General features: G+C 70.8%; 47 protein-coding genes and 2 pseudogenes (1 of these 49 running past the window's edge). 26 read left to right on the forward strand and 23 right to left on the reverse strand.

Annotation, left to right across the window (positions count from 1 at the left end):
* Window positions 1-135: 135 nt before the first annotated feature.
* Window positions 136-920: pseudogene (locus tag IG08_RS54320) on the reverse strand (alpha/beta fold hydrolase).
* A gap of 195 nt (window positions 921-1115) precedes the next feature.
* Between IG08_RS54320 and paaK the strand changes: the two are divergent.
* Entirely contained in the window at window positions 1116-2411 is a 1296-nt protein-coding gene (paaK, locus tag IG08_RS0120920) for a phenylacetate--CoA ligase PaaK (protein ID WP_030604549.1), read from the forward strand.
* A 16-nt stretch (window positions 2412-2427) separates the two neighbouring features.
* Here the strand turns inward: paaK and IG08_RS0120925 are convergent, their stop codons facing one another.
* Entirely contained in the window at window positions 2428-3924 is a 1497-nt protein-coding gene (locus IG08_RS0120925) for an acyl-CoA synthetase (protein WP_030604551.1), read from the reverse strand.
* A gap of 111 nt (window positions 3925-4035) precedes the next feature.
* On the opposite strand from IG08_RS0120925, the gene IG08_RS0120930 reads away from it, so the two are divergent.
* Window positions 4036-6432 carry a penicillin acylase family protein gene (locus tag IG08_RS0120930; RefSeq protein ID WP_030604553.1) on the forward strand — a complete coding sequence of 799 codons (2397 nt, stop codon included), beginning with the start codon at window positions 4036-4038 and terminating at the stop codon, window positions 6430-6432.
* 46 nt (window positions 6433-6478) lie between these two features.
* Here the strand turns inward: IG08_RS0120930 and sigJ are convergent, their stop codons facing one another.
* The 3 genes from sigJ to IG08_RS0120945 all read right to left on the reverse strand — a co-directional run bounded on the left by sigJ (window position 6479) and on the right by IG08_RS0120945 (window position 10541).
* Window positions 6479-7345: an RNA polymerase sigma factor SigJ gene (sigJ, locus tag IG08_RS0120935; protein ID WP_030604555.1), complete on the reverse strand. Its 867-nt coding sequence runs from the start codon at window positions 7343-7345 to the stop codon at window positions 6479-6481.
* 536 nt (window positions 7346-7881) lie between these two features.
* A complete protein-coding gene (locus tag IG08_RS0120940; RefSeq protein WP_030604559.1) occupies window positions 7882-9432 on the reverse strand; it encodes an acyl-CoA synthetase in 1551 nt (516 codons plus the stop codon).
* The gene (locus IG08_RS0120945) at window positions 9429-10541 is read right to left on the reverse strand and encodes an NAD(P)H-dependent flavin oxidoreductase (protein ID WP_030604563.1); all 1113 of its coding nucleotides are present in this window, start codon (window positions 10539-10541) and stop codon (window positions 9429-9431) included. Before IG08_RS0120945 ends, IG08_RS0120940 begins: the two co-directional genes overlap by 4 nt.
* 168 nt (window positions 10542-10709) lie before the next feature.
* On the opposite strand from IG08_RS0120945, the gene IG08_RS0120950 reads away from it, so the two are divergent.
* Entirely contained in the window at window positions 10710-12476 is a 1767-nt protein-coding gene (locus IG08_RS0120950) for a serine hydrolase domain-containing protein (protein ID WP_030604566.1), read from the forward strand.
* Window positions 12477-12480: 4 nt separating this feature from the next.
* Here IG08_RS0120950 and IG08_RS0120955 read toward each other — a convergent pair whose 3' ends face one another.
* Window positions 12481-13332 carry a helix-turn-helix transcriptional regulator gene (locus tag IG08_RS0120955; protein ID WP_030604569.1) on the reverse strand — a complete coding sequence of 284 codons (852 nt, stop codon included), beginning with the start codon at window positions 13330-13332 and terminating at the stop codon, window positions 12481-12483.
* A 53-nt stretch (window positions 13333-13385) separates the two neighbouring features.
* Here IG08_RS0120955 and IG08_RS0120960 point away from each other — a divergent pair, with 53 nt between their 5' ends.
* Window positions 13386-14195, forward strand: coding sequence for an SDR family NAD(P)-dependent oxidoreductase (locus IG08_RS0120960; protein WP_030604572.1), 810 nt, complete (start codon window positions 13386-13388; stop codon window positions 14193-14195).
* On the opposite strand, the gene IG08_RS0120965 is transcribed toward IG08_RS0120960, so the two are convergent.
* Window positions 14192-15766, reverse strand: coding sequence for a phytoene desaturase family protein (locus tag IG08_RS0120965; RefSeq protein ID WP_030604575.1), 1575 nt, complete (start codon window positions 15764-15766; stop codon window positions 14192-14194). The two genes, IG08_RS0120960 and IG08_RS0120965, sit on opposite strands and share 4 nt — an antisense overlap.
* Before the next feature lie 307 nt (window positions 15767-16073).
* Here IG08_RS0120965 and IG08_RS0120970 point away from each other — a divergent pair, with 307 nt between their 5' ends.
* The 3 genes from IG08_RS0120970 to IG08_RS0120980 are packed head-to-tail and all read left to right on the forward strand — an operon-like array spanning window position 16074 to window position 20933.
* Window positions 16074-17045 (forward strand): hypothetical protein, encoded by a 972-nt coding sequence (locus IG08_RS0120970; protein ID WP_234342929.1) that lies wholly within the window; start codon window positions 16074-16076, stop codon window positions 17043-17045.
* Window positions 17042-20338: a CHAT domain-containing protein gene (locus IG08_RS0120975; RefSeq protein WP_030604579.1), complete on the forward strand. Its 3297-nt coding sequence runs from the start codon at window positions 17042-17044 to the stop codon at window positions 20336-20338. Before IG08_RS0120970 ends, IG08_RS0120975 begins: the two co-directional genes overlap by 4 nt.
* Window positions 20339-20375: 37 nt before the next feature.
* A complete protein-coding gene (locus tag IG08_RS0120980) occupies window positions 20376-20933 on the forward strand; it encodes a hypothetical protein (protein ID WP_030604582.1) in 558 nt (185 codons plus the stop codon).
* Between the two features lie 22 nt (window positions 20934-20955).
* On the opposite strand, the gene IG08_RS0120985 is transcribed toward IG08_RS0120980, so the two are convergent.
* The 4 genes from IG08_RS0120985 to IG08_RS0121000 form a co-directional block, all read right to left on the reverse strand.
* Entirely contained in the window at window positions 20956-23202 is a 2247-nt protein-coding gene (locus IG08_RS0120985) for a serine/threonine-protein kinase (RefSeq protein ID WP_030604585.1), read from the reverse strand.
* Window positions 23203-23275: 73 nt separating this feature from the next.
* Window positions 23276-24121: an oxygenase MpaB family protein gene (locus IG08_RS0120990; RefSeq protein ID WP_030604587.1), complete on the reverse strand. Its 846-nt coding sequence runs from the start codon at window positions 24119-24121 to the stop codon at window positions 23276-23278.
* 9 nt (window positions 24122-24130) lie between these two features.
* The gene (locus IG08_RS0120995) at window positions 24131-25309 is read right to left on the reverse strand and encodes an acyl-CoA dehydrogenase family protein (protein ID WP_030604590.1); all 1179 of its coding nucleotides are present in this window, start codon (window positions 25307-25309) and stop codon (window positions 24131-24133) included.
* A gap of 112 nt (window positions 25310-25421) precedes the next feature.
* Window positions 25422-25796 carry a four-helix bundle copper-binding protein gene (locus IG08_RS0121000; protein WP_030604592.1) on the reverse strand — a complete coding sequence of 125 codons (375 nt, stop codon included), beginning with the start codon at window positions 25794-25796 and terminating at the stop codon, window positions 25422-25424.
* A 123-nt stretch (window positions 25797-25919) separates the two neighbouring features.
* Between IG08_RS0121000 and IG08_RS0121005 the strand changes: the two genes are divergently transcribed.
* Window positions 25920-26261, forward strand: a complete 342-nt coding sequence (locus tag IG08_RS0121005; protein WP_030604594.1) for a DUF6479 family protein — start codon at window positions 25920-25922, stop codon at window positions 26259-26261.
* Window positions 26262-26283: 22 nt separating this feature from the next.
* On the opposite strand, the gene IG08_RS0121010 is transcribed toward IG08_RS0121005, so the two are convergent.
* Window positions 26284-27894, reverse strand: a complete 1611-nt coding sequence (locus IG08_RS0121010; RefSeq protein WP_030604597.1) for an MFS transporter — start codon at window positions 27892-27894, stop codon at window positions 26284-26286.
* Between the two features lie 169 nt (window positions 27895-28063).
* On the opposite strand from IG08_RS0121010, the gene IG08_RS0121015 reads away from it, so the two are divergent.
* Window positions 28064-29059, forward strand: a complete 996-nt coding sequence (locus IG08_RS0121015; protein ID WP_030604600.1) for an Lrp/AsnC family transcriptional regulator — start codon at window positions 28064-28066, stop codon at window positions 29057-29059.
* 7 nt (window positions 29060-29066) lie between these two features.
* Here IG08_RS0121015 and IG08_RS0121020 read toward each other — a convergent pair whose 3' ends face one another.
* The 4 genes from IG08_RS0121020 to IG08_RS0121035 form a co-directional block, all read right to left on the reverse strand.
* Window positions 29067-30203, reverse strand: a complete 1137-nt coding sequence (locus IG08_RS0121020) for a methyltransferase (RefSeq protein ID WP_030604603.1) — start codon at window positions 30201-30203, stop codon at window positions 29067-29069.
* A 261-nt stretch (window positions 30204-30464) separates the two neighbouring features.
* Entirely contained in the window at window positions 30465-31355 is an 891-nt protein-coding gene (locus IG08_RS0121025) for an NAD(P)-dependent oxidoreductase (protein WP_030604606.1), read from the reverse strand.
* Between the two features lie 105 nt (window positions 31356-31460).
* The gene (locus IG08_RS0121030) at window positions 31461-31973 is read right to left on the reverse strand and encodes an SRPBCC family protein (RefSeq protein ID WP_030604609.1); all 513 of its coding nucleotides are present in this window, start codon (window positions 31971-31973) and stop codon (window positions 31461-31463) included.
* Between the two features lie 34 nt (window positions 31974-32007).
* Entirely contained in the window at window positions 32008-32703 is a 696-nt protein-coding gene (locus IG08_RS0121035; RefSeq protein ID WP_030604612.1) for a type 1 glutamine amidotransferase domain-containing protein, read from the reverse strand.
* A 183-nt stretch (window positions 32704-32886) separates the two neighbouring features.
* On the opposite strand from IG08_RS0121035, the pseudogene IG08_RS61445 reads away from it, so the two are divergent.
* Window positions 32887-33027: pseudogene (locus IG08_RS61445) on the forward strand (LysR family transcriptional regulator); the annotation flags it as partial.
* A 104-nt stretch (window positions 33028-33131) separates the two neighbouring features.
* On the opposite strand, the gene IG08_RS0121045 reads toward IG08_RS61445, so the two are convergent.
* The 3 genes from IG08_RS0121045 to IG08_RS0121055 form a co-directional block, all read right to left on the reverse strand.
* Entirely contained in the window at window positions 33132-33473 is a 342-nt protein-coding gene (locus tag IG08_RS0121045) for a hypothetical protein (RefSeq protein ID WP_030604617.1), read from the reverse strand.
* Window positions 33470-35122, reverse strand: coding sequence for a glycosyltransferase family 87 protein (locus tag IG08_RS0121050; protein ID WP_052424810.1), 1653 nt, complete (start codon window positions 35120-35122; stop codon window positions 33470-33472). Before IG08_RS0121050 ends, IG08_RS0121045 begins: the two co-directional genes overlap by 4 nt.
* A gap of 179 nt (window positions 35123-35301) precedes the next feature.
* Entirely contained in the window at window positions 35302-36297 is a 996-nt protein-coding gene (locus IG08_RS0121055; RefSeq protein WP_234342930.1) for a LacI family DNA-binding transcriptional regulator, read from the reverse strand.
* Between the two features lie 270 nt (window positions 36298-36567).
* Here IG08_RS0121055 and IG08_RS0121060 point away from each other — a divergent pair, with 270 nt between their 5' ends.
* The 12 genes from IG08_RS0121060 (at window position 36568) to IG08_RS0121115 (ending at window position 50395) form a co-directional block, all read left to right on the forward strand.
* Window positions 36568-37587: a sugar ABC transporter substrate-binding protein gene (locus IG08_RS0121060; RefSeq protein ID WP_030604625.1), complete on the forward strand. Its 1020-nt coding sequence runs from the start codon at window positions 36568-36570 to the stop codon at window positions 37585-37587.
* Entirely contained in the window at window positions 37587-38663 is a 1077-nt protein-coding gene (locus IG08_RS0121065) for an ABC transporter permease (RefSeq protein WP_030604628.1), read from the forward strand. Before IG08_RS0121060 ends, IG08_RS0121065 begins: the two co-directional genes overlap by 1 nt.
* A 5-nt stretch (window positions 38664-38668) precedes the next feature.
* The gene (locus tag IG08_RS0121070; RefSeq protein WP_043454845.1) at window positions 38669-39559 is read left to right on the forward strand and encodes an ATP-binding cassette domain-containing protein; all 891 of its coding nucleotides are present in this window, start codon (window positions 38669-38671) and stop codon (window positions 39557-39559) included.
* Window positions 39556-40413 (forward strand): sugar phosphate isomerase/epimerase family protein, encoded by an 858-nt coding sequence (locus IG08_RS0121075; protein ID WP_030604633.1) that lies wholly within the window; start codon window positions 39556-39558, stop codon window positions 40411-40413. Before IG08_RS0121070 ends, IG08_RS0121075 begins: the two co-directional genes overlap by 4 nt.
* A 58-nt stretch (window positions 40414-40471) precedes the next feature.
* Complete coding sequence (iolC, locus tag IG08_RS0121080) at window positions 40472-41452, forward strand: 5-dehydro-2-deoxygluconokinase (protein ID WP_030604636.1); 981 nt, start codon at window positions 40472-40474, stop codon at window positions 41450-41452.
* A 4-nt stretch (window positions 41453-41456) separates the two neighbouring features.
* Entirely contained in the window at window positions 41457-42329 is an 873-nt protein-coding gene (locus tag IG08_RS0121085; protein ID WP_043454826.1) for a Cgl0159 family (beta/alpha)8-fold protein, read from the forward strand.
* On the forward strand, window positions 42326-43198 hold the full coding sequence (gene iolB / locus IG08_RS0121090) for a 5-deoxy-glucuronate isomerase (protein WP_030604643.1): 873 nt from the start codon (window positions 42326-42328) through the stop codon (window positions 43196-43198). The genes IG08_RS0121085 and iolB overlap by 4 nt, the downstream gene beginning before the upstream one ends.
* Window positions 43198-45081, forward strand: coding sequence for a 3D-(3,5/4)-trihydroxycyclohexane-1,2-dione acylhydrolase (decyclizing) (gene iolD, locus IG08_RS0121095; RefSeq protein ID WP_030604646.1), 1884 nt, complete (start codon window positions 43198-43200; stop codon window positions 45079-45081). The genes iolB and iolD overlap by 1 nt, the downstream gene beginning before the upstream one ends.
* A gap of 12 nt (window positions 45082-45093) precedes the next feature.
* A complete protein-coding gene (locus IG08_RS0121100) occupies window positions 45094-46584 on the forward strand; it encodes a CoA-acylating methylmalonate-semialdehyde dehydrogenase (RefSeq protein ID WP_030604648.1) in 1491 nt (496 codons plus the stop codon).
* A gap of 28 nt (window positions 46585-46612) precedes the next feature.
* A complete protein-coding gene (locus tag IG08_RS0121105) occupies window positions 46613-47809 on the forward strand; it encodes a Gfo/Idh/MocA family protein (protein WP_030604650.1) in 1197 nt (398 codons plus the stop codon).
* 26 nt (window positions 47810-47835) lie between these two features.
* The gene (locus IG08_RS0121110; protein WP_030604652.1) at window positions 47836-48834 is read left to right on the forward strand and encodes a sugar phosphate isomerase/epimerase family protein; all 999 of its coding nucleotides are present in this window, start codon (window positions 47836-47838) and stop codon (window positions 48832-48834) included.
* A 172-nt stretch (window positions 48835-49006) separates the two neighbouring features.
* Window positions 49007-50395, forward strand: coding sequence for a hypothetical protein (locus IG08_RS0121115; protein WP_030604655.1), 1389 nt, complete (start codon window positions 49007-49009; stop codon window positions 50393-50395).
* A 10-nt stretch (window positions 50396-50405) separates the two neighbouring features.
* Here IG08_RS0121115 and IG08_RS0121120 read toward each other — a convergent pair whose 3' ends face one another.
* The 4 genes from IG08_RS0121120 to IG08_RS0121135 all read right to left on the reverse strand — a co-directional run bounded on the left by IG08_RS0121120 (window position 50406) and on the right by IG08_RS0121135 (window position 54619).
* Entirely contained in the window at window positions 50406-51689 is a 1284-nt protein-coding gene (locus IG08_RS0121120; protein ID WP_030604657.1) for a YhgE/Pip domain-containing protein, read from the reverse strand.
* A 133-nt stretch (window positions 51690-51822) separates the two neighbouring features.
* Window positions 51823-52860, reverse strand: a complete 1038-nt coding sequence (dmpG, locus tag IG08_RS0121125; protein ID WP_030604660.1) for a 4-hydroxy-2-oxovalerate aldolase — start codon at window positions 52858-52860, stop codon at window positions 51823-51825.
* On the reverse strand, window positions 52857-53798 hold the full coding sequence (locus tag IG08_RS0121130) for an acetaldehyde dehydrogenase (acetylating) (RefSeq protein ID WP_030604663.1): 942 nt from the start codon (window positions 53796-53798) through the stop codon (window positions 52857-52859). The genes dmpG and IG08_RS0121130 overlap by 4 nt, the downstream gene beginning before the upstream one ends.
* A complete protein-coding gene (locus IG08_RS0121135; protein ID WP_030604666.1) occupies window positions 53795-54619 on the reverse strand; it encodes a 2-keto-4-pentenoate hydratase in 825 nt (274 codons plus the stop codon). Before IG08_RS0121135 ends, IG08_RS0121130 begins: the two co-directional genes overlap by 4 nt.
* A gap of 137 nt (window positions 54620-54756) precedes the next feature.
* Between IG08_RS0121135 and IG08_RS0121140 the strand changes: the two genes are divergently transcribed.
* From IG08_RS0121140 to IG08_RS0121155, 4 genes are all read left to right on the forward strand, one after another.
* Window positions 54757-55479, forward strand: coding sequence for an IclR family transcriptional regulator (locus tag IG08_RS0121140; protein WP_030604668.1), 723 nt, complete (start codon window positions 54757-54759; stop codon window positions 55477-55479).
* Between the two features lie 307 nt (window positions 55480-55786).
* The gene (gene dhaK / locus IG08_RS0121145) at window positions 55787-56779 is read left to right on the forward strand and encodes a dihydroxyacetone kinase subunit DhaK (protein WP_030604671.1); all 993 of its coding nucleotides are present in this window, start codon (window positions 55787-55789) and stop codon (window positions 56777-56779) included.
* Between the two features lie 47 nt (window positions 56780-56826).
* Window positions 56827-57426 (forward strand): dihydroxyacetone kinase subunit DhaL, encoded by a 600-nt coding sequence (gene dhaL / locus IG08_RS0121150; protein WP_030604675.1) that lies wholly within the window; start codon window positions 56827-56829, stop codon window positions 57424-57426.
* Window positions 57419-57671, forward strand: the 5' portion of a protein-coding gene (locus IG08_RS0121155; protein ID WP_030604677.1) for a PTS-dependent dihydroxyacetone kinase phosphotransferase subunit DhaM. It continues 158 nt past the right edge of the window; only the first 253 of its 411 coding nucleotides appear in the window; the start codon lies at window positions 57419-57421; its stop codon lies off the right edge, out of view. Before dhaL ends, IG08_RS0121155 begins: the two co-directional genes overlap by 8 nt.

Genomic DNA, 57671 nt, shown 5'->3' on the forward strand with positions numbered 1-57671 from the left:
TCCCGTTCCCGGACCACGGACACGATCCGTGCCGCCGGACCGCGGAGCGAACGCGGGCAACCAGAACGCCCAACACCGTTCGGAGCGTTCGGCTGAGCACGAATCCTGGCAACAGGACTCACCCCCACTCAGCCTTTAGGAACGGTAGTGCCCGGCACCCGGCTGGACGGCGAACTCGGCGTTCGGGAACACGTCGGCGGCGCGGCGGGCCAGGGCGGGGCGCGGGCCTCCGTCGAGTTCGCCGGCGAGGACGAGAACCGGGGCGGTCAGCCGGGCGAGGGCGGTGCGGGTCGTGGGTGGGTCGTAGGCGCCGTCGGAGCCGTAGACGTCGCCGGCCGCGTCGTTGAACTGCTCGTCGGCGCGGGCCTCGTGTTCCTCGGCCGCCTTGTCCCAGCGGCCGTGGAAGAAGGGCGCGAACACCGGGTCGAAGTCGCCCGTCCCGGCCAGCCAGGCCTCGAACGCGGGGAATGCCTCCGCGAACCAGGGCTCGCCCTGCCCCAGCCACGCCGCGGCCAACCGGTCCTCGGCCGTGGGCTGCATGCCCAGCGCCCACGGATTGGCGGTGACCAGCACCAGCCGCCGCACCCGTTGCGGGTACCGGGCCGCGTACAGCATCGCGAGACTGCCGCCAGCCGAGTGCGCGAGCAGATCCATGTGGTCGAGCCCCATGTGGTCCCGCCACACCTCCACGTCGTCCACCAGCCGGTCACAGCGGTACGTCGCCGGTTCCGCCGGCACCGCGGAGTCACCGGTACCGCGCACGTCGAGCAGAGCAAGCCGGCGGTGTGCGGAGAGTCCGCCCAGGTCTCCGAGGTAGGCGGAAGCCCGCATGGGACCGCCCGGCAGGACGATCAGCGGCGTGCCCTCGCCCCTGACCGATAGGCGAGTTCGGTCCCGTCGGACGCAGTGAAGGTCGGCATGGTGCCGATCCTGACCGCCGGCCGCTGCCGCCGCAACGGACTTCTCGCAGCCGGCGGTGCTCTGCGCGGCGCCACGAACAGAAAGTGCGAGCAGCCCCCTTGCCTCAGCCATCGTCGACTGGATTACTGATCCCCAGTACCCAGACCGAATGATCGGTCGCCCGGAATGGTGCGGTTGGTGAGGAGGACGTCCCGATGGCGGATGCGACGGAGCTGCTGGACGCGGGGGAACGGCTGGACGCCGAGGCGCTGCGGGCGCTGCAGCTGGAGCGGTTGCGGGCCTCGCTGCGGCACGCGTACGCGCACGTGCCCTTCTATCGGGAGTCCTTCGACAAGGCGGGTGTCCGGCCCGACGACTGCCGGACCCTCGCCGACCTGGCCCGCTTCCCCTTCACCACCAAGGCGGACCTGCGCGAGAACTATCCGTACGGGATGTTCGCCGTGCCCCGGGACCGCATCCGCCGTATCCACGCGTCCAGCGGCACCACCGGCCGCCCCACCGTGGTCGGCTACACCGACAACGACGTGTCCCTGTGGTCCGACATGGTGGCCCGCTCCCTCCGCGCGGCGGGCGGGCGGCCCGGCGACACGGTGCATGTGGCGTACGGATACGGGCTGTTCACCGGTGGGCTCGGGGCCCACTACGGCGCCGAACGACTCGGCTGTACGGTCATCCCCGCGTCCGGCGGCATGACGGCCCGCCAGGTCCAGCTGATCCAGGACCTCGAGCCCGGAATCATCATGGTGACGCCGTCGTACATGCTGACGATCCTCGACGAGTTCGAGCGGCAGGGCGTCGACCCTCGCGGCACCTCCCTGCGCGTGGGTGTCTTCGGTGCCGAGCCCTGGACCGAGGAGATGCGGCGGGAGATCGAGGAGCGGTTCGCTATCGACGCCGTCGACATATACGGGCTGTCGGAGGTGATCGGCCCGGGGGTCGCGCAGGAGTGCGTGGAGACCAAGGACGGGTTGCATGTGTGGGAAGACCATTTCTTCCCCGAGGTCGTCGACCCGATCACCGGTGAGGTGCTGCCGGACGGTGAGAAGGGGGAGCTGGTCTTCACCTCGCTCACCAAGGAGGCGATGCCGATCGTCCGCTACCGGACGCGGGACCTGACGCGACTGCTTCCGGGCACGGCCCGCGTGTTCCGGCGGATGGAGAAGGTGACCGGCCGCAGCGACGACATGGTCATCCTGCGCGGGGTGAACCTGTTCCCCACCCAGATCGAGGAGATCGTGCTGCGCACGCCGGGCGTCGCGCCCCACTTCCAGCTCCGGCTCACGCGCGAGGGCCGCCTCGACGCCCTCACCGTACGGGCGGAGGCCCGCCCGGGTGCCACGCCGGAGGACCGGGAGGCGGCCGCGCGGGCCGTCACAGCGGGCGTGAAGGACGGCATCGGCGTGTCGGTGACCGTGGAGATCGTCGAACCGGAGTCGCTGGAGCGGTCGGTGGGCAAGATCCGGCGGATCGTGGATCTGCGCCCGCATTGACCACGTGACCGGCCCCTCAACCTCCGAACCGGTCCCTGAGCTCCCGCTTCAGGATCTTCCCGCTCGCGTTGCGCGGCAGTTCGTCCACGAACACGACCCGCTTCGGCGCCTTGAAGTGGGCGAGTTTCTCGCGTGCGTGGTCGACGAGTTCGGCCTCTGTGACCTCGCCACGGGGGACGACGACAGCCGTCACGGCCTCGATCCACCGTTCGTCGGGCAGACCGACCACAGCGACCTCGGCGACCGCCTCGTGCGTGTACAGCGCGTCCTCGACCTGGCGTGAAGCGACCAGTACGCCACCGGAGTTGATGACGTCCTTCACCCGGTCGACGATCGTGAAGTAGCCGTGTGCGTCGCGCACCGCGAGGTCGCCGGAGTGGAACCAGCCGTCGCGGAAAGCCTCGGCGGTCTCCTCGGGCTTGTCCCAGTAGCCCTCGCACAACTGCGGTGAGCGGTAGACGACTTCGCCGGTTGTGCCGTCGGGGACGTCCTTGCCGTCCTCGTCGACCACGCGGGCGTCGACGAAGAGGACGGTGCGGCCGCAGGAGTCCATCCGGCCCTTGTGCTCGTCGGGTGCGAGGACCGTGGCCAGCGGGCCGATCTCGCTCTGGCCGAAGCAGTTGTAGAAGGCGAGTTTCGGGAGCCGTTCGCGCAGTCGCTCCAGGACGGGCACCGGCATGATCGACGCGCCGTAGTACGCCTTGCGCAGTCCGCTCAGGTCGCGGGTGGCGAAGTCGGGGCGGTTGGACAGGGCGATCCACACCGTGGGCGGGGCGAACAGGCTGTCCGCGCGGCCCTGTTCGATCAGGTCGAAGAGCCGGTCGCCGTCCGGTGCGTCGAGGATGGTGTTGGTGGCCCCGACCGCGAGGTAGGGCAGCAGGAACACGTGCATCTGCGCCGAGTGGTACAGCGGCAGCGAGTGCACGGGCAGGTCGCCGGCGCTGAGGTCGAGGGCGGTGATCGCGCTCAGGTACTCGTGCACCAGGGCGCGGTGGGTCATCATCGCGCCCTTCGGCAGGGCCGTCGTCCCCGAGGTGTACAGCAGCTGGACCAGGTCCTCGCTGCGCGCCTCCGGGCCGTCGTACGCCGGCGCCGCGGCCTGCCGGGCCAGCAACGAGTCGTCGGCGTCACGCAGGGGCAACGTACGGGCCCCGTCCGGGAGTCGACCGGCGAGGTCCGGGTCGGCGAGGACCAGCGCGCTGCCCGACTGGCCGACGATGTACGCGAGGTCGTCGCCGGTGAGGTTCTCGTTGACCGGCACGTGCACCAGGCCCGCGCGGGCGCAGGCGAGGAAGCCGATCAGGTACGCGTCCGAGTTGTGGCCGTAGGCGCCGACCCGGTCGCCGGGGTCGAGGCCCTGGTCGAGCAGCACGCTCGCCGCGCGGGAGACGGCCTCGTCGAGTTCCTCGTACGTCCATGAGCGGTCGCCGTACTCCAGCGCGACGCGCGCCGGGGTGCGTCGGGCGCTGCGCCGCAGCACCCCGTCAACCGTACTGCCGTGTCCCTGCGTCATGCCTCATGATCCTCGGCCTGTCGCCGAGGCAGGTCAAGCACCAGGGGGGCTCGGACACATACCCGTTGGTACGCTCAACCGCTCCTTCCCTCAATGACGTTGGGAGGCACCATGCGCACCCGCCTGAGACGCACCGTCGTCGCGGCCGTCGCCCTGTTCACCGCCGGGACCGCACTGCCGGCATCCGCCGCACAGAGCCCGGACCGACAGGAACACCCGTCCCACGATGGTCTGTCCGCCGTCGTCCGCTACACCGAATACGGCATTCCGCACATCGTCGCGAAGGACTACACGAACCTCGGCTTCGGCACCGGATGGGCGCAGGCCGCCGACCAGGTGTGCACGCTCGCGGACGGTTTCGTGACCGTGCGCGGCGAGCGTTCGCGATTCTTCGGACCCGACGCGGCCGCCGACTCCGCGCTGTCCTCCGCCTCGAAGAACCTTGCCAGCGATCTGTACTTCCGCGGTGTGCGGGAGACCGGCACGGTGGAGAAGCTGCTCGCCGAACCGGCGCCGGTCGGCCCGAGCCGACAGGTCAAGGACCTGATGCGGGGCTTCGCGGCGGGCTTCAACGCCTGGCTCAAGCAGAACCGGATCACGGACCCGGCCTGCAAGGGTGCCGCCTGGGTACGTCCCGTGACGACCCTCGACGTGGCAGCGCGCGGCTTCGCGCTCGCCGTGCTCGGCGGCCAGGGCCGGGCCGTGGACGGCATCACGGCCGCGCAGCCGCCGGCCTCGACCACCTCCGCGGTCGCTCCCGACGCCCAGGACACCGCCCGGGCCGCCCGCGAACTCTTCGCCACGGACTCCGCCGACATGGGCTCCAACGCCGTGGCCTTCAGCGGGGCCACGACGGCGAACGGCCGCGGACTGCTGCTGGGCAACCCGCACTATCCCTGGCAGGGCGGACGGCGCTTCTGGCAGTCGCAGCAGACCATCCCCGGCGAGTTGAACGTCTCCGGCGGCTCGTTGCTCGGCTCGGCGACGGTGTCCATAGGTCACAACGCACATGTGGCCTGGAGCCACACCGTCGCCACGGGCATCACGCTCAACCTCCACCAGCTGACCCTGGATCCGGCCGACCCGACGACGTACCTCGTGGACGGCAAGCCCGAGCGGATGACCGAGCGCACGGTGACCGTCGCGGTGAAGGACGGCTCTCCGGTGACACGGACCCAGTGGTGGACCCGGTACGGCCCGGTGGTCACCTCGCTCGGTGCCTCGCTGCCGCTCCCGTGGACGGCCACGACGGCTTACGCGCTCAACGACCCCAACTCCACGAACCTGCGCGCCTCCGACACGGCACTCGGGTTCAGCAAGGCCCGCAGTACGGACGACGTGCTCGGCTCGCTGAAGCGCACGCAGGGCCTGCCCTGGGTCAACACGATCGCCGCCGACTCACGCGGCCACACACTGTTCACCCAGTCCCAGGTGCTCCCCCGGATCACCGACGACATCGCCCAGCGCTGCTCCACTCCCCTGGGCAGGGTCACCTATCCCGCCTCGGGGGTCGCGGTCCTCGACGGCTCGCGCGGCGACTGCGCGCTCGGCAGCGACCCGGACGCCGTACAGCCGGGGATCTTCGGGCCCGCGAAAATGCCGGTCCTCAAGGACGCCCCGTACGCGGAGAACTCCAACGACAGCGCGTGGCTGGCCAACGCGGACCGGCCGCTGACGGGCTACGAGCGGGTCTTCGGCACGACCGGAACCCAGCGTTCGATGCGCACGCGGGGCGCGATCGAGGACGTGGCGGCGATGGCCCTGAAGGGCGGTCTGACCGTACGGGACCTGCAGGCGCAGCAGTTCGCCAATCGGGTGCCCGCGGGCGACCTGGTCGCGGCCGACGCGGCGAGGGCCTGCGCCGCGTTGCCCGGCGGTACGGCAACGGGCAGCGACGGCAAGGCCGTTGACGTCGGCGAGGCCTGCGAGGTACTCGCGGGCTGGGACCACTCGGTGAACACCGGCAGCAGGGGCGCGCTGCTCTTCGACCGGCTGTGGCGCAAGCTGCCCACGTCCCAGTTGTGGAAGGTGCCGTTCTCGGCGGCGGATCCGGTGCGCACCCCGAACACGCTCAACACGGACGCCCCGGCCTTCGCCACGGCCCTCGCGGACACGGTCGCCGAGCTGCACGCCGCGGGCATCCCGCTCAACTCCTCTCTCGGGGAGCACCAGTTCGTCGTACGGAACGGTCAGCGCATCCCCGTCTCCGGCGGCACGGAGTCGCTGGGCGTGTGGAACAAGGTCGAGCCCGTGTGGAACGCGGCGGGCGGCGGCTACCCGGAGGTGACGACCGGGTCCAGCTACATCCAGGCCGTGGGCTGGGACGGCGGCCGCTGCCCGGTGGCACGTACGCTGCTGACGTACTCCCAGTCCTCGAACCCGAACTCGCCGCACTTCAGCGACCAGACCCGGTTGTTCTCGGATGAGAAGTGGGTGACGTCCCGGTTCTGCGAGAAGGACATCCTGTCCTCGCCCGCGCTGCGGATCGTCCGCGTCCGCGAGCACTGAGCAGGGATGTGGTCCCGTCACACATGTGGCGGGACCACACTGCACATCACGCCGTCACGTGGCCGAGCTTGTCCGGGTTGAGCACGGCGTAGACGCCGTCGATACGGCCGTCCCAGACGTCGATCGTGACGACCTGGTCGATGCCGTCGACCGCGAGCGCCAGCGCGGGCCGGCCGTTGACGTCCACGAGACGGGGTGGGCCGAAGGGGTACCGGGCGACGAGGCCCGCGACGAAGGCGACCACGTGCTCGCGGCCCTCGACCGGCCGCAGGGCGGCCCTGACCTTGCCGCCGCCGTCGTTCCAGGCGACGACGTCCTCGGTCAGAAGCTCGGCCAGTCCGGCGAGGTCGCGGTTCTGCGCTGCCTCCAGGAACCGGACGAGGAGCTTGGCGTGCGCGTCCTCGGCGAGCTCGAACCGGTCGCGTCCGGCGGCGAGTCGGCGCCCGGCGCGCCGGTGCATCTGACGACAGCTCGTCTCGGTGGTGTCGAGGATGCGGGCGATCTCGCCGTACGGCAGCTGGAAGGCCTCCCGCAGGACGAACACCGCCCGTTCGGGGGGTGACAGACACTCCATCAAGTGGACGGTGGCATAGGCGACCGTGTCCCGCAGCTCCGCCGTGTCCAGGGGGCCCAGCGCGTCGGTGGCCACCGGTTCGGGCAGCCAGGGCCCGGTGTAGGCCTCGCGGGTCACCCGCGCCGACTGCAGCTGGTCGAGGGCGAGCCGTGAGGCGACGGTGATGAGGAAGGCCCGGGGTTCGCGGATCCCGGTGCGATCGGTGGCCGACCATCGCAGGTAGGCCTCCTGGACGACGTCCTCGGCGTCCCACATGCTGCCGAGCAGCCGGTAGGCGAGCCCGAGCAGCAGGGGGCGATGGGTCTCGAACTGCTCGGTCGCCGGCTCCGGTGTTTCCAATTCCCGTGTCCTTCCCTGTCGTTCGGTGTGCGGTGGCAGCATTCCGTATGTGATGGCCCCTCAGTGCGTGGTGACGGCACCAGTCAACTCCGCCGCGCACCCGTCGCGCCAGGTGGCATGGGGGGCGCCAGTTCAGGGTGAGGGCGGCGGGCGCGTTGTCCGCACGGCGCAGCCCGTCGATGAAGGCGACGCCCCAGCCGCCGACGGTGAGCATGGCGAGGGCAGTGGGCGCCTTCTTCGGAAGGCCCGTAGAGGTGCCCTGAGCGGAGAGCTGCGGGGTGGCGGTGAGCATGGTCACGACCGCGTCGGGCGCGGCCGCGCTTCGCTGGAAGTGCCGCGATGGGTAGTCCCTCGGCTGCGGCGCCATCGTGGCTGGTCGCGCCGACGCGGCGGAGGCGCACATCGATACAGCTCCGCGCCCCTTCGGGGCGGTGCCGACACTCTTGGACAGCCGAACCCCGGTGTCTCCCAGGACGTTCCAGCATCAGGACAGGCCGACTGGGGCGCCCCATGACAGCTCCCCACTGCGCCCCACGTCACACAGGTCGCGTACGGCCCTCCCAGTACGGGTCCCGCAGCCGCCGCTTGTACAGCTTGCCGTTGGGGTCGCGGGGCATGTCGGCGATGAAGTCGACGCTCTTGGGCCGCTTGTAGCCGGCGAGTTGCTCGGCACAGTGGTCGAGGATCGAGGCGGCGAGGTCGGGGCCGGGCGCGTGGCCGGGCGCGGGCTCGACGACGGCCTTGACCTCCTCGCCCCAGTCGTCGTGCGGGATGCCGAAGGCGGCGGCGTCGGCGACGGCCGGGTGGGCGAGGAGGGCGGACTCGATCTCCGCCGGGTAGATGTTGACCCCACCCGAGATGATCATGTCGATCTTGCGGTCGCGGAGAAAGAGGTAGCCGTCCTCGTCGAGGAGGCCGAGGTCGCCGACGGTGAAGAAGTCGCCGATGCGGTTCTTCTTCGTCTTGGCCTCGTCCTTGTGATAGGCGAAGCCGCCGGTGTTCATCTTCAGGTACACGGTGCCGAGTTCGCCGGGCGGCAGCCGGTTGCCGTCGTCGTCGAAGATCGCGAGTTCACTGATGGGCCAGGCCTTGCCGACCGTGCCGGGCTTCTTCAGCCAGTCCTCTGCGGTCGCGAAGGCCCCGCCGCCCTCACTCGCCGCGTAGTACTCCTCCACACACGGGCCCCACCAGTCGAGCATCGCCCGCTTCACGTGGTCGGGGCAGGGAGCGGCGCCGTGGATGGCGTGCCGCATGGACGAGACGTCGTAGCGCGCCCTGACCTCCTCCGGGAGTGCCAGCAGCCGGTGGAACTGGGTCGGCACCATGTGCGTGTGGGTGCACTTCTCACGGTCGATCAGCCGGAGCATCTCCTCCGGCGTCCACTTGTCCATCAGGACCAGACGGTGGCCGATGTGCAGGGAGGCGCCCGCGAACTGGAGGACGGCCGTGTGGTAGAGCGGCGAGCAGACGAGGTGCACGTTGTCGTCGAACGGCCGGATGCCGAAGATGCCGAGGAAGCCGCCGAGGTACGCCTCCTCCGGCTCCTTGCCGGGCAGCGGGCGCCGGATGCCGCGCGGGCGGCCGGTGGTGCCCGAGGTGTAGTTCATGACCCAGCCGAGGGTGCGGTCGGAGGGGGCCGACTCCGGTTGTCCGTCGAGGAGTTCGGCATACGGCCGGAAGCCCTCGACCTCGCCGACGGCGTACCGGTGGGTGGCCGGGAGGCCGGCCTCGTCGGCGGCCTGTCGGGCGGGCGCGGCGAAGCGTTCGTGGGCGAGGAGCACCTTGGCGCCGGAGTCGGCGACGATCCAGGCGATCTCGGGGGCGACGAAGTGGTGGTTGACGGGGACCAGGTAGAACCCGGCCTGGGAGGCGGCGAGGTAGGCGGTGAGGAATTCGGGCCCGTTGGGCAGGACGACGGCGAAGGCGTCGCCGCGCTCCAGCCCGGCGGCGCGCAGACCGTGGACGAGGCGGTTGACGGCCGCGTGCAGGCGCCCGGCGGTCCACTGTTCGCCGTCGGGGGCGACGAGGACCGTGCGTGAGGGGTCCTGAGTGGCCTGGGCCCAGAATCCGGCGGGGGGTGTGCTCACGACTGGCCGCTCCTTCCGGCGATGCGGTTGATACGGTCGACGGCCCGCTCGAAGCCGCGGGTGAGGTCGTCGAAGACGGCCTGGACGCTGCGTTCGCTGTTCATCCGGCCGACGATCTGGCCGACGGGCGTGCCGAGCAGAGGCTCGACCTCGTACTTCTGGATGCGCGAGACGGCCTCGGCGACCAGCAGGCCCTGCAGCGGCATGGGAAGGGTGCCGGGACCGTCGGTGGCGTCCCAGGCGTCGGTCCACTCGGTGCGCAACTGGCGGGCGGGCTTGCCGGTCAGGGCGCGGGAGCGGACGGTGTCGCCGGAGCCGGCGGCGAGGAGTTTGCGGGTCAGGGCGGGTGAGTGCATGTCGGCTTCCGTGGTGGTCAGCCATATGGAGCCCAGCCACACACCCTGGGCGCCGAGCGCCAGCGCCGCCGCCACCTGCTGACCGCTCCCGATCCCCCCTGCCGCAAGGACGGGCAGCGGATCGACGGCCTCGACGGCCTCCGGCGTGAGCACCATGGACGCGATGTCACCGGTGTGGCCGCCGGCCTCGTAGCCCTGCGCGACGACGATGTCGATGCCCGCTTCCTTGTGCTTGACGGCGTGCCGGGCACTGCCCGCGAGCGCGGCGACGAGCACGTCCTGCTCATGGGCCCGGGCCACGACATCCGCGGGCGGGGAGCCCAGGGCGTTGGCGAGCAGCCGGATCGGATAGTCGAAGGCGACATCGAGCTGGGTGCGGGCGACCTGCTCCATCCACCCCGTGATCCGCCACCCGGACGCCTCGCCCTCGGCGAGTTCGGGCACGCCGTACTTGGCGAGGGTCTCCTGGACGAACTGCCGGTGGCCTTCCGGGATCATCGCCTCGACGTCGGCCTCGCTCACGCCCTCGACCTTCTTCGCGGGCATGACGACGTCCAGGCCGTAGGGCTTGCCGTCGACGTTCGCCTCGATCCAGTCGAGATCGCGCTTGAGGTCGTCGGGTGCCGTGTAGCGGACCGCGCCGAGCACTCCGAAGCCGCCGGCCCGGCTGATGGCCGCGGCGACGGCGGGGAACGGCGTGAAGCCGAAAATGGCGTGCTCGACTCCCAGGTTCTTGCTCAGCTCCGTCTGCATGGCCGCAGAATGCCGCAGTCCTCCGGCCGACGGAAGGGATTTTCTGATGCTCCGTCAGATTTCTGGCCGCCCGCACGCCCCGTTGACACACCGCACACCTGACACGAAAGTTTCACCGCACAAGGTGATCCCGGAAAGATACTTTCAGCGGTGTGGCGGGAGGCCTCGATGACCGAAGGCACGGCAGGCGGCGGCAGACTGACCCGGCGGCAACTGGGAAGACGGGCCCTGGCATTGGGCGGCGCCCTGGCGATCGCCCCGTTCCCGGCAGGACCGGCGCCGGCGGCGGAGCCGACCACCCGTCGTCCCACCCTGCACCACGGCTCCCCCGAACAGGCCGGTCTCCTCCCCGTCCACCTCCACCAACTCGTCACCGACGCCAAGGCCTTCCTCGGCCCCTCCCCCAAGCACCCCTGGTACGCGGGCGCAGTCCTGCTGGCCGGACGCGGCGGCACCGTGGCCCTGCACCAGCCCATCGGCATGGCGGTGCGCTACGCGTCGTACGACGAGAAGACGGACACCGGCGTCGAGTTCCCTGCAGAAGAGCAGATTCCGATGGCCGAGGACACCGTCTTCGACCTGGCCTCGGTGTCGAAGCTGTTCACCTCGATCCTCGCCGTGCAGCAGATCGAGCGGGGCGCGCTGGAGCTGGAGGGGAAGGTCGCCGCGTACCTGCCGGAGTTCGGCGCGGCGGGCAAGCAGGACATCACGATCCGTCAGCTCCTCACCCACACCTCGGGTTTCCGCGCCTGGATCCCGCTGTACAACGCGCCGACGTACGAGGAGAAGCTCCAACTCATCTGGAACGAGGCACCGCTCAACCCACCCGGCACCAAGTACCTCTACTCCGACCTGAACCTGATCTCGCTCCAGCTGGTCCTGGAGAGGGTCACCGGCCGCCCGCTGGACGTCCTCCTCCGCGACGAGATCACGGAACCGCTCGGCCTCGACCGGACCCGCTACAACCCGCCCGCCTCCTGGAAACCGAAGATCGCGGCCACGGAGGACGCCCGTAAGCCCTGGTCCGGCCTGGAACGGGGGCTCGTATGGGGCGAGGTGCACGACGAGAACGCCTACAGCCTCGGCGGGGTCGCCGGGCACGCCGGGGTGTTCTCGTGCACCTGGGACCTGGCCGTACTCGGTCGCACGCTGCTGAACGGCGGCGTCTACGGCAGGGCGCGCATCCTGCGCCCGGAGTCGGTGGAGCTGATGTTCACCGACTTCAACACCGCCTTCCCCGGCGACGAGCACGGACTCGGCTTCGAGCTCTACCAGCACTGGTACATGGGCGCGATGGCCACTCCGCGCACGGCGGGACACACCGGCTTCACCGGCACCTCGCTGGTCCTCGACCCGACGACCGACTCGTTCCTGATCCTGCTCGGCAACTCGGCGCATCCCGTGCGGAGTTGGCGTTCCGGTTCCGCTCCCCGAGTGGCGGCCGGGAACAACATGGCCCGCGCGGTGGCGGTCCGGCCCCGGTACGGCCGTACGGCATGGTTCTCCGGAATGGCGAGTGCCACGACCGCGACACTCACGCTGCCCGCGCTCGACACGTCGACGGGCGACGCGCGGCTGCGCTGCACCCTCTGGTGGGACACCGAACCCCAGGCCGACGTGCTCGCGTTGGAGGCCACGGCGGACGGTGGCGCGACCTGGCAGGCCGTCCCGTTCACCACCGCGGGGCAGGAGTACCCGGCGGGCACGGTCACCGGCTGGTCGGGCCGGGTCTGGCACCGGCTCACGGCGGACCTTCCGGCAGCCCGGCAACTGGCTCTGCGCTGGCGTTACGCGACCGACCAGCTGTACGTCGGCCGCGGGACGTATGCCGACGGGCTACGCGTCGAGACGGCCCAGGACGTCCTCTTCGACGCGGCCCGTCCGGCGGACGCGGCACGGATCGAGGCCGACGGCTGGGTCGTATCCAGGGATTGACGGCTCAGCCGGGCACGTCCAGCCGCTGCGTACCCACGACCGCCAGGAGGCGCAGCGCCTCCTCTGACGGCGTGCCGGGAGTCGCGGTGTAGATGACGACCCGCTGGTCGCGGTCGGCGATGTCCAGGACATCGCAGTTGACGGTGACGAGGCCGACGACGGGGTGGTCGAAGGACTTGCAGAGGGTGGGGCGGGCGGTGACGTCGTGAGCGGCCCACAGACGGGCGAACTCCTCGCTTCCGGAGAGGAGTTCCCCGATCAGGCCGCGCACCTCGGGGTCGTCGGGGTAGCGGGCGGAGGCGGCGCGCAGCTGCTGGACCGAGGAGTGGGCGAACTCCTCGCCGTCCGACACGCCGTACAACCGCCGCCCTTCGGGATGCGGGCCGAGGAAGGCCCGCCGGATGAGGTTGCGATCGCGGCGGGAGAGGGCGGAGAAGTCCTCCATGAGCGCCGCGGCCAGATCGTTCCAGGCGATGACCTCGCAGGCCGCCGAGGTGACGATCGCCGCGGCCTGCGGCAGCCGGTGCAGCAGGTCGACGATGGACTGCCGCACCTCGCGCGAGGGCCCGGGCGGCAGGCCCGGCGGCGTACCGGCGAGGTGGTGGAGGTGGTCGCGTTCGGCGTCCGACAGGCGCAGGGCGCGGGCGATCTGGACCAGCACCTCCCCGGACGGCCGCGGAGCGCGAGCCTGCTCCAGGCGCGTGTAGTACTCGGTGGAGATGTACGCCAGCTGCGCCACCTCCTCGCGGCGCAGTCCCGGGGTGCGGCGGCGCGGCCCGGCGGGCAGCCCCACGTCAGCGGGGGTGATGCGCTCGCGCCGGCTGCGCAGGAAGTCGGCCAGTTCTTGTCGGTCCACGCCCCCAGTGTGCGGGGCGCCCCGGAGCCCAGCCAGGTACTGCCGGTGCCTGGATGAGGATCGCGGCCGGGCGCAGGCTCGACGGCATGACCAACACCACGACCACACCACTGCTCGCCGACAAGGTCGCCTTCATCACCGGCGCCGGCCGCGGCATCGGCGCCGCCGCGGCCCGGCTGTTCGCCCGGGAAGGCGCCCGTGTGCTCCTCGCGTCCCGCACGGAGACCCAGCTCAAGACGGTGACCGAGGAGATCCGGGCCGCCGGCGGCACCGCCGACTACGTACGGTGCGACCTGGCAGACCCGACGAGCGTCCGCGCCGCCGTCGACCGGGCCGTAGAGCTGTACGGCAGGCTCGACATCGCCTTCAACAACGGGGCCACGGGCCAGCAGCCCGGCCCGATGGACCAGCTGGCCGAAGCCGACTTCGACCACGTCGTCGCGGTCAATCTGAAGGGTCCCTGGCTGGCGATGAACGCCGAGATCGCCGCGATCCGGGCTACTGCGGGCACCGGCGCGATCGTCAACAACTCCAGCGTCGGCAGCCTGATGGCCAACCCCTGGCTGCCCGCGTACGGCGCCGCGAAGCGGGCGGTGAACAGCCTGACCGCGTCGGCCGCCGCGACGTATGGCCCGGAGGGCATCCGCGTCAACGCGATCGCGCCCGGAACGACCATGACCGAGATGATCGACGAGTGGGAGGCGAGCTCCCCGGGCATCGTCGAACAGCTCGTCGCGCAGACCCCGCTGGGCCGGGGCGCACAACCGGACGAGATCGCCCAGGCCGCCGCCTGGCTGCTGAGCGACCGCGCCTCCTACGTCACCGGGACGGTGCTCCAGGTCGACGGAGGTGCCCGGGCCTAGTCGGAGCCTTCCAGGACCGCCATGGCGGCGTTGTGCCCCGGCACCCCGCTCACCCCTCCCCCGCGCACCGCGCCGGCCCCGCACAGCAGCACGTTCGCGTGCCGGGTCTCCACACCCCAACGGCCGGTGCCCTCCTGGGCGTACGGCCAGGAGAGGTCGCGGTGGAAGATGTTGCCACCGGGCAGGCGGAGGTCCCGCTCCAGGTCCAGCGGCGTCTTCGCCTCGATGCAGGGCAGTCCGTCCGCGTCGGTGGCCAGGCAGTCGGCGAGGGGCTCGGCGAGGTGGGCGTCCAGCTGGGCGAGGGTCGACTTCAGGAGTTCCTCGCGTACGGCGTCGTTGTCGCGTTCGAAGAGCCGGGCCGGTGTGTGCAGGCCGAACAGCGTCAGCGTCTGGTAGCCCTGCTCGACGAGATCCGGGCCGAGGATCGTCGGGTCGGTGAGGGAGTGACAGTAGATCTCGGAGGGCGGGGCGGCGGGCAGTTCACCGGCGGCGGCCTGGGCGTGGGCGGCGGCCAGCTGCTCGTAGCCCTCGGCGATGTGGAAGGTGCCGGCGAAGGCCTCGTGCGGGTCGACCGAGGTGTCCCGCAGCTGCGGGAGGCGCTTGAGGAGCATGTTGACCTTGAGCTGGGCGCCCTCGGCGGGGGCGGGCTGCTCGTCGCCGGTGAGCGCGGCCAGTGCCTGCGGGGAGGCGTTGACCAGGACGTGCCGGGCGGCGACGACGCCCTCCCCGTCGGCTGTGCGGTAGGTGATCTCGGCGGCGTTCCCGTCCGTGTCGATCCGTACGGCCTCGTGCCCGGTGGCGATGACGGCGCCCGCCTCGCGCGCCGCGGTCGCCAGGGCGTCGGTGAGGGCGCCCATCCCGCCGACGGGCACGTCCCAGTCGCCCGTGCCGCCGCCGATCACGTGGTAGAGGAAGCAGCGGTTCTGCCTGAGCGAGGGGTCGTGGGCGTCGGCGAAGGTTCCGATGAGAGCGTCGGTGAGGACGACGCCCCGGACCAGGTCATCGGCGAAGCGATCCTCCACGGCCACACCGATCGGCTCCTCGAAGAGGGCCCGCCAGGCCTCCTCGTCGTCCACCCGCCGCCGCAGTTCGTCGCGCGTGGGCAGCGGTTCGGTGAGGGTCGGGAAGACCCGCTGGGCGACCTGGGCCGTCATGCCGTAGAACCGCTGCCAGGACGCGTACTCGCGCTCGCCGCCGGTGAGCCGGGCGAAGGCCTCCCGCGTGCGGCGTTCGCCACCGCCGACGAGGAGGCCGGTCGGGCGGCCGTCGCGCTCGACGGGGGTGTACGACGAGACGGTGCGCGTGCGGACGCGGAAGTCGAGGCCGAGATCCCGGACGATCTTCTTCGGCAGCAGGCTGACCAGGTACGAGTAGCGCGACAGCCGGGCGTCCACGCCGGTGAAGGGCCGGGTAGAGACGGCGGCGCCGCCGGTGTGGTCCAGCCGCTCCAGGACCAGCACGGACCGGCCGGCCCGGGCCAGGTAGGCGGCGGCGACCAGGCCGTTGTGGCCCCCGCCGACGATGACGGCGTCGTATGTTCGGTGTGTCCCGTGTCCTTCGTGTGCAGGCATGGTTCTTCGTAACACGCGGTGATCTAGGTCGGCCAGGCATGCGGAGCACTCAGGTCTGCGACAGCGCGCGGGCAGAAGTGCGCCGGACCCGGGAACCAGCTGCCACTTCCGTGCCGTTGTAGTAGCTGAAGTCACTCGGTGTACCTGGCGTCAGGGGGCGCGCATGCAGGATCCGTCGGCGGCGTGGCATGTTCCGTTCTCGGCTCGGTTGTTTCCCGACAGCGCCGCCCTGACGCAATGGGTTGCGCGGAACGAGCACGAGGCCTGGCGTGCGGTGACGACGACCAGGCAACTGGTCGATCGGGGAGTGAAGCACCGTCATGCGCACGGGGTGCTGCTGCTGTCCGTGGGCATGCCGTTCTCCGCCTGGATGGTGCTCAGGGAGGCGGAGTACGAGGCTACGCAGGCGCAGGGCGGTGACAGAGAGGGCCCACTGCCGCCGGGGAGCGACGACCCGGTGCTGCGCGCTTTGCGTGCCGACTTGTCCACTGCGTCGGTGCGTTGCGGTTTCTGGGACCTCGGCATGAACCAGCTGATGAAGGCCACCCAGTGCACCGCCAGGCCGGACGAGGAACCTCTTGAGCTGTACCGCCGCGGTGAGATGCTGTACGGCGCTCTCTCCAGGCGGAAGCAGGAGCGATCGCTGCAGCGGTTGCGGGTCGCCTACTTCGAGGAGCTGGCCGGTCGCGGCGAGGCGACGCCCGTTCAACGACTGGAACACGCCAAGTCCTTGTTGGCGCTCGGAGCCCTCGATCACTCGATCGCCGACTACGACGCCGCGGAGGATGTTCTGGTCCCGTTGGGGGAGGACAAGGAACACGGCAAGGTCGCCCTGGAACTCCTGGTGGGGATGCATCTGCAGGCGGGCGCCCGCGACCGGGAACAGCAGGCGCGGGCACGTAGGAGACTCCACCGTGTGTCAGCCGACTCGGCCGTGTTGCGGGAGGGCGCAGCCGCAGACGAAGGTAGCCGTCAGATACGCGACCTAGAGCTGCAGCACACCGCGGGCATCCTCTCTTTCCTGTCCGAGCACGCCGGTGACGCGGAGCCAGGTCCGGAACTCCGCCGCCGGCTGCTCCTTCTCGCCCGAGCCCACCCGGATCAGCCGCACTGCGCCGTGAACGCGGCCCTGGCCTACCTGGAAAGGGGCCTGCGCTCAGAGGCCCAGGCGGCACTGGACCTGGCAGACGGGCCGCTGTCGGATGCCGACTGTGGGGATCTGGCCGCCCTCGGGCTCACCATCGCCCACACCGCACGCATGAGGAAGGCGGCAGGGTGACCACGCCGGACATCGCCAACAGGGTCGTCGACTTTCTCATGACGCACTCGACAAACGTCGACACATTGCTGGTCAACCTGAAACGGATATTCGAGAAGGACAGGCCCGCCATCCAGAGCGCTCTCCAGCAACGGGCGGAGACGGCGGCGGAAGCGGGCCGTCCGGCCGAGGCGGAACTGCTGGCGTTGCTGGTCGGACAGGCACGCCAGGAGTGGGGGCCCCTGCGGCACGACGCCGGCCAACCCGCTTTTGCGGCACTCCTGGACCGAGTCGTCCGCCTGGACGGTCTGCTGGACGCCTTTCTCGCCTTCCGCAGCAAGCGCGATACTCTGCCCGACGATCCGGTGACGGTCGCCCAGAACCTGCTGGGCTCTTACCACGGCATCACCGCCCATCAGCGTTCGGCGGTGCTCGCTGCCCTGGCCATGGCCGTCCCTGACGCACCACTGTCCGCGGTAAGAGCGCGGACGTGGTGGGCGTTCGGCCTGATGGACCGAGCCAACCAGGACGAGACGCTCGGGCGGGCCGATGTCCTCGGGGTGCGCGACCGTCGTCGTGCGCTGTTCCATGCCGGCCGCGCTGTCGTGGAGTTGCATGCCGCCGGTCACCTTGAACAGGATCTGGAGGTCGCCTACTGGGCATACGGAATGCTGGCCCAGGCTCACCGCAGCCTGGGCGACCGTCGCAAGGGGCTGCGTGTGCTGTTGGACTGCCAGCGGCAGCTGCGCCACCTGGACGACGACCGGAAACGGTGGGTGGAGTTCGACCGGGCGCTGGCCATCGAAATGTCGGCGATGGGTCACGCCCGTGCCGCGCTGATCCACTTCGATCAGGCTCTGCGCACCGTCCGCGAACTCGCGAACGGCCGTCCGCACGCGTTCGAGGTCCGCCTGTTGATCGACCGCGGGAACACCCACCTGCACAACGGCACTCTGCCATCGGCCACAGCAGACCTCCGTGAAGCTGCTGAGATCGCCGACACCCTCCACGAAGCTGAGATCGCACTCGAGGCCCGCGCGCTATTGGCCAGTTCGCTGAATTCCAGGGGCCGGAGCAGGGAGGCGCTGCGCATCTTCGAGGAGAACCTCACGACGGGCCTTCGCGGCGGCATCCTCAGGGCGCACACGTTCCGCTGTGCCCTCGCTCAGCAACTGTGCGCCATGGGGTACCTCGACGAGGCCGAGGAGCAGTACAGCCTGGCGCTGGCGGAAATGCGTCTTGGGCGGGCCACTCGAAACGCGAACGAAATCGGTTGCCTCTTCGGACTGGGCAATGTCGCTGAAGCGCGCGGTGACCATGAACAGGCCATGGCCTGGTTCCAAGAAACTTACCGAGTAGCGTTCGATTTCGGCCGCCCGATGGAGGGCGCGTCGTTGCTGGCCGTCACACTAGGACGCCGCATCGAACGGGACGGAAGCCGGAGCACTGCGCAGGAACTGCTCGCGCAACTCACCCAGCTCCGTCAGGATGCCCAGAAACTGGGCGGCCACGCCGACGAGTTCCTGACCGGAAACGCATTGCTGTCGTGTCTCTGCGGCCTGGATCGCTGGGCGGAGGCCGCCGACCTGTGCCGGCAGTTCATCGCCCAGGCCGACCGGAGGGCCGACCGATCCGACGACGTCCAACCGGATCTGGCCGGCTACAAGGAGCGGCAGAGGTTCGTCGAAGCCTTCCGTGACCGGCCCGACCTGCTCGACGAATGCTTCAGGTACGCGCAGTGGTGCCGTGACGCGGCCCTGCGCCGGATCGACCACACACCCTGGCCCGTGCTGCGCGCCGAGGCCGGCGGCCGGGCGCTGGGCACGTACGAGGAACTGCTGGCTCTCTTCCACGACCACGGCGACGACCTGCCGCTCCCCGACGACCGCCCCGTGCCCGAGCAGTGCTTCGACCTCCATGAGGAGGTGAAGGCGCGAGACCTGCTGACCGATCTGTCCCTCGGACCGCTGCCGTCGCCTCCGGGGGTACCCGCACAGCTGCTCTCCGAGGAGCAGCAGTTGCTGACGACCTTGCGGCACGATCTCAGCCGGTCGGCCGTGGGCGCCTTGGGCCCCGCATCCGACGGGTCCGCCGACAGACTCACCACACGGCTGTCGGCGGTGCACTCGGCGATCAGCACCTACTCCCCGGAGTACGCGCACCTTCGGCAGGGAGCCCCCGCGCATCTGGGCGAGGCTCGCGCGCTGGTCGAGCAGCACGCCCCGCCCGAGGGCATGCTCCTGGCCTCCTACTTCTGCGGCGAACGCGACACCTACTGTTTCGTGCTGACGTCCGACCACGAACCGCTGAGGATGCACCGGGTGCCACTGGGCCGGGCCCGGATCGAGGCCGTCTCCCGGCGGCTGCGCACCGTCTTCAACGGCGGCCGGGACCCCTCCGGTGTTCTACTCCGTCCGCTGCCCGCCCGGCGGCCGGACAAGCGCGACACCGGCTTCCTCGCCGAGCTGACACCCCTTCTGGAGCCCTTCGCCGATCTCCTGGCCGAGCGACGGCTCGTGGCCGTATCGGCCCACGGCCCGCTGGCCGGCGTACCGTTCGCCGCGCTCCCCCTCCCGTCGGGCCGGCGCCTGGGGGAAACGAACGCCGTGGTCAACATCCCAGGCGTGAGCAGCCTGCGCTACCTGATGGCGCACGCTGCCGTCCCGCCCCGCACGGCGGTCGCGGTCGGATGTGCCGGACAGGAGGACGACACGGCACTGTTCGAACACGACGACGCTCTCCTCGGTGACGGTCCTTGGCGGTCGGTGTCCCGGGTGGCCGGGCTCGACGCCACCCCGACCACCGTGCGCGACGCACTCGCTCACGCCGAACTCGCCCATGTCACGGCCCACGGCTACGCGGACACGGGCGACCCGTTGGACACGGCGCTGCTCTTCTCCGACGGTGTGACACGCCCCAGCAGGAACTGGGAACCGCACAACCTGCCCGCCCATGCCCGGTATCTGCTGCGCGCGCGGGACATCACGGTGGCGGACGCGGCACCGCACCGTCTGGTGCTGCGTGCCTGCTCGGCGGGCTGGGGCGAGGCCGACCACCCCGGAGCCGATCTCACCGGGCTGACCTGGGCATTCCTGCGTTCGGGGAGTCGCAGTGTCATCGCACCGCGCTGGGATGTGAACCAGGAGAGCTCCCGCGAGCTGCTCGCCTCCTTCTATCGGCGCCTCGGCAGGGGTGCACCCGCCTGGCGCGCACTGTGGGAGGCGCAGCGGGAGCTCGCCCAGGACACCGACCGTCCCTGGCTGGGCCATTTCTTCCACTGGGGCGCCTTCACCCTGACCGGAGACTGGCGCTGACCCGTCCATCCGGCCGCACGCCGTCAAAGGAGTCCCTATGACCACCCCGCCGCCCATGGCCCGCCGTTCCGTCGTCCTGGCGCTCCAGGAGATCACCGAGGACCTCGCCGCGGACCACGGCCTGGTGTCGGAGAACGACGAAGAGGCCCTGGCGATCATCGATAATCTGCTCGCGCACGCCGATGCCCCGTCATCGGCGGCGTGGTTGTTCGACGACGATGCCGAAGCCCTCACCGCCGGCCTGCGGCTCCTGGCCGCGCTGGCCGACGACCCGCAGACGCGCCCTCTTGCCGAGCCGCTGCTCGCCGAGCCGCCCGTCGACGATCAACTGGCCGTGGTCGAGGTGTCGGCCGGTCTGGTCGTGCTAGTCGCCCTGGTGGCCTTTCTTCAGACGAAGGTGAGCCTGAAGGTGAAGCGCAAGACCTCCCGGAGCGAGATCAGCTTCGAGCTGACGAAGGAACCCACGAAGGCGTCCACGTTGGTTCAACTGGCCAACCTGTACCAGCGCATCCTCAGCCCGGGCTCGACCACCACGGCCGACCCGGGGTCGCTCGAACCGGGGCGGGCGCCCACCGATCCGCCGAACGCGGCGTAGTCCCGGAGCACGGCGCGCGCCCTCAGCTCCCACCCTGTGCCCGCTGCTGCCGCAGCACCGCCACCCTCCGGTACAGCTCGACGGCCTCCGCGCCCCGCCCGAGCTGTTCCAGGCAGTGCGCCTCGTCGTTGCGGCTGGCGAGGGTGTCGGGGTGGTCGGGGCCGAGGACGTGCTCGCGGGCGGCGGCCACCCGCCGGTACTCGGTGAGGGCGTCCGCCCAGCGGCCCAGCCAGCCGAGGCCGACGGCGACCTCGCGGCGGCTGACCAGGGTGTCCGGGTGGTCCGGGCCGAGGATGCGCTCGCGGACCGCGCACACGTCGCGGGACTCGGCGAGGGCCTCCTCCCAGCGGGCCAGGCGGCCGAGGTTGACGCCGAGGCCGTGGCGGGCGCGCAGGGTCTCGGGGTGGGCGGGGCCGTGCACCCGGGTGCGGTCGTCGATCAGCTCGCGGTACAGCTGGAGCGCCTCCGCGCTGCGGCCGAGCCGGCCCAGGCTGATACCGACCTCGTAGCGGGCGGAGAGGGTGTCGGGGTGATCGGGGCCGAGGGCCTGGGCGCGGGCCTCGGCGACCTCGTGATAGGTCTGCAGGGCCTCGGGCCAGCGGCCCAACTGGCCGAGTGCGTAGGCGACTTCGTAGCGGGTGACCAGGGTGTCGGGGTGGTGCGGGCCGAGCACCCGGGCGCGCGCGGCGGCCACCTCGCAGGCCATGCGGTACGAGTCCTCCAGGCGGCCGAGCCGGCTGAGGTTGAAGGCGAGGTTGTGGCGGCAGCGGAGGGTGTCGGGGTGATCGGGGCCCATCGCGCGTTCCCGGGCGGCGAGCACGGAGGTGTACACCTGGTGGGCGTCGAAGTGACGGCTCAACTGGCCGAGGACGTAGGCCATTTCCTGGCGGGCGGCGAGCGTGTCGGGGTGGTCGGGGCCGAGCGCCAGGCTCCTGGCACGGGCCACGTGCTTGTACTCGCGCAGGGCGTCGGCGGCGCGCCCGGTACGGCTGAGGGTGAAGGCGACCTCGTAGCGGCTGGCGAGGGTGTCGGGGTGGTCCGGGCCGAGCAGGTGCTCGCGTTCGGCGGCGACCGCGCGGTGCACCTCGCCGGCCTCGGCCCAGCGGCCGAGCCGTCCCAGGCTGAGGCCCGCGTTGTGTCGTCCGGCCAGTGCGGTGACGGCCTGCGAGGAGGGCGCGGGCGGCGGCTCGTCCGGAGGGGGCTCCCCGGCCCCGGCGGCGATGGCGGGCCTCGCGATCCACTCGCCGGTGAGACCGGCTCCGGCGTCCGGGGGTGTGCTGCCGAGGCCGGCGCCGGTGGCCTTGTGGCCGGTGGTCATGCCGCGGGTCCAGGAGGGCAGGCGGGTCTCGCGGGGGCGGGCCGGCTCGGGCGGCCGGAAGTCCGGCTGCGGGGTCACCACGGTCGGCACGTACGTCGGTGTGGTGCGGCCCAGAGTGATCCGGCGGGCCAACTCGCGGGCGTCGTGCGGGCGTTGTTCGGGCAGCTTGGCCAGAAGGTCGAGGATGACCTTCTCCAGGTACTCGGGCAGTTCGGCGCGGTGGCTGCGCGGCGGGCGGGGCGGCGTGTCGCGGTGCCCTACGAGGATGGCCCACGCGTCGTCGAGGTCGAACGGCGGGGCCCCGGTGGCGATTTCGTAGAGCACGCAGCCCAGCGAGTACAGGTCGCTGCGCTGATCGACCTCGGAGCCGCCGATCTGTTCCGGCGACATGTAGTGCGGAGTGCCCATCGCGATGCCGGTGCCGGTCAGCCGGGAGGTGAAGCCGATGTCGTGACCGAGGCGGGCGATGCCGAAGTCGCAGATCTTCACGGTGCCGTCGGTGAGCCGGACGATGTTCGCGGGTTTCAGGTCCCGGTGCACGATGCCCTGTTGGTGGGTGTAGGCGAGGGCTGCGGCGACCTGGTCGGCGATCTCGACGACGTCGCCGACGGGCAGCGGGTGCTGCTTGTTGTCCTCCAGGAGCTGGCTGAGGTTGCGGCCGTCCAGGAGCTCCATCACCAGGTAGAGGACGCCGTCGAACTCGCCGAAGTCGTGGACGACGGTCACCCCGCGGTGACTGAGTGCTGCGGCCACGCGTGCCTCGCGCCGGAACCGCTCTCTGAGGACCCGGGTGAAGGTCTGGTCGTGGTGCCCGCCCAGCGGCTTGAGGCACTTCACGGCGACATGGCGGCCGAGCGACTCGTCGCGTGCCCGCCACACCTCGCCCATGCCACCGCGCCCGATCAGATCGAGCAACCGGTACCGGCTCTGGATGAGCCTGCTGTCCCCCATCTTCTGCGATCGCCCCCGTCGCTGTATGCCCCGCGTTCGTCCCGCCCACCCCTGGCTCGTCCAGTATGGCGAGCTATCGTCCGAGTTTGTACGGGGCCGGGCGGGAGCCGGGGCCCATCCGGGCCATGGCGCGGAGGATGTGTTTGGGCGGGAGTTGCCAGCGCAGACGTGCGGGAACACAGCGCAGCAGGGTGCCCGTGGCGCGCAACTGGCGGGTGACGGTGGTGGGTTTCGGGGCCGGTCTGCCGTACAACTCGTGGGCGTACGGCGGCAGGGCGGCGTACGCCAGGTGTGCCACGCGCCGCCACAGCACCTCGCGCGCCGGGACGAGCAGGGGATGCGTCGGCGGACGGAGGAGGAAGTCGTCCACCGCGCGTGCCTCGGGTCCGACGGCGAGTTCCGGCCGCACCTTCTCGAAGTAGGCGTTCATCTCGCCCTGGTTGGCCGGTACGACGTCGGGGTCGAGGCCCACCAGGCGGGCACTGAGCCGCTGTTCGCCGATGTACTGGTCGGCCTGGGCGTCGGTGAGGCGGAAGCCGGAGCGGCGTGCGACGTGCAGGTAGGAGTCGATCTCGGCGCAGTGCACCCACAGCAGCAGGTCCGGTTCGTCGACGCCGTAGCGCTCGCCGGTGTCGGGGTCGGTCGCCCCGAGCAGACTGTGGATCCTGCGGACGCGGGCGCCCGCCTTCTCGGCGGCCTCGGTGGTGCCGTACGTCGTGGTGCCGACGAAGTTGGCGGTGCGCATGAGGCGTCCCCAGGCATCGCGCCGGAAGTCCGAGTTCTGCATGACGCCGCGTACCGCGCGGGGGTGCAGGGCCTGGAGGTAGAGAGCGCGGACGCCGGCGACCCACATCATCGGGTCGCCGTGCATCTGCCACGTCACGGAGGATGGACCGAACAATCCCGGATCACCCGTCATACCGGCAGGCTAACGCCGTACCCGCGGCATCCCCAGGCCGATCCACGAGATGATCTCCCGCTGGATCTCGTTGTTTCCGCCGCCGAAGGTGAAGATGACCGCGGAACGGTAGCCGCGCTCCAGTTCGCCGTGGAGTACCGCGCCCGCCGAGCCCTCCTTCAGCGCACCCGGCGCCGCGACGATCTCCATGAGCCACGCGTAGGCGTCCCGGCGGGCCTCGGAGCCGTAGACCTTGACCGCGGAGGCGTCCTGCGGAGTGAGGGTGCCGTCCTGGACGGCGTTCACCATCCGCCAGTTGAGGAGCTTGAGGGCGTCCAGTTTGGTGTGGGTCTGGGCGAGGCGGCGGCGCACCCAGGGCAGGTCGACGACGCGGCGGCCGTCGGCGAGCTTGGTCTCCATCGCCCAGCGCTGTACGTCGTGGAAGGCGCGTATCGCCATCGTGCCGTGGGCGGCGAGGGTGACGCGCTCGTGGTTGAGCTGGTTGGTGATCAGCCGCCAGCCCTGGTTCTCCTCGCCGACCCGGCGGGAGACGGGGACGCGGACGTTCTCGTAGTAGCTGGCCGTGGTGTCGTGCGAGGCGAGGGTGTTGATGACGGTGCAGGAGTAACCGGGGTCGGTGGTCGGCATCAGGAGCATGGTGATGCCCTTGTGCGGCGGGGCGTCCGGGTTCGTGCGGACCGCGAGCCAGACCCAGTCGGCCGTGTCGCCGTTGGTGGTCCAGATCTTGTGCCCGTTGACGACGTACTCGTCGCCCTCCCGCACGGCGCGCGTCTTCAGGGAGGCCAGGTCGGTGCCCGCGTCGGGCTCGCTGTAGCCGATCGCGAAGTCGATCTCACCGGAGAGGATCTTCGGCAGGAAGTACGCCTTCTGCTCGTCGGTGCCGTACCGCATGATCGTCGGGCCGACGGTGTTCAGCGCCATCAGCGGCAGCGGGACGCCCGCCTGGGCGGCCTCGTCGAAGAAGATGAACTGCTCCATCGCGGTCAGGCCGCGTCCGCCGTACTCCTTCGGCCAGCCGACGCCGAGCCAGCCGTCCATGCCCAGGCGCCGGATGGTGTCGCGGTAGAAGCGCTTCTGGGCGGCCCGGTCGGTGAAGCGCGCGTGGGCGTTGTCCGGGACCAGATCGGCGAAGTAGACGCGCAGTTCGGTGCGCAGCCGCTGCTGCTCGGGCGTGTGGTCGAGATGCACGGCGCCTCCAGGCTCCCCAAGGCCGGTCCTGACGGCGCACACGGTAGAACGTGTTTCAGAAATTGTGAATGGCGAAGGCGCCCCTCGACGGGAGCCGATGGAGCGTTCGGTGTCAGGCGAGCGTGGCGATGAAGTCCGTGCACGCCTGCGCGCAGTCCCGGCACGCCTTGGCGCCTTCCTCGCCGCCCGGTTGCCGCTCGAAGACCTGCGCGCACTCCAGGCACACCGACCGGCACCACTCCAGCTGGACGCGTATGCCGTCCTCGTCCAGGCGGTTCTGCTCGGCCAGCACACGGCAGGTCGCGTCGCACACCTCCGCGCACATGATGCCCTTGCGTCGTACGAGTTCCTGTTCCTCGGTGCCGTCCGGGTCCATGAGGCTCGCGCGCAGGGCACACGCGCGTGCGCACTCGGTACACGCCTGCGCGCACGCGAAACGGTCCTCCAGGAATTGGAAGAGCTCCTGCTGGGTCGTCATCGATGTCACACCGGGCGGGTAGCCGGAGCCGGTGGCGCCAAACCCGTTGTTTCCGACGGTTTCCCCGGCCTTCCGGACCCTCGGGAGGGTGGTCGGCCGGTTCACCGATGGGGCCAGGGGTACTCGCGCGCCATGGACACAGCATGGATGGCCATGGACATCGCCGCGGGCCGCGGCGCCCTCGGTATCGGGCTGGCCGTTGCGGGAGTGGCGGTCGTGGCGGTGCTGATCGGCGCCTTCTGGTACGGCGCACGCGTCAAGCGCCGCGAGCCGCCCCCGCCGACTCCCGAGGAGCAGCCGCGGCTGCCGGAGGGTGGTCCGGTCGGTGAGGTCCGGGAGAACCGGGAGCCCGACGAGGTGCCGAGGAGTGAGCACCGTCTGACACCGCACCAGATGCCCGGCTTCGGCAACTCGCCGTCCCGGCGGGGCTCGTCGGAGGAACGGCCCCGCTGGGACGGGAGCAGCAGCGGTTGACGGGGCCCTCTTGTCGGGGCCGTCAGCCCTCCCGCTGTCCCACCGCCGTGACCGCCTCGGCGGACGGGGCGCGGCCCGCGGTGTTCGAAGCGGCGGCGATCGATGCCTGTCGCGGACGGCGGAGCAGCACCACGGCGACCAGGGCGGCGAGCAGGGTGAGTGACCCGGCCACCGTCAGGCACAGCCGGAGCCCGTCGAGGAAGGAGTCCCCCAGAGCTCCCAGGGCCCGTCCGGTGTCCGCGCCGAGGTCGAGCTGGGCGACCGCGCCCAGTCCCCCGGCGTCCGCGGCGGCGACGATGCGTTCCTGAGCCACGCCCGTCACGCCCGCGTCGGTGAGGTGACCGGGGAACGTGTCCAGGGCCTTGGTGGTGAGCAGCGCGCCCAGGACGGCCGGTCCGAGGGCGCCGCCGACCTGACGGAAGGCGTTGTTGCCCGCCGCGGCCATCCCGGCCAGCTGGTACGGCACGGAGGCGACCGCCGTCGCGGTCATCGGCGTCAGGACGGTCCCCATGCCCAGGCCGAGCAGCGCCAGCCGCCAGGCGATGGAGGCGAACGAGGTGTCGGCGCCGATCGTCGTCAGCGAGAACAGCGCGCCGGAGATGACCAGCAGACCACCGGTGATCAGGGCGCGGGCGGAGATCCGGTGCATGAGACGCCCGACGGGCTGCCCGACCACGATGGCCGCCGCGGTGACCATGAGCAGCCGCCAGGCCGCCTGGAGCGTGTCGAGCTGCTGCACCAGGCCGAAGTACAGGCTGAGCAGGAAGAAGAAGCCGATCAGCGCCAGGAAGGCGATCATCGCGACCAGCGTGGTGGCGGTGAACGCCGGGCTGCGGAACAGGGCCAGGTCCAGCATGGGGCTGTCGCTGCGCCGCTCGGCGAGGACGAACGCGACACCGCCGACGACAGCGGTGAACAGGGCCATCATGACCTTGACGTCCGTGAACGAACCGGCGCCGCCCTCGATCACGCCGTACACCAGCGCGGTGATCGCCAGCGTCGCGGTGATCTGCCCGGGCCAGTCCAGCCTGCGGCCGTGCGGGACCCGCGAGTCGGGCAGCAGCCGTGCGGCGACGGCCATCGCGATCAGCGAGACCGGGATGGACAGCAGGTAGATCCAGCGCCAGGCGGCGTGATCGAGGATCACTCCGGCGATCAGCGGGCCGACGGCCAGTGCGGCCATGAGCGAGGTGGCCCACAGGCCGATGAACTTGCCGCGCTCCCGGTGGTCGGGCACGGCGTGGCTGATCAGCGCCAGTGTGGTGGGCAGCAGTGTGGCCGCACCGAGGCCGGCGAGGGCCTGGCCGATCCACAGCACCTGTACCGACTGTGCGGCCAACGCGACGGCGGCACCGGCGGCGGAGAAGAGCAGGCCCGACTGGAACACCTTCTTGCGCCCGTGCACGTCGCCGACGACACCGGCGGTGAGGATGAACGCGGCCATGGGCAGGACGAACGCGTCCTGGACCCATGACAGTTGGGCGGTCGACGCACTCAGCGCCGCCTGGATGGCGGGCAGGCTCACGGCGACGGTGGTGACCGGCAGATAGGCGACGAAGACGCCGAGGCAGGCCATGACGAGCGTGGCCGCCCGTCGGTCGGCAGGCCCGCTCGCCGGGGTCGTGACGTTCACGGAGGAACTCTCCTTTGCGGCGCGCACCACGCCGCGCTCGATCGTTGCTGTGCCGCTCCTGTACGGATCGGCGCCCCAGCATCGGCCCCACTGCGACAGATCACCAACGCAGCGTGCGGAAGTGACCACACATCCCCATCCACAGCCTCCCGGCTGGCACACTTCCCTCATGTCAGACGACATCGACAGGAAAATCCTCCGCGCGCTGCACTACGCGCCACGTGCCTCGTTCCGGCTCATCGGCGAGGTGGCCGGAGTCTCCGAGCAGACCGCGGCCCGCCGCTACCACGCCCTGCGGCGCGAAGGAGTCATGCGGGTGATCGGCCTGGTCAATCCCGAAGTGCACGGACAGGCGCGCTGGATCGCCCGTATCCGCTGCCGCCCCGACCGTGTCGGCCCGCTCGCCGAGGCCCTCGCCCGCCGGCCCGACATCGCCTACGCGGGTCTCGTCTCCGGCGGCGCGGAGATCATCTGCGTCATCCACTCCGCGGTCGAGGTCCAGCGCGACGACGTCCTGCTGAGGCAGCTGCCGAAATCGGCCTCCGTCCTGGACGTCAGCATCGACCTGATCATCCACCCCTTCGGCGCCGCCGACACCGCCGTATGGGCGGGATACGGCGGACACCTCACACCCGAGCAGATCCGCCGGCTCACCGCGGACCGGCCCCCGGCGCCCAGCGGCCCCCTCCTGCCGCTCACGGCCGAGGACGCCCCGCTCCTCGACGCCCTCGCCGAGGACGGCCGCACCACCCACACCCAACTCGCCGAGCTCACCGGCTGGTCCAAGGCCCGGGTCGCCCGCCGGCTCGACTCCCTTGAGTCCTCCGGCACCCTCTCCTACGAGGTCGACCTGCTCCCCGAGCGCCTGGGCCACCAGCTCAACGCCATGCTCTGGCTGCGCGTCGCGCCCGCATACCTCCACCGCGTCGGGGACGAGCTCGCCGGCCACGACGAGGTGGCCTTCGCCGGTGCCATCAGCGGCGACCACAACGTGCTGTCGATCGTCAACTGCCGTGACGCCGAGGACTTCTACCGCTATCTGACCACCCGCGTGGCCGCCGTCCCCGGCATCGACGGCTACAGCGTCAGCATCCGGGTCCGCCGACTCAAGCAGGCCGCGTCCCTGATCGCCCACGGCCGTCTGGTCCACCCGGGGCTCGCGTGAGTACCTGTCACACGACCGGTGCCAGGCGCCAGAGGGACGTCGTCTCCGCGCCGCGTGCGGTGTGGAGAGGGTCGTCGGTGTCCTTGGCACGCGGATGGCGCGGCCTGGTGTCGATCCTGTCCACGATCCGGAGCCCCGCCGTCTCGATGGCGGCAAGCAGGTGTCGGCGCGTTCGGAGACCGAGGTGTTCTGCCAGGTCGGACAGGACGAGCCAGCCCTCGCCGCCCGGCGTCAGGTGCGCGGGCAGTCCTTCGAGGAGGCCGTGGAGCATGGTGGCGTCCGCGTCGTAGACCCCTTGCTCGAGAGGTGAGGTCGGTCGGGCCGGCAGCCAGGGCGGGTTGCACACGACGAGGTCGGCACGGCCCGGCGGGAACAGACAGGGGCCGATCACGTCGATGCGACCGGTGAGCCCGAGCCGGTGGACGTTCTCCTCGGCGCACGCCAAGGCACGGGGGCTGATGTCGGTGGCCGTGACGCGCTGGATCCCGCGCCCGGCAAGTACCGCCGCGAGGACGCCGGTTCCCGTACCGAGGTCGAAGGCCGTGCCCGCACCCGGGCTCTGCCGCACCGCCTCGGGCAGTGGCGCATGGGCGACCAGGTCGACGTATTCCCCTCTGACCGGTGCGAACACGCCGTAGTGCGGGTGGATCCGGGTGCCGAGCGCCGGCACGTGGACGCCTTTCGTACGCCACTGGTGGGCGCCGATCACTCCCAGCAGCTCTCTGAGCGAGACGACCGACGGTCCGGTCGGCGGGCCGTACGCCTCGTGGCAGGCCTGGCGGACGTCGGGGGCCCGCCGCAGGGAGACGGTGTAGTCGTCCTCCAGCGGTACCAGGAGCATGCCCAGGACGTGGGCGCGATGGCTGCGGTCGCGGCGGTGCAGGTGGAAGGACTCGGCCGGAGTGCCGGCGGGCCTGGGCGGTTTGCGGTCGATACGGCGGCTCATCGCCTGCATCAGCTGACGCGCGTTGTGGTAGTCGCCCCGCCAGAGCAGGGCCGTACCTTCGCAGGCCAGGCGATATGCGGTACGGGCCTGCGTCCGGTCGTCGGCGACGACGACCCGGCGGGGCGCGGGGGTGCCGTTCTCGGAATGCCAACCGGCGGACCGGTGGGTGTGGTCTTCAGCCCAGTTGATCGTGGACACCACGAACTCCTCGTGATCGATAGTGCGGGACACGAAGAGCACTTCGACCAGGAGCAGACCGGACCGCCGCCCGACTGTCCGGCAGTCAGGCGTGAGGGGTTGAGGCAGGTGGCGGCTACTGCTCCCGCGTCGAAGCGCGGGAACGGAAGTCGCCGAGAACCATGCCGAGCGTCACGGTCAGCCCTTTCGATGAGACGAGGTATCAGGGTCGCACAGGTGTCGTCCTGTACGAACTCCTCTGGACTTGTGGGCCGTTGAGGTTCAGGCAGTCGGCTTCTCGTCGAAGCTGGCGAAGTAGGCGGCGGCCATGTCCTCGTCGCCGTGGCCCTGGGCAGCGGCGCGCTCGAAGCGCTCGGCGCTCGCGGTGGCCACGTCGAGGCGGATGCCGTTCTGTTCGCCGGCCTGGACGATCAGGCGGGCGTCCTTGGCCGCCGTCGACACCGCGAATTGGGCAGGTGTCAACTGGTCGTTGAGGACGAGCGCGGACTTGGCGCGCAGGTAGCCCATGTCGAGCGGGCCGCCGGCGATCGCGTCGAAGAAGTTCTGCGGGTCGACGCCGAGAGCCTTCGCCAGGGCGAGAGCCTCGCCGCCCGCGTTGGTGACGGCGAGGACCCAGCTGTTGGCGACCAGCTTCAGCCGGGTGGCGCTGCCCTCGGCTCCGTCCTCGCCCGTCCACACCGTGCGGGCGCCGACCGCGTCGAGGACGGGGTGCACGGCGTCGCGGTGCTCGCTCGGACCGGCCGCCAGGACGAGCAGCTGTCCGGCCTCGGCGGGGGCCCGGGTGCCGAGCACCGGGGCGTCGAAGAAGACCAGTCGGTGCTCGCGGGCGAAGGCGGCCAGGTCGCCGATCGCCTTGATGCCGGCGGTGGTCGACTGCACCCACGCGGTGCCCGGACGCAGCGCGGCGGCGGCCTGCTTCATGACGTCCAGGGCGGCGGGACCGTCGTACAGCATGGTGAGGACGACATCCGCGCCCTCGACGGCCTCGGCGGGGGTGCCGGCGATCCCGATCCCGTCGGCGGCGAGCGGTTCGGCCTTGGCGCGGCTGCGGTTCCAGGCACGGACGGTGTGTCCGGCCCGAGCCAGGTTGCGGGCCATCGCGGCCCCCATGATCCCGGTGCCCAGAACACTCACGGTGAGCTTGTCGGTCATGACGTCAACTTCCTCATCAGTGCTGCGAGATGACGGTCCTGCTGGCCTTGGAGACCATACGAGACCGGGTGCGCCCCTGTTCCATGGGACGCACCCGGGGCGCACCTACTTCGAAGCGGAGGCGAGGCCGTCGAGCCAGGCCTGGTGGCCGTCGAGCATCGGGGTGGGGCGCTCGCCCGCCGGCGCGGCGGCGGGATGCCCGATGCGGGCCTCCTGGATCAGGATCCGCACCCGGCCGCCGGGCAGGTCCTCGACCGGCCGGGCGTGCAGCACGTCGAGCCGCTCCTCGAGGGTGCCGTCCTGCTTGGCGGTCCACGACAGACGCCCGGGGACGCCCTCGACCGGGGACGCGAACTCCACGACGTGCGCGTCCAGCGGCGGGAAGCCGAAGGTGCCGAAGCTGAGGACGAGGTCGTCCTTCAGCTCGGGGCCGCCGCCCTGCGGGAAGGAGATGTCGGCGACGTTGTCGTAGCAGCCGTCCCACTCGGAGGTGCCGACCAGGTGGCGCCAGACGTTCGCGGCGGTCGCACCGGCCACGGTCACCTCGTTGGAGACGAAGTTGTCGCCGGTGCCGGGCAGGTACTCCTCGGGCCAGTCGATCGCGTTCTGCGTGGTCATGCGGGGCGTCCTTCAGGGGTACGCAAGTCGGGTGTCAGGCAAGCTTCTTGAGCAGTTCGGCGGCCAGCGGGGCGGAAGAGGCCGGGTTCTGGCCGGTGACGACGTTGCGGTCGACCTCCACGTGCGGCGCCCACGGCGCACCGACCTCGACCTTGACGCCCACCTCGGTCAGCCGGTCCTGCAGCAGCCACTTGGCGTTGTCGGCGCTCCCGGCCAACTGCTCCTCGGCGTTGGTGAAGGCGGTGATGCGGTAGCCGGCGTACGCGTTGGTGCCGTCCTCCTTGACCGCGGCGAGCAGTGCGGCCGGGCCGTGGCACACCACACCGACCGGCATTCCGCTCGTCACCGCCCGCGCGAGGACGCGTCCGGAGTCGGCGTCCACCGCCAGGTCCTCCATGGGGCCGTGGCCGCCGGGGACGTACACGGCGTCGTAGTCGTCGAGGCGTACGTCCGTCAGCGCGATCGGTTGGGCGAACTCGGGGGCGGTCTCCACCACGTTCCTGATCCGGGCGGCCTGTTCGGGACCGCCGTTGGCGCCGTCGCTCAGGCTGCCCGGGTCGACCGGCGACACCACCGCGCCCGGCGTGGCGACCGTGACCTCGTGTCCGGCGGCCTTGAACGCCTCCAGGGGGACGACGGCCTCCTCGGCCCAGAAGCCGGTGGGGTGCTTGCCGCCGTCGGCCAGCGTCCACTGGTCGGCGCCGGTCATCACGAAAAGGATCTTCGCCATGGTCTCTCCTCAAGGGGTTGGGTCGCTGCAGGTGGGTGCATCATCGCCACCCGCGGCTGCCGCCGCCACCTGGCGACGTCCTCGACGTCAGACGTGGTCCCCGTCGGCGCCATCGCCCGCCGCTACCGGCGCACCGTTTTCGGCAAGCCGCTCGCCGCGCTCACCGTGCCCAACCTGCACGCCGTGGTCTCCGCGGTCACCGCCGGATCGGGCTACAGCGTGCTGCCCCGCTCATTGTGCGAGGAACACCTCGTGGCGGGCCGACTCGCCCTGCTCCACGACCCGGAGGAGCCTCCGCTCAACACGCTCTTCCTCGTCCAGCACCCTGGCGCCGACGCCAGCCCGGACGTGATCCGCGTACGCGAGGCGCTCCAGCAGGCCGCCCGCACCTGGTCGCCGGTGCCCTGCCGCCGCGTAGCAGGTCGCCCTCACGCCAGGCATGCGTCCAGCAGGCTTTCGTCCCGGACCACCCATCCCGCGCCCAGCTCACGGCGCAGAGCCTCCAGTGCGGCGTACGCCTGCTGCTTGAACAACTGCTTCTCCGCGTCGGGCCACGGGCACGGGTTCGGGGGGTAGGCCTGGTCGAGCGACGACTCGAACCACTCGCACAGCCTCGTCAGCTCGGCCCGGGTCTCCGGGGTGATCGGCAGGCGTGCCAGGTCGGTGGGATGCCCGTACGGGCTGTCCATGTCCTCCGGCCACAACGGGGTGTCCGGGACGCCGACTTCGAAGAAGAAGCGCAGGTAGTGGGCCACGCCGTACTGTCTCACGCGGCCGACCGGCAGCCGGCCGGTTCCGACTCCGGCGCGAGGTAGGCGGAGCCGATCCGGTAGACGCCTGGCGCCCCGACCGTCAGACGCGTGAACTCGCCCTCCTCGCACAGGCATCCGCCCTCGACGCGCAGCCACGGCGAGTACGCGACCCGTACGGTCACCGTGCCGGGCCCGGGCATCCGTACGTCGAGTTCGGCGTCCGTGGTGCGCACGACTCCGCCGGGCGCCGACACCAGCGGCACGGCGTCCCGCACCCGGTAGACCCGCCAGTGCGCGTCGCTCCACACCGGCTCCAGCCAGGCGGGCCGGTTCCGCACGAGGCGCGCCTCCGCCTCCCCGTACCGGTCCGCCTCGGCGTTCGGCAGCACGACGAGGCCGACGGCCCAACGGTCCAGCCAGGTCCGGTACTTCGCCGCGGAGAACGTGCCGTCGTAGAAGAGCCGCCCGCGGTCCATGTCGAGCTGGGTGTTCCAGCCGCGTGCCAGATTGACGTACGGCGACAGCACGTCGGCCTCGCGATGGTCGCGGGTCGGGACGACCTCCACGCGGGCGCGGTCGGCGCCGAGCCGGTCGAGGGCCCGTACGACACCGTGCGTGTCGGCGGCCCACGCCGGGACCTCGGCGCTCCCCCGCAGGAAGGAGGTGGGTGTCCCCGACCCCAGCCAGAACAGGGAGGCCGCCAGCGCGACGGCGAGCGCACCGCGCCGGTACCGCGCCCGCCGTTCCACCGAGAGCAGGGCCGCGAGCAGCACGGCCGGCGCGAACAGCAGCGCGAACCGCTCCACGTTGCTGCCGATGGGCGAGGAGATCAGGTACGACAGCACGACCCCGACCGTGTACACGGCGCCGCCGAGCCGCACCACGCGCCAGTCGCGCGGCGCCAGGAGGGCCACCGCCGCTCCGAGCAGGGCCGGCCAAAGGATCCGCCCCGCCGCCATCGGCTCCTGGCCGTGGAAGGGGAACAGCAGCGTGGTCGTCGCCACCACCGCGAAGGGTGGGACCAGGAGCGCGGCGGCCCGGGCCCAGTCGCGGCGCAGTCCGTAGGCCGCGCCCGCCACCACGAGGAACAGCCCGGCCACCGGACTCGCCGCCGTCGCGAGCAGCGCGTACCCCGCAGCGAGCACCACGCGCCGCTGCCCCACCAGCAGCACACAGGCCGCAACCCCGAAGGCGACACCCAGCGCGAACGTCGTACGCCCCGCCGCGACATTGACCCACAGACCGAACGCGGCGAGCAGCGCGGGCGGCAGCGGGCGCCGGATCCCCGACCGCACCAGGAGCACCGAGGCCAGCCAGCCGGCGGCCAGCCCGGAGGCGACGGCTATCGTGCGCACGCCGAAGTAGCCCATCAGGTACGGCGAGAGCAGGCTGTAGTTGGCCGTGTGGACCCCGCCGAACCAGAACAGGCCGTACGCCGAGTCGCCGTGCTGGACGGCGAAGCGGGCCCAGGTCTCCTGGGCCGCTAGGTCGCCGCCGCCGTTGGCCCGGAAGAACGCCCACACGATGTACAGCGGCAGCATCGTCACGGTGGCGAGCAGCGGGACACGACGACGGAGGAGGACCGCCCGGCCTCGGCGCCGAGGCCCCCTGCGAGGAGGTGCGGTTCCGTTCTTCGGGGCAGGGAGGAGCTCGACAGCAGCTGCCATGGGGGACGTCTCCGATCAGCGGTTCGACGCTTCACGGTGATCAGGACAGCGCCGTCTGCTGATCCATTCTTGGCAGCGCTCCCACCTGCGACATCAGCCGTTCGGCCAGGGAACCGGCACCGGACTCCCCCCGACACCGGCCGTATGGCCGAGGCCCGCCCCCGGGATCGGCGCCCGCGTCAGGCGGGCTCGGCCGTCGTGCCACGGACGACCAGGTGCGGGGCGAGCACGACCTCGCGGGGTTCGGTGCGGCCCTGGTCGAGGCGTTCGACGGCGGCGGTCACCGCGTGCCGGGCCTGTTCCCGGGCGCCCTGGCTGACGGTGGTCAGGTTGAAGCAGCTCAGCCGGGAGAGCGTGTCGTCGTCGTACCCGACCACGGAGACCTCGCCCGGGACGGCGACCCCGGCACGGGCCAGGGCGGTCAGGACACCGATGGCGCTCTGGTCGTTGAACGCCACGACGGCGGTGGGCAGCCGGCCCGAATCGAGGAGCTGGCGGGCGGCGCGTTCGCCGGCCTCTTCCGTGTGGTCGCCGTGCAGGATCCGGATGTGGTCGTCGAGACCGTGGCGGCGCATGGCCGTGCGATAACCGCGGCGCCGGTCCGTGGCGATGACGCCCTTGCCGCCGTCGACATGGGCGATCTCGCGGTGACCGAGGCCGACGAGATGGTCGACTATCTGGCCCACACCGTCGTCGTCCGCGGTGCGTACGACATCCAGGTCGGCGTCGGCGATCCGGCGGCCGACGGCGATGACGGGGGCCTTGTTGTCGAGGGCGGCGAGCGTGTCGGCGGGGGCGGTCGGGCCGAGGAGGATCAGGGCCTCGCTGCGGAAGGCGAGCAGCGTGTCGACCGCGGTGTGTTCGTCGCGGGTGCGGGTGAGGGTGCTCAGCACCAGGTCGTAGCCGACCTCCTCGGCGGCCGTGTGCAGGTGCTCGACCAGTTCGGCGTGGAAGGGGCTGTGGATGTCGACCATGACACCGAGCAGCCTGGTGCGCCTGCTGGCCAGCATGCTCGCCGTGCGGTCCACCTGGTAGCCCAGCTCCGCGGCCGCCTTGAGTACGCGCTGCCTGGTCCGTTCACTGGGACCGGCCACACCGCGCAGCACCAGCGACACCGACGCGGTGGACAGACCCACCCGTGCGGCCACGTCCTCCAGCCGGGGGCGCCTGCTCACGCCGTTCCCGTGACGTGCGGAACCGCCGTCGTCCACCAGTGCCTCCCCGCGGCAAATCTCCTCGTGCAACACCCTTGACACCCTCGCGAAACAAGGCTGATAGTACCAGGACTTAAAGCGCTTTAAATTGTCCTGATGTTCCGACGAAGTCAGCTCGGGAGTACAGCCGACCGGGCGCCCACAAGGCGTCGGCCCGCCCAGCAGCCGTCGATCCACGTCCCTCCCAGCCGATCCACTTCCCTCCCAGTTGCACAGTGAGGTGCACCCGTCATGAACCGCACATCCCTGCCTCGGTCCCGCAGAATCGTCCCCGTCGTGGCCGTGGCCGCCGCGGCCGCCCTGACCCTCGCGGGCTGTTCCAGCAGCTCCGGCGGCAAGAAGTCCGAGGAGGAGGCCGGCAACGTCTCCGCGGGCAAGGCCGACACTCCCCGCCTGACGATCGCGATGGTCACCCACGCGCCCTCCGGCGACACCTTCTGGGACACCATCCGCAAGGGTGCCGAGGCGGCCGCCGCCAAGGACAACATCAAGCTCATCTACTCCAACGACGAGACCGCCGCCGACCAGGCCGCCCTGGTGCAGAACGCCATCGACCAGAAGGTCGACGGCATCGCGGTCACCCTCGCCAAACCGGACGCCCTCAAGGCCGTGGTCGCCAAGGCCGAGAAGGCCGGCATCCCGGTCGTCGGCCTCAACGCGGGCCTGAGCGTCTGGAAGGAGCAGGGCCTGCTGTCGTTCTTCGGCCAGGACGAGTCCGTCTCCGGCCAGGCACTCGGCACCAAGCTCAACAGCACCGGCGGCAAGCACGCCCTCTGTGTGATCCAGGCCCAGGGCGACGTCAACCTCGAAGAACGCTGCGCCGGAGTGAAGAAGACCTTCAGCGGCGAGACGGACATCCTCTACGTCAACGGCACCGACATGCCGTCCGTGAAGTCGACGATCACCGCCAAGCTCACCCAGGACAAGTCCATCGACGAGGTGGTCACTCTCGGCGCCCCCATCGCGCTGACCGCCGCGCAGGCCGTGTCCGAGTCGGGCAGCAAGGCGAAGATCGCCACCTTCGACCTCAACAAGGACCTCGTCTCCGCCGTCGAGAAGGGCAGCATCCAGTTCGCGGTCGACCAGCAGCCGTATCTGCAGGGCTACTTGGCAGTCGACTCCCTCTGGCTCTACAAGACCAACGGCAACTTCAGCGGCGGCGGTGAGCAGCCGGTGCTGACCGGGCCGGCCTTCGTCGACAAGTCCAACGTCGACGCGGTCGCCAAGTTCGCTGCGAAGGGCACCCGGTGATGAGCATGACCCAGCATGCCGAGCCGGCGGTGAGCACACCGCCGGCCCCCGGCCCGAAGGAGACCGACGGCCGGACCGCTGAACGCCCCTTGGCGTTGCGGCTGTTGGCCCGGCCCGAGATCGGCGTGTTCCTCGGAGCCGTCGCGGTGTGGGTGTTCTTCCTGATCTCGGCCCCGCCGGTGCGGGACGGCAGTTCGATGGCGAACGTGCTGTACCAGTCGTCGACCATCGGGATCATGGCTTTGCCCGTGGCGCTGCTGATGATCGGCGGCGAGTTCGACCTGTCGGCGGGCGTCGCCGTCATCACTTCGGCGCTCACCGCGGCCATGCTCAGCTATCAGCTGACCGCGAACGTGTGGGTCGGTGTGGTCGCCGCGCTCCTGGTGTCGCTGGGGGTCGGTTTCTTCAACGGCTGGCTGGTGGTCAAGACCGGGCTGCCGAGCTTCCTGGTCACGCTGGGCACCTTTCTGATCCTGCAGGGCGTGAACCTGGCGGTGACCAAGCTGGTCACCGGCAACGTCGCCACCGACGACATCAGCGACATGGACGGCTTCGAGCAGGCCAGCAAGCTCTTCGCCTCCTCCTTCACCATCGGCGGCGTCAACGTGAAGATCACCGTGGTGTGGTGGCTGGTCTTCGCCGCGCTGGCGACCTGGGTGCTGCTGCGTACCAAGTACGGCAACTGGATCTTCGCGGTCGGCGGCAACAAGGACTCGGCGCGGGCCGTCGGTGTGCCGGTGACGTTCACGAAGATCTCGCTGTTCATGCTGGTCGGCTTCGGTGCCTGGTTCGTCGGCATGCACCAGCTGTTCTCGTTCAACACCGTGCAGTCCGGCGAGGGCGTCGGCCAGGAGCTGATCTACATCTCCGCAGCGGTGATCGGCGGCTGTCTGCTGACCGGCGGCGCCGGCTCCGCGATCGGCCCGGTCTTCGGCGCGTTCATGTTCGGCATGGTGCAGCAGGGCATCGTCTACGCCGGCTGGAATCCCGACTGGTTCAAGGCGTTCCTCGGCGTGATGCTGCTCGGCGCCGTCCTGATCAATCTGTGGGTCAGCCGCACGGCGACCCGGAGGTGACCCCCATGGCAACCACCATTGAGACCACGCCCGACGAGACCGTGCCCGACGGAGAGCCGGTCGTCGAGTTGAAGGCCACCGGCAAGGCGTACGGCAACATCCGTGCCCTGCACGGCGTGAGCCTGGCCGTCCACCCCGGCAAGGTGACCTGCGTGCTGGGCGACAACGGCGCCGGCAAGTCCACCCTCATCAAAATCATCTCCGGACTGCACCAGCACACCGAGGGCGAGTTCCTCGTCGACAACGCCCCCGTCCGCTTCACCACCCCGCGTGAAGCCCTCGACAAGGGCATCGCCACCGTCTACCAGGACCTGGCGGTCGTCCCGCTGATGCCGGTGTGGCGCAACTTCTTCCTCGGCTCCGAGATGACCAAGGGCCCCTGGCCCCTGCGCCGCCTCGACATCGAGAAGATGAAGAAGACCGCCGACGAAGAGCTGCGCAACATGGGCATCGTCCTGGACGACCTGAACCAGCCCATCGGCACCCTCTCCGGCGGCCAGCGCCAGTCCGTGGCCATCGCCCGCGCCGTCTTCTTCGGCGCCCGCGTGCTCATCCTGGACGAGCCCACCGCCGCCCTCGGCGTCAAACAGTCCGGCGTGGTCCTCAAGTACATCGCCGCCGCCCGCGACCGCGGCCTCGGCGTCATCTTCATCACCCACAACCCCCACCACGCCTACATGGTCGGCGACCACTTCAGCGTCCTGCGCCTGGGCACCATGGAACTCAGTGCCGCCCGCGACCAGGTCAGCCTCGAAGAACTCACCAACCACATGGCCGGCGGCACCGAACTCGCGGCCCTCAAACACGAGTTGGCCCAGGTACGCGGTGTGGACGTCGAAGAACTCCCCGAAGAGGAAGACCTCACGGCCACTACACCGGAAGGCACGCACTCGTGAAGATCGCCCTCGACCCCTACATGATCCGCAACGTCCCGTTGCTCGAACTGCCCTCCGTGGTAGCCGAGTTGGGATACGAGTGGATCGAGCTCTCCCCCCGCGAGGACTTCATCCCCTTCTTCCGTCACCCGCGCGTCGACGACGCCACCGTACGGAAGTTCCGCAAGGCGCTGGACGCGGCGGGTGTCGGCATCTCCTCGCTGCTGCCGCTGTTCCGCTGGTCCGGTCCCGACGAGGACGACCGTCAGGCAGCCGTGCGGTACTGGAAGCGCTCCATACAGATCGCGGCAGACCTCGGCGTGGACAGCATGATCTCCGAGTTGAACGGCCGCCCTGAGCAGTCCGACCGCAGTGAGGCGCAGTTCTGGAAGTCGCTGGACGAGCTGCTGCCGGTGTTCGAGCGGGAGGGCATCCGCCTCACCCTGGAACCCCATCCGGACGACTTCATCGAGAACGGCTACGACGCCGTCAACCTGATCCGGGGGATCAACCACCCGAGCGTCTCGTTCCTCTACTGCGCGCCGCACACCTTCCACATCGGCAACGACGCCCCAGGGATCATCAAGTACGCCGGTGATCTCCTGACCCACGTCCACCTGGCCGACGCGTTCGACCACACGGCCTCATCCGGCAACCGCTACATCCTCAACCCTCCCGGCAGCACGGCCCGGATCCACCAGCACCTCGACATCGGCGAGGGCGAGGTCGACTTCGAGGAACTCTTCCGCGAGCTGCGCGCGAACGGCTTCGACGGCACGCTGACCGCCTGCGTCTTCGCGTGGGAGGAACGCGCCAAGGAGTCCTCGGTGTTCATGCGCGAGAAGATCACCGACCATCTGGCGACCTCGCGGTGACCACCTTTTTTTCGGCCATCTTTTAAAGCGCTTTAAACTCAGAAGGGAAACCGGTGTGATGCCGTTCGATGTGCTGACCATGGGCCGTGTGGGGGTGGACGTGTATCCGCTCCAGACGGGTGTGGGGCTGGCGGAGGTCACCTCGTTCGGCAAGTACCTGGGCGGCAGCCCGACGAACGTGGCCGTGGCCGCCGCCCGCTACGGCCACTCCTCCGCCGTGATCACCAAGACCGGCCGCGACCCGTTCGGAGCCTTCGTGCGTACGGCCTTGGACGGGTACGGCGTGGACAGCGGGTTCGTCGGTACGTCGGACATCGCGCCGACGCCGGTGACGTTCTGCGAGATCTTCCCGCCGGACGACTTCCCGCTGTACTTCTACCGACTGCCCAAGGCCCCCGATCTGGACATCGATCCGGGAGAGCTGGACCTGGAAGCCGTGCGGGACGCGCGGATCCTCTGGGTGACCGGGACCGGGCTGTGCGAGGAGCCGAGCCGCTCGGCCACCCTCGCCGCGCTGGCACACCGGGCCAAGGCCGGGCCGACCGTCTTCGACCTGGACTGGCGGCCGATGTTCTGGTCCGACCCATCCCAGGCGCGTGCCTACTACGCGGAGGGTCTGCGCCACACCACCGTGGCGGTCGGCAACCTCGACGAGTGCGAGGTCGCCACCGGCGAGCGCGAGCCGTACGCGGCCGCGAAGGCCCTGCTCGCCGCCGGGGTCGAGCTCGCGGTCGTGAAGCAGGGCCCGAAGGGCGTCCTGGCCATGGACCGGGACGGCTCGGTCGCCGAGATCCCGCCGGTGCCGGTGGATGTGGTCAACGGACTCGGCGCCGGTGACGCCTTCGGCGGCGCGCTCTGCCACGGGCTGCTGTCGGGCTGGGACACGCGGCGCACGGTCTCCTTCGCCAACGCCGCCGGCGCCATCGTCGCAGGCCGCCTGGCTTGTTCCGACGCGATGCCGACCGAGGCCGAGGTCGACACCAAGCTCCGCGAGGCATCACTCGCCTCCACCGATGCCTCCTCCGAACGAAGGGTGTGACGACGTGCTGTCCGACAACGTGAACCGGATCGTGCAGGCCCGGGTCAGCGATCCCGGCGCCATCGCGGCGGCCGCTGCACGCCGCGTGAAGGCCACCTCGCTGCTCGGCGAGCACGGTAAGGCGATGATCATCGCGGCGGATCATCCCGCGCGTGGCGCCAACGGCGTGGGGAGCGACCCGAACGCCATGGCAGACCGCTTCGAGCTGCTCGACCGCCTCTGCGTCGCCCTGGAGCGGCCCGGCGTGACGGGCGTGCTGGCCACCGCCGACATCCTGGAGGACCTGCTGCTGCTCGGCGTCCTGGACGGCAAGAGTGTCTTCGGTTCCATGAACCGGGCGGGGCTGGCGGGTTCGGTCTTCGAGATCGACGACCGGTTCACCGGGTACGACGCCGAGGCCATCGCCGCGATGGGCTTCGACGGCGGCAAGATGCTCACCCGTATCGCGCTCGACGACCCGGCAACCCCGGCAGCCCTGTCCGAGACGGCACGGGCCGTCAACGAGCTCAACGACCGTCGACTCATCGCCATGGTCGAGCCGTTCCTCTCCACCTGGCAGGACGGCAGGATCCGCAACGACCTGTCGACGGACGCCGTCGTCAAGTCCATCACGATCGCTTCGGGGCTGGGCCGCCGCACCGCCTACACCTGGCTGAAGCTCCCGGTCGTCGACGACATGGAGCGCGTCCTGGCCTCCTCCACCCTGCCGGCGCTGCTGCTGGGCGGTGAGGTCACCGACCCGGAGGCGGCCTTCGCCTCCTGGGGCAAGGCGCTCAAGCAGCCCACCGCGCAGGGCCTGGTCGTCGGCCGCTCCCTGCTCTACCCCTCGAACGGCGACGTCGCCGGCGCGGTCGACAAGGCGGTGAGCCTGCTGTGAGCAGCAAGTACCACCTGCCGAAAGGCACTTCGGCCGACGGCCCGTACGGACTCGTGGTCACACCCGAGTCGGCCGGCTGGGGATACTCCGGCCTCAGGATCCTGACCCTGGGGCCGGGTGAGGCGCACTCCCTGTCCACGCACGACTCCGAGTTCCTGGTCCTGCCGATGACGGGCTCCTGCACCGTCACCACGGACGGCAGGACCTTCGAACTCGAAGGCCGGACAGGCGTGTTCGCCTCGGTCACCGACTTCGCCTATTTGCCGCGCGAGTCGGAGGCCCTCATCAGCAGCGCGCAGGGAGGTCTGTTCGCGCTGCCCTCCGCCTGTGCCGAGCGGGGCGGGTTTCCCGCTCGGCACGGGCGCAAGGAAGACGTGCCCGTCGAACTGCGCGGCGCCGGGGCCTGCTCCCGGCAGGTCAACAACTACTGCCTGCCCGGCACCTTCGACGCCGAGCAGCTGCTGGTGTGCGAGGTACTGACCCCGGGCGGCAACTGGTCCTCGTACCCGCCGCACAAGCACGACGAGGCCCGGCCGGGTGAAGAGTCCGAGCTGGAGGAGATCTACTACTTCGAGGTCGCGGGCGAGAACGGCTTCGGCTACCAGCGGGTCTACGGCACCGACGAGCGGCCCATCGACGTGCTCGCCGAGGTCCGCTCCGGCGACACCGTGCTGATCCCGCACGGCTGGCACGGCCCGTCGATCGCCGCGCCCGGCTACGACCTCTACTACCTCAACGTCATGGCCGGACCCGGCCAGGACCGCGCCTGGCTGATCTGCGACGACCCCGCCCACGGCTGGGTCCGCACGACCTGGGACACGCAAGACATCGATGACCGGCTGCCGTTCGGCGCCGAGGAGAACGAGTGATGGAAACGATCAGGCTCACCACCGCCCAGGCACTGGTGCGCTTCCTCGCGAACCAGTACAGCGAGCGCGACGGCCAGGAACAGCGGCTGATCCCCGGCGTCTGGGGCATCTTCGGACACGGCAACGTCGCCGGCATCGGGCAGGCGCTCCTACAGGCCGCCACTACCGGCGAAGCCGATCTCCCCTACTACCTGGCCCGCAACGAGCAGGGCATGGTGCACGCCTCGGTCGCGTACGCGAAGATGCGTGACCGGCTGGCCACCTTCGCCTGCACGGCGTCCACCGGCCCCGGCTCCACCAACATGATCACCGGCGCGGCGCTGGCCACCACCAACCGGATCCCGGTGCTGCTGCTGCCCAGCGACATGTTCGCCACCCGCGCGGCCGACCCCGTCCTCCAACAGCTGGAAGACACCCGCGGCGGCGACGTCACCGTCAACGACACCTTCCGCGCCGTATCCAAGTACTTCGACCGCATCCAGCGCCCCGAGCAACTGATCCCGACCGCGCTCGCCGCCATGCGGGTACTGACCGACCCGGTGGAGACCGGCGCAGTCACGCTCGCGCTGCCGCAGGACGTACAGGCCGAGGCGTACGACTGGCCGGTCGCGTTCTTCCGGCGCCGGGTCTGGCACGTGGGCCGCCCGGTGCCGGAGCCCGCCGCCGTCGAACGGGCAGCGCGACTTCTGCGCGGCGCCCGCAAGCCGCTGATCGTGGCGGGCGGCGGGGCCGTCTACTCCGGGGCCGAAACCGCCCTGCGGGCCTTCGCCGAGGCCACCGGCATCCCGGTCGCCGACACCCACGCCGGCAAGGGCGCCGTCCCCTGGGACCACCCCTACGCGGTCGGCGGCATCGGCTCCACCGGGTCGCATGCGGCCAACGAACTCGCCCGCGAGGCCGACGTCGTCCTCGGTATCGGCAGCCGCTACTCCGACTTCACCACCGCCAGCCACACCGTCTTCGCCAACCCGGACGTCACCTTCGTCAACCTCAACGTGGCCCGCCTGGACGCCGTCAAGCACTCCGCCGAACCGCTGGTCGCCGACGCCCGACTCGGCATCCAGGCCCTCGCCGGCGCGCTCACGGACTGGGAAGTGGACCAGGAGTACCGCAACCGCACCCGCGAACTGATCGCCCGTACAAGGGAGATCGAGGAGGAATGCTTCGCGCCCGACCGAAACACGGGCGACCTCCCCGCCCAGACCCAGATCCTGGGTGCCCTCAACGATGTCCTCGACGACCGCGCCGTCGTCATCAACGCGGCCGGCTCCATGCCCGGCGATCTCCAACAGCTGTGGCGTGCCCGGGATCCCAAGGCCTACCACGTCGAGTACGCCTACTCCTGCATGGGCTACGAGGTCGCCGCCGGCGTCGGCGCCAAAATGGCCGACCCCTCCCGCGAGGTCGTCGTCCTCGTCGGCGACGGCTCCTATCTGATGATGGCCCAGGAGATCGTGACCATGGTCTCCGAAGGCCTCAAGGTCATCATCGTCCTCGTCCAGAACCACGGCTTCGCCTCCATCGGCGCCCTCTCCGAGTCCCTCGGCTCCCAGCGTTTCGGCACCAAATACCGCTACCGGCAAGGCGATTCAGGACTTCTCGACGGCAAGGTGCTCCCCGTCGACCTGGCCGCGAACGCCTCCTCCCTCGGCGCCGACGTCCTGCACGCCGCCACGGTCGAGGAGTTCCGTTCGGCGATGGAGAAGGCGAAGGCCGCGACCCGCACCACCGTCGTCCACGTAGAGACCGACCTCTACGGCCCCAACCCGCCCGGACACGGCTGGTGGGACGTACCGGTCAGCCAGACCTCCGCCCTGGACTCCACCCGCACCGCGTACGAGACGTACGCCGCCCACAAGCTCGCCCAGCGGCACTACCTGTAAGGACACCCTCACGTGAAGACCATCCAGCACTGGATCAACGGCTCCCCCGCCGACGGCACGGACACCGCCCCGGTGTTCAACCCCGCCACCGGCGCCGAGCAGGCCCGGGTCGTCCTGGGCAGCGCCGCCGACGTCGACGCCGCTGTCACCGCCGCCGCCCGCGCCTTCGAGACCTGGTCGGAGTCCTCGCTCACCCAGCGCACCCAGGTCATGTTCGCCTTCCGCCAGCTCCTCGTCGAACACGAGGAGGAGCTCGGCCGGATCATCTCCGCCGAGCACGGCAAGACCGTCGACGACGCCCGCGGCGAGATCACCCGCGGCCGGGAGGTCGTCGAATTCGCCTGCGGCCTCGGCGACGTCCTCAAGGGATCCTTCTCCGACCAGGTCTCCCGCGGCATCGACGTCCACAACTTCCGCCAGCCCCTCGGGGTCGTCGCGGGCATCACCCCCTTCAACTTCCCCGCCATGGTGCCCCTTTGGATGCACCCCATGGCCATCGCGACCGGCAACACCTTCATCCTCAAGCCCAGCGAACGCGACCCGTCCGCCGCGAACTTCGTCGCCGACCTCTACAAGCAGGCCGGCCTCCCGGACGGCGTCTTCAACGTCGTGCACGGCGGCAAGGACGCGGTCGACGCGATCCTCACTCACCCCGGCATCGAAGCCGTCTCCTTCGTCGGCTCCACCCCGATCGCCAAGTACGTCCACGAGACGGCCACTTCGCACGGCAAGCGCGTCCAGGCCCTCGGCGGCGCCAAGAACCACGCCGTCGTCCTGCCCGACGCCGACCTGGAGTTCGCCGCCAACCACATCACCGCCGGCGCCTACGGCTCCGCCGGTGAACGCTGCATGGCCGTCGCCGTCGCCGTCGCCGTCGGCGACGCGGCCGACCGGCTGGCCGGGATCCTGGAGCGCAAGGCCCGCGAGGTCAAGGTCGGCCCCGGCGACACCCCCGGCACCGAAATGGGTCCCCTGGTCACCAAGGCCGCCCAGGAACGCGTCGAGAACGCGGTCGGCACCGCCGCCACCCAGGGCGCCACCGTCGTCGTGGACGGGCGTGGGCTGAAGGTCGACGGCCACGAAGAGGGCTTCTTCACCGGGCCGTCCCTCCTCGACCACGTCACCACCGACATGGACGCCTACAAGGAAGAGCTCTTCGGCCCGGTCCTGGCAATCGTCCGCGCCGACTCCCTCGACCAGGCCATCGACCTCATCAACGCCAACCCCTACGGCAACGGCACCGCCCTGTTCACCGCCTCCGGCGAAGCCGCCCGCCGATTCCAGCGCAACATCCACGTCGGCATGATCGGCATCAACGTCCCCGTGCCCGTCCCGATGTCCTACTACTCCTTCGGCGGCTGGAAGGACTCCCTCATCGGCGACAACCCCATCCACGGCCCCGAAGGCATCCGCTTCTACACCCGCCCCAAGGTCGTCACCACCCGCTGGCCCCAGCAAGCCCAGCAGGTGAGCGCCGGCTTCAACTTCCCCACCTCCAACTGACCACCCTTTGAGGACTTAAGGACCCACCATGACTTCGTCCAGCAAGCCGATCTCCGTCGCCGTGATCGGCGCAGGCATGGCCGGCCGCAGCCACGCGGCCGGGTACCGCAATGTCAACACGGTCTTCGGGGCCGGTCTGCCGCCGGTCCGGCTGGCCGCGATAGCCGACGCCAACGTCGCGCTCGGCGAGGACGCCGCCCGCCGTTACGGGTACGAGAAGGCGCTGCCGAGCTGGGAGGCCGTCGCCGAGGACCCGACGATCGACGCGGTCAGCATCGTCGTGGGAAATGATCTGCATCGGCCGATCGCCGAGGCTCTGGTCGCCGCGGGCAAGCACGTGCTGTGCGAGAAGCCGCTGGCCGGTTCGCTCGAAGACGCCCGTGCGATGGCCGAGTTGGAGCGCGTCGCCGATGTCGTGACCGCTGTCGGATACACCTTCCGGCGCTCCCCCGGCATCTCCGCGATCCGCGACCACGTGCAGCGCGGCGAGCTGGGCGACCTCACGCTGTTCAGCGGACGCTACTGGTGCGACTATGCCACCGACCCGAACGGGCCGCTGAGTTGGCGCTTCAAGGGCGGCCCCGGTTCCGGCGCGCTCGGGGACGTCGGCTCGCACGTCATCGACGCCGCCGAGTATGTCGCCGGGCCGATCGCCTCGGTCTCCGGCGCCTCGCTGTCGACGCAGATCACCAAGCGGCCGCTGCCGCTGGGCGCGGTCGTCGGCCACAACGCGGCGCCCGTCTCCGACGAGGTGGGCGAGGTCGAGAACGAGGACACCGCGTCCTTCACCGTTCGCTTCGAGTCCGGTCTCGTCGGCACCTTCTCGGTGACGCGCACCGGCTTCGGTCTGCCCAACGGGCTCTCCTTCGACGTGCTGGGCGTCGGCGGCCGGGCCGCGTTCGACCAGCACCGGCCCGCCGAATACCTCTTCGACGACGCCCAGCCCGAGGCCCGTACCCGCGGCGCCCGTCAGATCATCGCCGGGCCGCAGATGCCGTACTTCGCGGGCGGGGTCCCGATGGAGGCGCCGGGTGTGGGCGCCAGCAACGCCGACAACTTCACCTACCAGGCCCGGGCCTTCCTCGACCAGGTCGCGGGCGTCACCGAGCCGCTGCCGGCCTGCGCCACGTTCGCCGACGCACTGCGGACCATGGAGATCATCCAGGCCGTGGTCGCCTCCTCCCTGGGCGGTGGCGCCGCCGTCACGGTTCCGCCCGCCGCCTGACCCCCACGCATCGAAGGAGCACCCACATGGCCCTCAAGCTCGGCGCCTACACCGCCTGCCTGCACGACCGGCCCCTCACCGAGGCCCTCGACATCCTCAAGGAGAACGGTCTGACCTCGGTGGAGGTCAACACCGGCGGCTTCATCCCCTCCCCGCACTGCCCGGTCGACCTGCTGCTGTCCTCGGCCACCGCGCGCGAGGAGTACCTGGCGACCTTCGCCGACCGCGGGATGGAACTGACCGGCCTCAACTGCAACGGCAACCCGCTCAATCCGCTCCCCGGGGTCGGCCCGAAGCACGCCGACGACCTGCGCCGCACCATCCGGCTCGCCGGCCTGCTCGGGGTGAGGCACGTCGTGACCATGTCCGGCACGCCGGGCTCCGACCCGGACGCCAAGTACCCGTCCTGGGTGGTGAATCCGTGGGACGGCGTCTACATGGACGTCCTGGACTACCAGTGGGGCGTGGCCGTCGAGTTCTGGAAGGAGATCGACGCGCTGGCCCGGGAGAACGACGTCCGGGTCGCCATCGAGATGCACCCGCACAACCTGGTGTTCTCCCCGGTCACCCTCAAGCGGCTCGTCGACGAGACCGGCGCGACCAACGTCGGCGCGGAGATGGATCCGTCCCACCTGATGTGGCAGGGCATGGATGTCATCGCTGCCATCAAGTGGCTGGGCCCGCTGGTCTTCCACGCCGCCGCCAAGGACGCGACGCTCTGCCCCGGCGCCGACATCCGCGGCGTGCTGGACACGTCGTTCACCCGCGTGCCCGCCGACGCGCCCGGCAAGGTCCCCACCGGCTACGGGTTCTGGTGCAACGCCTGGCCCGAGAACCCGGCCTGGAAGTTCGTCGCCGTCGGCATCGGCAACGACGTCCCCTTCTGGACGGAGTTCCTGCGCGCCCTCGCCGAGATCGACCCGGACATGGCCGTGAACATCGAGCACGAGGACGCTGCCTACTCCCAGACCGAGGGACTCGCCCTGGCCGCCAAGAACCTGCACACCGCCGCGGCCGCCCTCTGAACCACGCCTGGACATGGCCCCGTTCCCGCCTGACCGGGAGCGGGGCCACGGCCGTGTCCAACTGATGTGCGGAGCACAGGCGTTGACCCGAACCCGGTGCAACAGCAGAATGGGCGCGCGTTCTTGAGAGCGCTCTCAGACACCTGCTTCCCCCGCATCTGCAAGGAGACCCATGATCGGCAGCCAAGGCCCGGCCCTCAGCCGTCGCGCGCTCATCGGGACCGGCCTCGGTGCCGGTGCCGCTGCCCTCACGGCGGCGGGCTCCGGCACGGCCAGGGCGGCGGAGGCGGCAGGCGCCGACCCGCTCGCCCAGCGCCGGGCGTACTCCTTCCTCGCCGCCGCCATGGACGCCTACCCGGACCACGGCACGATCCGACTGGCCCAGAGCTACACCGACCAGGCCGGGCTGTTCAGCACCGCGTTCACCTACGACAACGCCCTCGCCGTCCTGGCCCACCTCGCTTCCCGCACGGCGAACGGCCGCTCCCGGGCCACGGCCCTCGGTGACGCGCTCCTCCACGCCCAGGACCACGACCCCGTGTACGACGACGGCAGGCTGCGTCAGGCCTACAACGTCGGGCCTTACACCTTCTACGACGGTTCGCCGCAGCCCGACGGCTTCGTGCGCGCGGACGGCACGGCCAATGTCGGCTCCCAGTTCGGCTTCACCGGCACCGCTGTGGGCGACATGGCCTGGGCCGGCATCGCGCTGAGCGCCCTCGCACGCCGGACCGGGGAGCGTCGCTTCCTCACCGGCGCCGTGCGGATCGGCGAGTGGATCGAGCGCGTCGGCCGCACGGACGAGCCTCTCGGCGGCTACAAGTTCGGGGTCAACGGGGCCGACGAGAAACTGCCGTTCACCTCGACCGAGCACAACACCGACCTGGTGGGCCTCTTCGGGCAGCTGGCCCGGCTCACCGGGGACCGGGGGTGGCTCGAGCGGCGCGCACGTGCCGAGGCCTTCGTCGAGAACATGTGGGAGCCCGCCGGGGGCTTCTTCTACACCGGCACCAACGACGGCGTGACGATCAACAAGTCCCCGATCCCCGAGGACACCCAGACCTGGACCCACCTCGCCCTCAACTCCCCCACGTACAACCGCTCGTTGGACTGGGCCGCGACCGAACTGGCCGTCCTGGACACACCGGACCGCCCCAACAGCACAGTCCCCGCGGGCCAGTCGTACGAAGGAGTCACCTTCAGCTCCGCGAGCCTCCTGGCGAACGAGGACGCCCCGATCGCCGAGGGCCAGCCCAGGCCCGACCGCAACGGCGTGTGGTTCGAGGGGACGGCCCACCTGGCCCTCGCCCTGCGCCACCGGCACGCCTCCCGCGACGAGGCCCGCGCCCGTCGCCTGCTCGCCTCCGTCGAGCGGGCCCAGGACCTGCTCGGCGGCGGTCAGACCATCGGGGGCAAGGCGCTTGCCGAGCGGGCCGGAGTCGTGTCCGCGAGCAGCCCGCTCGACACCGGTTTCGGGTTCGGTTACTACCCGTACCGGCACACCGGTGCCACCGCCTGGTACCTGCTGGCGGCGGCACGGGCCAACCCTCTGGGGGCCTGAGCAGGTCGCGTCAGGCGGGCTGCGGGGTCATGCGGTGCAGGCCCTTGCGGTCGTAGTAGCGGGTCATGAAGAAGCCGAACAGCAGCCCTACGGCGGCGCCGATTGCGATCATGCTCCACGCCCGGGTGAGCCCGGCGTCGGCGCGCGCGTCGAAGTAGAGGATGGCGCGGACACCGTCGCTGAGCTGGCGCATGGGCTCGAAGTGGGACAGGAAGCGGTAGAAGCCCGGGACGGCGTGCAACGGCACGGTGGCACCGGAGGACGGCAGGCCCAGGACGATGAACACGAACATCGAGATGAGCTGGCCGATCCCGCCGAACGCGGCATTGATGGCCTGCACGCCCAGACCGACGGCGAGGACGGCGCAGTAGGAGTAGACCCACAGCAGCGGTAGATGCGAGGCGTCCATGTCGAGGATCGCGATCGTGGCGACCATGACCAGGGTGGTGGTCAGGACGGTGATGCCTGCCGTCATGCCCATCTTCAAGAGCAGCGTCTGGGTGCGGCTGATGGGCACGGTGGGACGGCGGGTGTGCCAGGGGCCGATCTCGTTGTCGGCGTACCCGAGCGCGGTGTCGACGCCGGTGCCGATCAGGTTGGCGCTCATGAAGCCGGCCAGGACCAGCAGCAGGGTGTAGTAGAAGGCGGTCAGGCCCAGTCCGCTGTGGTCGCCGATGGGGTGGCCGACCTGGGTCTCGATCCGGACGGGATCGGCGAGCAGCAGCTTGGCCGTGGAGCCGCTCTGGGCATCGGCCGCCGTCAGCTGCTTGCCGATGGCCCCGGATGCCTGCTGGGCGGCCGCCGTGGTCAGCTTGCTCGCCAGGGAGGAGCCGAAGCTGCCCATGCCCGGGTTGGTCAGCACCGTCATCGTCGGCCGTGCGGTGGCGTCGGCGGTGGTGAGTGCGGCGACGGACGCGGTGAAGTCGGCGGGGATGACCAGGGCGCCGTAGATCTTGCCGGAGTCGAGTTCGTCCTGGGCCTTGGCCCGGGTGAGCTGTCGCCAGTCGGCCTTGCCGGAGGTGTCGGCGGCGATCGACCGGGCGATCTGCGTACCGAGGTTCTGCTTCTGCCCGGTCAGGGGCTTGCCCGTGTCGCTGTTGACGAGGGCGACGGGCAGGTCCTTCAGGTCACCGTTCGGGTTGACGATGCCGCCCATGTAGAGCAGGGACAGCAACAGGGCGAGGAGACCGCTCAGCACGGCGGGGATCACCCACAGCCTGGGGCGCCGCAGCAGCGCGGCTGCGGTCGCCCCGGCGGCGGTGCGGGCGTGGTCGGAAGGACTGTCGGCGGCCATGCCGTGATCATCCGGCCCGTCGGGCGCGACTGTTGGTGTACGACACGTTCCGGGGCGCAGCTCCAGCCCGATGGGGTGACACGGCACCGGGGCGGGCACGGCCCCGTCAGCCGTGTCCGTCCCGGCGTTCCTGTCAGGCCGGCACGGCGTCGCGTGCCGCTGCCAGGTCCAGGGCGATGTCGGTGATCATGTCCTCCTGGCCGCCGACCATCTTGCGGCGGCCGACCTCGACCAGGATCGCGCGGGTGTCCAGGCCGTACCGGGCCGCCGCGCCCTCGGCGTGGCGCAGGAAGCTGGAGTACACGCCGGAGTAGCCGAGGGTGAGGGTCTCCCGGTCCACCCGCACCTCGCGGTCCTGCAGCGGTCGTACGAGATCGTCGGCCGCGTCCATCAGCGGGAACAGCTCGCAGCCGTGCTTCCAGCCCATCAGGTCGGCGACCGCGATGAACGCCTCCAGTGGGCAGTTGCCGGCGCCCGCTCCCTGGCCGGCCAGGGAGGCGTCGACGCGGGTGGCGCCGCTCTCGACCGCGACGACGGTGTTGGCGACGCCGAGGGCGAGGTTGTGGTGGGCGTGGATGCCGGTCTCGGTGCGCGGGTCGAGGGCGTCGCGGTAGGCGCGGAAGCGTGCGCGGACCCCGTCCATGGTGAGGCGGCCACCGGAGTCGGTGACGTAGACGCAGTGGGCGCCGTAGGACTCCATGAGCTTGGCCTGGCGGGCCAGTTCGGCCGGTTCGGCCATGTGGGACATCATCAGGAATCCGGCGACGTCCATGCCCAACTCGCGGGCGGCTGCGATGTGTTGGGCCGAGATGTCGGCCTCGGTGCAGTGGGTGGCGATGCGCACCGAGCGGACGCCGAGGGCGTGGGCCTGGCGCAGGTCGTGCAGCGTGCCGATACCGGGCAGCAGCAGAGTCGTCGGCACCGCGTGCGTGACGGCGTCACAGACGGCCTCGATCCACTCCCAGTCGGTGTGGGCGCCGACGCCGTAGGTGACGCTGGAGCCGGACAGGCCGTCGCCGTGAGCGATCTCGATGGCGGTGACCCCGGAGGCGTCGAGCTCGGCGGCGATGGTGCGGGCCTGCTCGACGGTGTAGCGGTGCCGGACGGCGTGCATGCCGTCCCGGAGGGTCACGTCCTGGACGTACAGGTGGGTCGTGGGGCGCGTGCTCATCGGGATGCGACCTCCGTGAAGCGGTGGGCGGCCATGCGCTCGGCGGTGCGCAGGGCGGCCGAGGTCATGATGTCGAGGTTGCCGGCGTAGGCGGGCAGGTAGTGGGCGGCGCCCTCGACCTCGAGGAACACCGACACCTTCACGGCTTCGCCCGCGGCCGGGGCGAGGGTGCGCAGCGGATCGTCGGCCGCCACCCGCTCGAACTGCACCTTCTGCTTGAGGCGGTAGCCGGGCACGTAGGTCTGGACCCGGGCGACCATCTCCTCCACCGAGGCGGCCACGGTCGCGTCGTCGCAGTCGCCGACCAGACAGTGCACGGTGTCCCGCATGATCAGCGGGGGTTCGGCCGGGTTGAGGACGATGATGGCCTTGCCGCGGGTCGCGCCGCCGACCTTCTCGATGGCCGCGGAGGTGGTCTCGGTGAACTCGTCGATGTTGGCGCGGGTGCCGGGTCCGGCCGAGCGCGAGGAGATCGAGGCGACGATCTCGCCGTAGTGCACGGGGGTGACGGCGCCCACGGCGGAGACGATCGGGATGGTGGCCTGACCACCGCAGGTGACCATGTTGACGTTGTCGGCGTCGAGGTGCGCGTCGCCGTTGACCGGGGGGACGACGTACGGGCCGAGGGCGGCCGGGGTCAGGTCGATGACCGTGCGGCCCGCCGCACGCAGCACTTCATCGTGCCGGCGGTGGGCGCCGGCGGAGGTGGCGTCGAAGACGATGCGGACGTCGGTGAACTCGTCGAGCCGCAGCAGCCCGTCCACGCCCTCGTGGGTCGTGGCGACCTTCAGGCGGCGGGCGCGGGCCAGGCCGTCGGACTCCGGGTCGATGCCGACCATCGCCGCCATCTCCAGGGACTCGGACAGCCGCAGGATCTTGATCATCAGGTCGGTGCCGATGTTGCCGGAGCCGATGACGGCGACTTTGGTGGTGCTCATGCGGTGGTTCCTTCCGATGTTGCTTCTACGGCGGGGGCCGCGAAGCCGACCTCGACCGTGCCCAGGCCCTCGATGCGGGCCACGAAGGCGTCACCGGCGGTCGCGGGGGCCATCGGGCCGAGCGCGCCGGTGAGGACGATGTCTCCGGCCCGGAGCGGGTCGCCGAGGGCGGCGAGGGTGGAGGCGAGCCAGCAGGCCGCGTTGAGGGGGCCGCCCAGGCAGTCGGCGCCGGTGCCCTCGGAGACGGTCTCGCCGCCCCGCTCCAGGGTCATCCGGACGCCGCGCAGGTCGACGCGGTCCAGCGGGACGGGGGTGCCGCCGAGGACGTAGAGGCCGCAGGAGGCGTTGTCCGCGACCGTGTCGACGATGCTGATGTCCCAGTCCGCGATCCGGCTGTCGACGATCTCCAGGGCGGGCAGCGCGAAGTCCGTGGCGCGCAGCAGGTCGGCGGCCGTGCACTCGCGGTGCGGCAGATCGGCTCCCAGCACGAGTACGACCTCGGCCTCGACCTTCGGCTGGAGCAGTCGGCCGGCGGCGATCCGCCCGCCGTCGGGCACCGCCATGTCGGCGAACAGGGCACCGAAGTCCGGCTGGCCGACGCCCAGTTGGCGCTGGACGGCCGGGGAGGTCAGGCCGATCTTCCGGCCGACGAGCCGGCGTCCGGCGGCCAGGCCCCGCTCCACGCGCAGCCGCTGGACGGCGTAGGCGGTGTCGATGCCGTCGGTTCCCACGAGCAGGTCGCGCACCGGAGGGATCGGGACGCCCGTGCGAGCGGCTTCGTCCAGGAGAGACGCCACCTTGGCGACGACGGGGGTACTCACGAGGGACACCGGTGATGCGTTGCGGACATGGAAGACCTCCTGCGGAAAAAGAATCGGGGAGCGGGAACCACGTATAGGCGTCCGGCCGACGATCCGGCAAAATATGTTCCGTGACACGGAACAGCGACGCAGGGAACATGCTGGACAAGGCCACCGCCATCGTGGACTGCTTCCGCCCTGACGGCGGTGCGTTCCGTCTGACGGAACTGGCGGCGCGCTCCGGGCTGACCAAGACCACGGCCTTCCGCCTGTGCGGGGACCTGGTCCGGCTGGGCTGGCTGGAACGGCAGGGCGATGTCTACCGGCTCGGCGGCAAGCTGTTCGAGCTCGGCTCGCTCGTGCCGCGCCGCCACGATCTGCGGGAGACCGCCCTGCCGTTCCTGCAGGACCTCTTCGAGGCCACCCACGAGACCGTGCACCTGGGCGTGCGCGAGGGGCACGAGGTGGTCTACATCGAGCGCATCCACGGCCACGATGCGGTACGGCTGCCGTCCCGCATCGGCGGTCGGCTCCCCCTGACCTGCACGGGCGTCGGCAAGGCCCTCCTGGCCTTCTCCGGCCCGGAACTGACCGAAGAGGTGCTGGCCGCACCTCTGCCCAGCCTCACGCCGCACTCGATCACCGATCCGGACCGTCTGCGCACGGCGGTCGAACAGGCTCAGGTGTCGGGTCTCGCCTACGAGGAACAGGAGGCCGCGCTGGGAGTGAGCTGCATCGCGGCCCCCGTGTTCGACGGGTCGGTCGCGGTGGCCGCGCTGTCGGTGGCCGTGCCGCGCGGCCGCTTCCAGCCGGCCCAACTGGCCCCCGCGGTCCGGACCGCGGCCCTGGGCCTGTCCCGCGCCCTGCGCTCTCGGGCCTGAGCCACCTCAGCCCTTCAACCGGGCTTTGACACGCGGGAGTTGTGTGAGGGCGTTGGTCCGCTCCACCCTCAGTCGTTCGGTGTTGGCGAAGGTCTCGTCCAGTTGGGGTGCCGGATCGCCGGCGAGTCGTCAGATTCTCGATGTCGGACAGCGCCGGCACCGCGAAACCGCCGAAGCGTACGGCGAGCCCGCACAACACGCCGGGCGACTCACACACGCCGGTTGACGTCCGCACACGTGACCCGCGCTCGCTCAGCGTCGATACTTCCGAGCGGAGGTCATCCACCAGTACCGCCGGGAGGCTCTTATGAAGATGCTCATCAACGTCCCCGAAACCGTCGTCGCGGACGCGCTGCGTGGCCTGGCGGCCGCCCATCCCGAGCTGACCGTCGATGTCGACAACCGCGTGATCGTGCGGCGGGACGCTCCCGTCGCCGGGAAGGTCGCCCTGGTCTCCGGTGGCGGCTCGGGGCACGAGCCGCTGCACGGCGGTTTCGTGGGACCCGGGATGCTCTCGGCGGCCTGCCCCGGCGAGGTGTTCACGTCCCCGGTGCCGGACCAGATGGTGCGGGCGGCGGCCGCCGTGGACAGCGGGGCCGGGGTGCTGTTCATCGTGAAGAACTACACGGGCGACGTCCTCAACTTCGACATGGCGGCCGAACTCGCCGAGGACGAGGGCATCCAGGTCGCGAAGGTGCTGGTCGACGACGACGTGGCGGTCACCGACAGCCTGTACACGGCTGGGCGGCGCGGTACGGGCGCCACGCTGTTCGTGGAGAAGATCGCGGGGGCCGCGGCCGAGGAGGGCCAACCCCTGGAGCGGGTGCAGTCGATCGCCCATCAGGTCAACGAGAACTCCCGCAGCTTCGGTGTCGCACTGAGCGCGTGCACCACGCCGGCCAAGGGCAGCCCCACCTTCGATCTGCCGCCCGGCGAGCTGGAGTTGGGTGTCGGCATCCACGGCGAGCCCGGCCGGGAGCGGCGGGCGATGATGACCTCGCGGGAGATCGCCGACTTCGCGGTCGGCGCGATCCTGGACGACATGACGCCCCGCAACCCCGTGCTCCTCCTGGTCAACGGCATGGGCGCGACCCCGCTCCTCGAGCTGTACGGCTTCAACGCCGAGGTCCAGCGGGTGCTCACCGAGCGCGGTGTCACCGTCGCCCACACGCTCGTCGGCAACTACGTGACCTCGCTCGACATGGCCGGCGCCTCGGTCACCCTGTGCCAGATCGACGAGGAGCTGCTGCGCCTGTGGAACGCGCCGGTGAAGACGGCGGGGCTGCGCTGGGGAGTGTGAGCGGGCGCGGGCAGGCGATCAACGTACCGACCACGCAAGGAGATCCAGTGCTCGACGCCGACTTCTTCCGCCGTTGGATGACGGCGACCGCCGTGTCCGTGGACCGTGAGGCGGAGCGGCTCACCGCCCTCGACTCCCCCATCGGGGACGCCGACCACGGCAGCAATCTGCAGCGCGGGTTCACCGCGGTGGCCGCGACCCTGGAGAAGGAGAGCCCGGACACGCCCGGTGCGGTCCTCACGCTCGCCGGGCGGCGGCTGATCTCGACGGTCGGCGGTGCGTCGGGGCCCTTGTACGGGACGTTGTTGCGCCGTACGGGCAAGGCCCTCGGGGAGGCGGGTGAGGTGACCGAGGAGCAGTTCGCCGTGGCGCTGCGGGAGGGTGTGGACGCGGTCATGACCCTCGGCGGTGCCGCGCCGGGCGACAAGACCATGATCGACGCGCTGGTGCCGGCCGTGGACGCGCTCGGTGCCGGCTTCGCCGCGGCACGGGCGGCTGCCGAGGAGGGCGCCCTGGCGACGACGCCGTTGCAGGCCCGCAAGGGCCGGGCGAGTTATCTGGGCGAGCGCAGCATCGGGCACCAGGATCCGGGGGCCACCTCGGCGTCCCTGTTGGTCGCCGCTCTTGCGGAGGTTGCCGGTGAGTGACGAGAAGCTGGTCGGGATCGTGCTGGTGTCGCACAGCGCGGAGGTCGCCGCGTCGGTCGCCGAGTTGGCGAAGGGGCTCGCGGGCGGTGGCACGGCGGTGCCCGTCGCCCCGGCCGGCGGCACCGAGGGCGGCGGGCTCGGGACGAGCGCCGAGCTGATCGCCGCCGCGGCCGCTTCCGTGGACCGGGGTGCCGGGGTCGCCGTCCTCACCGACCTGGGCAGCGCGGTCCTCACCGTGAAGGCGC

This window comes from Streptomyces fulvoviolaceus (assembly GCF_000718165.1).
GTDB classification, from domain to species: domain Bacteria; phylum Actinomycetota; class Actinomycetes; order Streptomycetales; family Streptomycetaceae; genus Streptomyces; species Streptomyces fulvoviolaceus.

Bases quoted from the DNA above. Each gene is read 5' to 3' on its own strand.
- IG08_RS0121035 (WP_030604612.1), bottom strand. From the start codon at position 32,703: ATGGCGAAGATCCTTTTCGTGATGACCGGCGCCGACCAGTGGACGCTG.
- IG08_RS0121060 (WP_030604625.1), top strand. From the start codon at position 36,568: ATGAACCGCACATCCCTGCCTCGGTCCCGCAGAATCGTCCCCGTCGTG.
- IG08_RS0120925 (WP_030604551.1), bottom strand. From the start codon at position 3,924: ATGACGCAGGGACACGGCAGTACGGTTGACGGGGTGCTGCGGCGCAGC.
- IG08_RS0121110 (WP_030604652.1), top strand. From the start codon at position 47,836: ATGGCCCTCAAGCTCGGCGCCTACACCGCCTGCCTGCACGACCGGCCC.
- IG08_RS0121065 (WP_030604628.1), top strand. From the start codon at position 37,587: ATGAGCATGACCCAGCATGCCGAGCCGGCGGTGAGCACACCGCCGGCC.
- IG08_RS0121025 (WP_030604606.1), bottom strand. From the start codon at position 31,355: ATGACCGACAAGCTCACCGTGAGTGTTCTGGGCACCGGGATCATGGGG.
- IG08_RS0120985 (WP_030604585.1), bottom strand. From the start codon at position 23,202: ATGGGGGACAGCAGGCTCATCCAGAGCCGGTACCGGTTGCTCGATCTG.
- IG08_RS0120965 (WP_030604575.1), bottom strand. From the start codon at position 15,766: ATGCCTGCACACGAAGGACACGGGACACACCGAACATACGACGCCGTC.
- IG08_RS0120945 (WP_030604563.1), bottom strand. From the start codon at position 10,541: ATGCAGACGGAGCTGAGCAAGAACCTGGGAGTCGAGCACGCCATTTTC.
- IG08_RS0121115 (WP_030604655.1), top strand. From the start codon at position 49,007: ATGATCGGCAGCCAAGGCCCGGCCCTCAGCCGTCGCGCGCTCATCGGG.
- IG08_RS0121030 (WP_030604609.1), bottom strand. From the start codon at position 31,973: ATGACCACGCAGAACGCGATCGACTGGCCCGAGGAGTACCTGCCCGGC.
- IG08_RS0121070 (WP_043454845.1), top strand. From the start codon at position 38,669: ATGGCAACCACCATTGAGACCACGCCCGACGAGACCGTGCCCGACGGA.
- IG08_RS0120950 (WP_030604566.1), top strand. From the start codon at position 10,710: ATGACCGAAGGCACGGCAGGCGGCGGCAGACTGACCCGGCGGCAACTG.
- iolC (WP_030604636.1), top strand. From the start codon at position 40,472: ATGCCGTTCGATGTGCTGACCATGGGCCGTGTGGGGGTGGACGTGTAT.
- IG08_RS0120990 (WP_030604587.1), bottom strand. From the start codon at position 24,121: ATGACGGGTGATCCGGGATTGTTCGGTCCATCCTCCGTGACGTGGCAG.
- iolD (WP_030604646.1), top strand. From the start codon at position 43,198: ATGGAAACGATCAGGCTCACCACCGCCCAGGCACTGGTGCGCTTCCTC.
- dmpG (WP_030604660.1), bottom strand. From the start codon at position 52,860: ATGAGCACGCGCCCCACGACCCACCTGTACGTCCAGGACGTGACCCTC.
- dhaK (WP_030604671.1), top strand. From the start codon at position 55,787: ATGAAGATGCTCATCAACGTCCCCGAAACCGTCGTCGCGGACGCGCTG.
- paaK (WP_030604549.1), top strand. From the start codon at position 1,116: ATGGCGGATGCGACGGAGCTGCTGGACGCGGGGGAACGGCTGGACGCC.
- IG08_RS0121105 (WP_030604650.1), top strand. From the start codon at position 46,613: ATGACTTCGTCCAGCAAGCCGATCTCCGTCGCCGTGATCGGCGCAGGC.
- IG08_RS0121005 (WP_030604594.1), top strand. From the start codon at position 25,920: ATGGACACAGCATGGATGGCCATGGACATCGCCGCGGGCCGCGGCGCC.
- IG08_RS0120980 (WP_030604582.1), top strand. From the start codon at position 20,376: ATGACCACCCCGCCGCCCATGGCCCGCCGTTCCGTCGTCCTGGCGCTC.
- IG08_RS0120930 (WP_030604553.1), top strand. From the start codon at position 4,036: ATGCGCACCCGCCTGAGACGCACCGTCGTCGCGGCCGTCGCCCTGTTC.
- IG08_RS0121130 (WP_030604663.1), bottom strand. From the start codon at position 53,798: ATGAGCACCACCAAAGTCGCCGTCATCGGCTCCGGCAACATCGGCACC.
- IG08_RS0121050 (WP_052424810.1), bottom strand. From the start codon at position 35,122: ATGGCAGCTGCTGTCGAGCTCCTCCCTGCCCCGAAGAACGGAACCGCA.
- IG08_RS0121015 (WP_030604600.1), top strand. From the start codon at position 28,064: ATGTCAGACGACATCGACAGGAAAATCCTCCGCGCGCTGCACTACGCG.
- IG08_RS0121140 (WP_030604668.1), top strand. From the start codon at position 54,757: ATGCTGGACAAGGCCACCGCCATCGTGGACTGCTTCCGCCCTGACGGC.
- IG08_RS0120960 (WP_030604572.1), top strand. From the start codon at position 13,386: ATGAGGATCGCGGCCGGGCGCAGGCTCGACGGCATGACCAACACCACG.
- IG08_RS0121120 (WP_030604657.1), bottom strand. From the start codon at position 51,689: ATGGCCGCCGACAGTCCTTCCGACCACGCCCGCACCGCCGCCGGGGCG.